Here is a 57,671-nt window from a genome sequence, read left to right as displayed (position 1 = left end):
GGTAGCGAATGGCTGGAGAGCGTGCGGGCTTATGAAAAAGAAATTTTGAGCCAGCGTGGGTAAACACTGCCGGATGCGGCGCGAACGCCTTATCCGGCCTACGGGTCGTGCATCCGACAACACCGAATTTACAGGAACACAGAACATGCAAAACATTACCCAGTCCTGGTTTGTCCAGGGAATGATCAAAGCCACCACCGACGCCTGGCTGAAAGGCTGGGACGAGCGCAACGGCGGTAACCTGACGCTGCGCCTGGATGACGCCGATATCGCGCCTTATCAAGACAACTTCCATGCACAACCACGCTATATCCCGCTCAGCCAGCCCATGCCTTTGCTTGCAAATACGCCGTTTATCGTCACCGGCTCCGGCAAATTCTTTCGTAACGTCCAGCTTGATCCTGCGGCTAACTTAGGCGTCGTAAAAGTCGACAGCGACGGCGCGGGCTACCACATTCTCTGGGGGCTAACTCACGAAGCCGTTCCAACCTCTGAACTTCCGGCTCACTTCCTTTCCCACTGCGAGCGCATTAAAGCCACCAACGGTAAAGATCGGGTGATCATGCACTGCCACGCCACCAACCTGATCGCCCTTACCTACGTACTGGAAAACGACACCGCGCTCTTCACTCGCCAGCTTTGGGAAGGCAGCACCGAGTGTCTGGTAGTGTTCCCGGATGGCGTCGGCATTTTGCCGTGGATGGTGCCCGGCACGGACGAAATCGGCCAGGCGACCGCACAGGAAATGCAAAAACATTCACTGGTGTTGTGGCCCTTCCACGGCGTCTTCGGCAGCGGTCCGACACTGGATGAAACATTCGGTTTAATCGACACCGCAGAAAAATCAGCACAAGTATTAGTGAAGGTTTATTCGATGGGCGGCATGAAACAGACCATCAGTCGTGAAGAGCTGATAGCACTCGGCCAGCGTTTCGGCGTTACACCACTTGCCAGTGCGCTGGCGCTGTAAGGAGCAAATATGATCCGCAAAGCCTTTGTCATGCAGGTTAACCCCGACGCCCACGAAGAGTATCAGCGTCGGCATAATCCAATCTGGCCGGAACTGGAAGCAGTGTTGAAATCTCACGGTGCGCATAACTACGCCATTTACCTCGACAAAGCGCGTAATCTGCTGTTTGCCACGGTAGAGATTGAATCTGAAGAACGGTGGAATGCGGTAGCCAGTACTGATGTTTGCCAACGTTGGTGGAAGTATATGACCGACGTTATGCCAGCTAACCCGGATAACAGCCCAGTCAGTAGCGAGCTGCAAGAAGTGTTTTACCTGCCTTAATGAGTTGCGGTGCCGGAAAATATCCAGCACCGCGCCTTCATCAGAAGAAGTATTTAAAGCGAACGCGTGCGCCGTAACGGTCATCATTATCATCACCGTGTTTTTTATCACCGTCGCTATCCAGAATGGAGTAATAAGTACCAAGGTAAATATTAAAGTTCTCCATATCCATCACATTAGCGAACTGATAAGACGCATGAATGGTGTGAATGGTGTACGTCCCTTCATCATCAATCCAGCAGTCGTTATCACAAACTACACCGCTGAATTCATCAATCTTATTGTGCGCGTAGATATAACCCAGCTCGAAACGTTTCCACAGCGCGTTAATCCCGGCAGTGAAATCTTTCTCATTATTAGCATCTAAATAGGCGGTATTAAGATTAACCACGACGCCATTTTCCGGATCCGTTTTCAGGCCATTCCAGGTCATGCTCATACCATAGCCGGTACGATCGGACTGATCGACAAAATTACCCTTGTTATCGGTATAACCATAAGCATTATTTACTACGTTCGCTTCCATCGCTGCGGAAACGGTGAATTCTTCCGTCGGCGACCAGGCAATTACCGGACGCAGATAAGCGACATTTTTCTGCTGCTCCATATCGCGTCCATGATAATTACCGTCATTATATAAAGATGTTCCGTCTTCAAGTAACGTGTTTAATTCAAAATACCAGTTATCGAGTTGTTTGCTGACGAGGAAATTACCGCCAGCGTTAGAGCGCCCGCGGCCCTCTTTCATTATATAGATATAACCGCTGCCATCGTCATAAAGATCGTTCGCAGTATTACCGGAATGTTCAACAAAGGTATCCTGATTCAGCGGGAACATATCGTAGGCTTCAAAACGGCCTACTTTGACCTTCCAGTCGTTTTCTTTGCCAAAGAAGAATACCGCATCATCGATATTTACTGAACCGTGCATATCCCCCAGCGGTTGTGCGGAGAACCCGGCGAAATAACCATTATCCAGTTTTCGCATACCATCAAAACCTAACAGAATACGACCATTGAGATTCCACTGTTCATTAGTGGGATCGCTATTCACATCAGCGTTGGTCATTGCCAGCAGGCCATGATTACTTTCCGCATCCATATTAAATTCTACGTCGCCGTAGATTTTTAAATCGCCATAACCTGAAAGCAAAAGATTAGGTGAGGTGGCATTTTTCTTTGCAGATTCCGCCGTTGTCTGTCCATTTACCGGCGTATTGCCCTGGGCAGCCTTAATTTCGCGGATCTCAGCGGCTTGTTGTGTCTGCAGCTGTTTTACCTGCCCCTCTGCTTTTGCTGCCCGCATTTCTGCCGCTTCCAGGCGTTCTTCCAGCAATGCCATGCGTTGTTCCAGCGTTAAATGCTGTGTTTTTGCCATTCCGGTACTACATGCCAATAATAAACCGATGGCTAAAGATAATGTCGATTTTTTCATTATTTACGTTCCCTGAAATAAAAGATACCCTACGCTTTCCAAAAGGAATACGTATATAGAGAAATATAAGGTGTGCACTTTCGAATTTTTAATCCAACTTCAGCAGGCCGATGGATAGTATCCCGCCACATAATATGAGTAAATCCGCTGATTTCCTGGAACGTGAGGAATATAACAATAGTGCCGTTTTTAACTAAATATCGTAAAAAATATTAGATATAATTCACGCTGACTCATAAGCCACAAATATAAATAACCTTGCTGCAAAATATGTGCGGCAGTTAAACATTCACAACATCATTAAATAATGATTTCTTATTCACTGCATTTATTTTGCCCATCAATATGTGCCTTACACCGCAAAATTTATCCTTCACTCTGCCTTATATTGTCACGACTTCACGACATATCCGCGCTCATCACAAAACCGCCCCGCCGTTACAATTAACTATAATATTTTTTCATGGAGTCCAATAATGGCAGCCCTTACTGCAAGCTGTATTGACCTGAATATTCAGGGCAATGGCACTTATTCCGTTCTGAAGCAGTTGGCGACAATGGCGTTACAAAACGGTTTTATCACCGACTCACATCAATTCCTGCAAACCCTGCTGGTGCGCGAAAAAATGCACTCCACCGGTTTTGGTTCTGGTGTCGCCGTGCCGCACGGTAAAAGCGCCTGTGTTAAACAACCGTTCGTATTATTCGCTCGCAAAGCGCAGGCCATTGACTGGAAAGCCAGCGATGGCGAAGACGTCAATTGCTGGATCTGCCTCGGCGTGCCGCAAAGTGGCGAAGAGGATCAGGTCAAAATCATCGGCACGCTGTGTCGCAAAATTATCCACCAGGATTTTATCAACCAACTGCGACAAGGCGACGCCGTCCAGGTGCTTGCTTTGTTAAATCAAACCCTCAGCTCATAAGGACGTGGCGATGGAGTCATCCTTACGTATTGTCGCGATCACCAACTGCCCCGCCGGGATCGCTCACACCTACATGGTGGCGGAAGCCCTGGAACAGAAAGCCCGTTCTCTCGGTCATACCATTAAAGTTGAAACTCAAGGATCAAGCGGCGTCGAAAACCGCTTATCCAGCGAAGAGATTGCCGCTGCCGATTACGTGATTCTCGCTACCGGGCGTGGCCTGAGCGGTGATGATCGCGCGCGATTTGCCGGGAAAAAGGTTTATGAGATTGCCATCTCCCAGGCGCTGAAAAATATCGACCAGATTTTCAGTGAATTACCGACAAACTCACAACTTTTTGCCGCAGATAGCGGCGTGAAGCTCGGCAAACAGGAAGTGCAAAGTGGCAGCGTAATGAGCCATCTGATGGCGGGCGTCTCTGCGGCGCTGCCGTTTGTCATCGGTGGCGGTATCCTGGTGGCGCTTGCCAACATGCTGGTGCAGTTCGGTTTGCCGTATACCGATATGTCGAAAGGTGCGCCGTCGTTTACCTGGGTGGTTGAATCCATCGGTTATCTCGGTTTCACCTTTATGATCCCCATCATGGGCGCTTATATTGCCTCGTCGATAGCCGATAAACCCGCTTTCGCTCCGGCGTTTCTGGTTTGCTATCTGGCGAACGACAAAGCCATGCTCGGCACCCAGTCTGGCGCGGGCTTCCTCGGTGCGGTGGTGCTGGGGCTGGCGATTGGCTATTTCGTCTTCTGGTTCCGTAAAGTCCGTCTCGGCAAAGCGTTACAACCGCTGCTCGGTTCCATGCTTATCCCGTTCGTTACTCTGCTGGTTTTTGGCGTACTGACTTACTACGTTATCGGACCGGTGATGTCCGACCTCATGGGCGGGTTGCTGCACTTCCTGAACACCATTCCTCCGTCAATGAAGTTTGCGGTGGCGTTTCTGGTTGGTGCGATGCTGGCATTCGATATGGGCGGCCCCATCAACAAAACCGCCTGGTTCTTCTGCTTCTCTCTGCTGGAAAAACACATTTACGACTGGTACGCCATCGTCGGCGTTGTCGCGCTAATGCCGCCTGTCGCGGCGGGTCTTGCGACGTTCATTGCGCCCAAACTGTTTACTCAACAGGAAAAAGAAGCCGCCAGTAGCGCCATAGTGGTCGGTGCCACAGTCGCAACCGAACCGGCTATTCCTTACGCTCTGGCCGCTCCGTTACCGATGATTACCGCCAACACGCTGGCGGGCGGTATTACCGGCGTGCTGGTGATCGCTTTCGGAATCAAACGGCTGGCACCGGGTTTGGGTATCTTTGACCCGCTGATCGGCCTGATGTCGCCGGTAGGTTCATTTTATCTGGTGCTGGCGATTGGCCTCGCGCTGAACATTTCATTCATTATCGTCCTGAAAGGATTATGGTTACGCCGCAAAGCCAAAGCTGCGCAACAGGAGCTTGTCCATGAACATTGAGTTACTGCAACAGTTGTGCGAAGCCAGCGCCGTCAGCGGCGATGAACAGGAAGTTCGCGACATTCTGATAAACACGCTGGAACCCTGCGTGAATGAGATCACCTTCGATGGTCTGGGCAGCTTTGTTGCCCGTAAGGGGAATAAAGGTCCAAAAGTTGTTGTTGTCGGGCATATGGATGAAGTCGGCTTTATGGTCACCCACATCGATGAGAGCGGTTTTCTGCGCTTCACCACCATTGGCGGCTGGTGGAATCAGTCGATGCTCAACCACCGGGTAACCATACGCACACACAAGGGATTTAAAATCCCTGGTGTAATTGGCTCCGTCGCGCCACATGCGTTAACCGAAAAGCAAAAGCAACAACCGCTGTCATTTGATGAGATGTTCATTGATATTGGCGCAAACAGTCGCGAAGAAGCGGAAAAACGTGGCGTGGAAATTGGCGATTTTATTAGCCCGGAAGCCAATTTTGCCTGCTGGGGCGAAGATAAAGTGGTCGGCAAGGCGTTGGATAACCGCATCGGCTGCGCAATGATGGCTGAACTATTGCAGACGGTGAATAACCCCGAAATTACGCTTTATGGCGTTGGCAGTGTGGAAGAAGAAGTTGGGCTACGCGGGGCACAAACCTCGGCTGAACACATTAAACCGGATGTGGTGATCGTGCTGGATACCGCTGTCGCGGGCGATGTTCCAGGCATTGATAACATTAAATATCCGCTGAAACTGGGCAACGGGCCGGGGCTGATGCTGTTTGACAAGCGCTACTTCCCCAACCAGAAACTGGTAGCAGCGTTAAAAAGCTGTGCCACGCAGAATGATTTACCGCTGCAATTTTCCACTATGAAAACCGGTGCGACGGATGGCGGGCGCTACAACGTGATGGGCGGCGGACGTCCGGTTGTCGCGCTGTGCCTGCCAACGCGTTATCTGCACGCCAATAGCGGTATGATTTCAAAAGCCGATTACGATGCTCTGCTCACGTTGATAAGGGATTTTCTGACCACTTTAACCGCGGAGAAAGTCAACGCGTTTAGCCAGTTCCGTCAGGTGGATTAATGCTAAACGAACGCCAGTTAAAGATTGTCGATCTGCTGGAGCAACAGCCACGCACGCCTGGCGAGCTGGCGCAACAGACTGGCGTTTCTGGCAGGACCATCCTGCGTGATATTGACTATCTCAACTTTACCCTTAACGGCAAAGCCCGCATTTCCGCCAGTGGCAACGCGGGCTATCAGCTGGAAATCTTCGAGCGCCGCAGCTTTTTTCAGTTGCTGCAAAAGCACGATAACGACGATCGGCTGCTGGCGCTGTTATTACTGAATACCTTCACTCCCCGTGCGCAACTCGCCTCGGCGCTTAATTTGCCAGAAACGTGGGTAGCAGAGCGCCTGCCCCGCCTGAAACAGCGCTATGAACGCGGTTTTTGTCTCGCTAGTCGCCCTGGTTTGGGCCATTTCATTGATGAGACAGAAGAGAAACGCATTATTTTGCTGGCGAATCTTTTACGCAAAGATCCGTTTTTAATTCCGCTGTCGGGAGTAACACGAGACAATTTTCAACAATTAACCACCGCCTGCGAAAAGCAACGTCGCTGGCCGCTGATGCAAGGCGACTATCTCTCAAGCCTGATTCTGGCTATTTACGCGTTGCGTAATCAGCTTACTGACATATGGCCTGAATATCCCGGTAGCGAGATAAAACAGATCGTTGAATATAGCGGCCTGTTTCTTGGTGATAACGCTGTAAGAACGTTGACGGGGTTGATAGAAAAACAGCATCAACAGGCGCAGGTTATTTGTGTCGATAATGTGCTGGCATTGCTGCAAAGGGTGCCGGGCATTGCGTCATTGAATATTATTGATACGCAACTGGTTGAGAATATTACCGGGCATTTATTACGTTGCCTTGCCGCGCCGGTGTGGATTGGAGAGCACCGCCAAAGCAGCATGAATAACCTGAAAGCCGCCTGGCCTGCGGCCTTTGATATGAGTCTGCACTTTATTACGCTACTGCGTGAACAACTCGATATTCCCCTTTTCGACAGCGATCTGATTGGTTTGTATTTTGCCTGTGCGCTGGAACGGCATCAAAACGAACGCCAGCCGATCATTTTGCTCTCTGATCAAAACGCGATTGCCACTATTAATCAGCTCGCCATTGAGCGCGACGTCCTGAATTGTCGGGTGATTATTGCCCGCTGCTTAAGCGAACTGGTTGCCATTCGCGAAGAGATTGAGCCGTTATTGATCATTAATAACAGCCATTATTTACTGGATGACGCGGTCAATAATTGCATCATCGTAAAAAATATCATTACGGCTGCCGGTATCGAACAAATAAAACATTTTCTGGCGACGGCATTTATTCGCCAGCAACCGGAGCGTTTTTTTTCTGCCCCCGGAAGTTTTCATTATTCGAATGTACGTGGTGAAAGCTGGCAACATATTACCCGGCAAATATGTGCGCAATTAGTGACGCAACACCACATTACCGCCGATGAAGCACAACGGATCATCGCCCGCGAAAGCGAAGGCGAAAACCTGATTGTTAATCGTCTCGCCATCCCACATTGCTGGAGCGAACAGGAACGCCGTTTTCGTGGATTTTTTATTACCCTCGCCCAACCGGTTGAGGTGAATAACGAAGTAGTTAACCATGTGCTGATCGCCTGTGCCGCCGCCGATGCGCGTCATGAGCTAAAAATATTTAGCTATCTTGCCAGCGTATTGTGTCAGCATCCGGCAGAGGTTATTGCCGGGTTAACAGGATATGAGGCATTTATGGAGTTACTTCACAAGGGGTGAACTGTGTCGGATGCGCCGCATCCGACACTGCATTTATCACCAAAATCAAAAACATTTAACGCAGGCGATTATAGTCATCGACCATTTCGTTGTACTCGCGTAACGCTCGCGGAAATGAGTCGTCGACCATCCAGCTGGTGTTTGCATCCTGAAGTTGCTCTTTATCCCAGTCAGAGTACGGAACTTTATCTCTGACGCGGCGAACGTATTTTTTAGCCTCGAGTTGATACTGGTCTGCCGAATTAATGAACGAGAAATTCATACCGCCTTTATCCGCTTCTTTGGCCTGCGCCACCAGCGTTTCCAGTTCAGAGACTTTCTTCATTGCCGCATCAACATCAAACTTCTCTTGCGAAATCAGGTTATTAATTTGTTTCGCTGAAATCATGACTGCCAGGGAGTAGTAGTGGAATGTTTTTCCTTCTGTTTCTTCAATATTTTTCAGTTCCGCAAGCTGACGCTTATCGTTAATTTCCTGAATCGCCGCATGATAAGATTCTGCTACAGGTTCAAAGGCTTCAAGATTTTTTAAGAATGTCTGGTGCAGCGTTTTCCCTTTCGCAAACGCATCGTCTTTATAATTTTCCTGGGTGTAATATTTATCCATTTCGTTAATGGTATTACCCAACGCCACGGCAGCATCAATATAACTCACCGCCACGCCATCAATAGGTTGCAGCGCAGGCGTTAACGCCACAGCACTTTTTACGCCTTTTTCACACTCAGCGAGGTTGGATTCACTAATACCGTAGATACCATAAACAGTACGCTCTTCACCGGTAGGGCCCTGTTTAAAATCTTTCAGCCAGTCAGCATAACGCGCCAGACTGCTCTGTACCGGGATCTGTAACTTGTTGTAGCACTTGATATAGACATCCATTTTTTCGTCGAAAACCGCTTGTTCATCGACCACCGGTTGCGCAGGTGTTTCAGGTTTAGCTTCTGCTTTTGCAACGGGAGCTTCAGTAGGTCTCGCTTCAGGAGTTGGTGCGGCAGGTTGACTATTGGCGGGCGGGGGCGTTTCTGTTTCGGATTTTTTATCGTCACAACCCGTGAGACCGAGAGCCATTATGGCGACTATAATAGCGGAAGATAATAAATTCCTTTTCATTTAATTGCCTTATAAATAGATAAATAAGAGAGTGAATATAATAAATGAAAAAAGAAAATGTCACTACACGCGTTTTGTTTATAAATAAGTCGATAATATTCATAAAATGAATAAGTCCTGTAATTTAATTTCTAAATCACAGGACTTATTTTAATTAATTACTCAAACGCTGCGGATGGGTATAAACCGTTGCCCGACCCGGCTTACAAAAGCCCACCAGCGTCAAATTACAGCGCTCAGCCACTTCTACGGCAAGCGTGGTCGCGGCAGACACCGCAAACAAAATTTCTACGCCGCACATCGCTGACTTTTGCACCATTTCATAACTGGCACGACTGGAAACCAGCACCGCACCTTGCTGCCAGCTTTCCCCTTCTTGTGACCGGCGGCCTAACAGTTTATCCAGCGCCACATGGCGACCCACGTCTTCATGCCCGCCTACCAGTTCGCCAGATGGCAACATCCAGGCAGCGGCGTGAGTACAACCAGTCAGTTGCCCCACTGGCTGGAAATCATTGAGATGGCGTAATGCATCATCCAGTTTGTTGAGATCAAATGTCTGAGTGAACGGCAGCGGCTGCACCGGTTTACCGATGTCATTAAGTTGCTCCACGCCGCACACACCACATCCCGTACGTCCCGCCAGTGCCCGACGACGCTCCTTCAACCCCATAAAGCGGCGGCTGGAAAGCTCAATTTGCACTTCCAGACCATTACAGGAAGGAACGACATCCATACCGAAGATATCGCGCGGACTTTCGATAATCCCCTCGGAAAGCGAAAAACCGAGCGCAAAGTATTCAAGGTCTTTGGGCGACGCCATCATCACCACATGCGAAATGCCGTTGTAGACCAGCGCAACGGGAACCTCTTCCGCCACCTCATCTAACCGTGGGTGTTGTAAATCGTCACGCCGCCATAACTCAATTTGACGAACACCTGTGACATTTGTCACATTTTTGATTTCTTTTTGCTGTGTTTTTTTCACTTTCTATTAACCGGATAAGAACACACACACCAACATTATGGTATTCTGTTACAAACCCTTCCTGGATGGAGGGAAATTGAGCCAATTCTGGACCTTTGCGGCCCCTTCCGCAAAGAAAAATAACTCCCACTCCCTGCACACGCAGCAAGCGAATGTAAATGGGACGTGACAATGTCGAAACAAGGAGCAATCCATGCAGGTCAGCAGAAGGCAGTTCTTTAAGATCTGCGCTGGCGGTATGGCAGGCACCACGGCAGCGGCACTGGGTTTTGCACCCAGCGTAGCACTCGCGGAAACCCGGCAGTATAAACTGCTGCGCACCCGCGAAACCCGTAATACCTGCACCTATTGTTCCGTAGGCTGTGGGCTGTTGATGTACAGCCTCGGTGACGGAGCAAAAAACGCCAAAGCATCTATCTTCCATATCGAAGGTGACCCGGATCACCCGGTCAACCGCGGTGCACTTTGTCCGAAAGGCGCTGGCCTGGTGGATTTCATCCACTCCGAAAGCCGTCTGAAGTTTCCGGAATACCGTGCGCCAGGTTCTGATAAATGGCAGCAAATCAGTTGGGAAGAGGCGTTTGATCGCATTGCCAAACTGATGAAAGAAGACCGCGATGCTAACTACATTGCGCAAAACGCCGAAGGCGTGACTGTTAACCGCTGGCTCTCCACCGGGATGCTGTGTGCTTCCGCGTCGAGTAACGAAACCGGCTATTTAACGCAAAAATTCTCCCGCGCGCTGGGTATGCTCGCGGTCGACAACCAGGCGCGTGTCTGACACGGACCAACGGTAGCAAGTCTTGCTCCAACATTTGGTCGCGGTGCGATGACCAACCACTGGGTCGACATCAAGAACGCCAACCTCGTCGTGGTGATGGGCGGTAACGCCGCTGAAGCACACCCGGTCGGGTTCCGCTGGGCGATGGAAGCCAAAATTCACAACGGCGCGAAGCTGATTGTGATCGATCCTCGCTTTACGCGTACGGCGGCGGTGGCTGACTACTATGCCCCTATTCGTTCCGGTACTGACATTGCTTTCCTGTCAGGCGTATTGCTGTACCTGCTGAACAATGAAAAATTCAACCGCGAATACACCGAAGCCTATACCAACGCCAGCCTGATCGTGCGTGAGGATTACGGCTTTGAAGATGGCCTGTTCACCGGCTACGACGCAGAAAAACGCAAGTACGATAAATCCTCCTGGACTTACGAACTGGACGAAAACGGCTTCGCCAAACGCGATACCACGCTGCAACATCCGCGCTGCGTGTGGAACTTGCTGAAACAGCACGTTTCCCGTTATACGCCAGATGTGGTTGAAAACATCTGTGGTACGCCGAAAGACGCGTTCCTGAAAGTCTGCGAATACATCGCAGAGACCAGTGCTCACGATAAAACTGCCTCGTTCCTTTACGCGCTCGGCTGGACGCAACACTCCGTTGGTGCGCAGAACATTCGTACGATGGCGATGATCCAGCTACTGCTCGGCAATATGGGGATGGCAGGCGGCGGCGTTAACGCCCTGCGCGGTCACTCCAACATTCAGGGGCTGACGGACCTGGGGCTGCTGTCGCAGAGCCTGCCAGGTTACATGACGCTGCCAAGCGAGAAGCAGACCGATCTGCAAACCTACCTTGCCGCCAATACGCCGAAACCGCTGCTGGAAGGCCAGGTTAACTACTGGGGCAATTACCCGAAATTCTTCGTCTCCATGATGAAGGCCTTCTTTGGTGATAAAGCGACGGCAGAAAACAGCTGGGGCTTTGACTGGTTGCCGAAGTGGGATAAAGGCTACGACGTCCTGCAATACTTCGAGATGATGAAAGAGGGCAAGGTCAATGGCTATATCTGCCAGGGCTTTAACCCTGTTGCCTCATTCCCGAACAAAAACAAAGTGATCGGTTGTCTGTCGAAACTGAAGTTCCTCGTCACTATCGACCCGCTGAACACTGAAACCTCTAACTTCTGGCAGAACCACGGTGAGCTGAACGAAGTGGACTCGTCGAAGATCCAGACCGAAGTGTTCCGTCTGCCATCGACCTGCTTCGCGGAAGAGAACGGTTCAATCGTTAACTCCGGTCGCTGGTTGCAGTGGCACTGGAAAGGTGCGGACGCCCCGGGGATTGCGCTGACTGATGGCGAGATCCTCTCCGGTATCTTCCTGCGCTTGCGCAAGATGTACGCCGAACAGGGTGGCGCGAACCCGGACCAGGTGCTGAACATGACCTGGAACTACGCCATCCCGCATGAGCCGAAGTCGGAAGAAGTGGCGATGGAGAGCAACGGTAAGGCGCTGGCCGATATTACCGATCCGGCAACCGGGGCGGTTATCGTCAAGAAAGGCCAACAACTCAGCTCGTTCGCTCAACTGCGCGATGACGGCACCACCTCCTGTGGCTGCTGGATTTTCGCCGGTAGCTGGACGCCGGAAGGCAACCAGATGGCGCGCCGTGATAACGCCGATCCGTCTGGCCTCGGTAACACGCTGGGCTGGGCATGGGCATGGCCGCTTAACCGCCGCATTCTGTATAACCGCGCCTCCGCAGATCCGCAGGGTAACCCGTGGGATCCGAAGCGTCAGTTGCTGAAATGGGACGGCACCAAATGGACCGGCTGGGATATTCCGGACTACAGCGCAGCGCCTCCGGGCAGTGGCGTCGGGCCGTTTATCATGCAGCAGGAAGGCATGGGGCGTCTGTTTGCCCTCGATAAGATGGCGGAAGGTCCGTTCCCGGAACACTACGAGCCGTTTGAAACGCCGCTGGGAACTAACCCACTGCATCCAAACGTTATCTCGAACCCGGCTGCGCGAATCTTTAAAGACGATGCCGAAGCATTGGGTAAAGCCGATAAGTTCCCGTATGTCGGAACCACCTATCGTCTGACCGAGCACTTCCACTACTGGACCAAACACGCGCTGTTGAATGCGATTTTGCAGCCAGAGCAGTTTGTGGAAATCGGGGAGTCGCTGGCGAATAAACTTGGCATTGCCCAGGGCGATACCGTGAAAGTCTCCTCCAACCGTGGCTATATCAAAGCCAAAGCGGTGGTGACCAAACGTATTCGCACGCTGAAAGCGAACGGCAAAGATATCGATACCATCGGTATTCCGATTCACTGGGGCTATGAAGGTGTTGCGAAAAAAGGCTTTATTGCCAACACGTTAACGCCATTCGTCGGTGATGCGAACACGCAGACGCCGGAGTTTAAGTCCTTCCTTGTGAATGTGGAAAAGGTGTAACGGAGACGACATATGGCTTATCAATCTCAAGATATCATTCGTCGTTCCGCGACTAACGGTCTGACCCCCGCGCCTCAGGCGCGGGACTTCCAGGAAGAAGTGGCGAAACTCATCGACGTCACCACCTGTATCGGCTGTAAAGCCTGTCAGGTGGCGTGTTCAGAGTGGAACGACATTCGCGATACCGTCGGCAATAACATTGGGGTGTACGACAACCCCAATGATTTAAGCGCCAAATCGTGGACGGTGATGCGCTTCTCGGAAGTGGAGCAGAACGACAAACTGGAATGGCTGATCCGTAAAGACGGCTGTATGCACTGTTCCGATCCAGGCTGCCTGAAAGCGTGTCCGGCGGAAGGGGCAATTATTCAGTATGCCAACGGTATCGTCGACTTCCAGTCCGAGCAGTGCATTGGTTGCGGTTATTGCATTGCGGGCTGTCCGTTCGACATTCCGCGCCTCAACCCGGAAGACAACCGCGTTTATAAATGTACGCTGTGCGTTGACCGCGTGGTGGTTGGGCAAGAACCGGCCTGCGTGAAGACCTGCCCAACGGGCGCGATTCACTTCGGTACGAAAGAGTCGATGAAAACGCTGGCGAGCGAGCGCGTGGCGGAGCTGAAAACTCGCGGTTACGACAATGCGGGTCTGTACGATCCGGCAGGCGTGGGTGGTACACACGTTATGTACGTGCTGCACCATGCTGACAAGCCAAATCTGTATCATGGCTTGCCGGAGAACCCGGAAATCAGCGAAACCGTGAAATTCTGGAAAGGCATCTGGAAACCGCTCGCAGCTGTTGGCTTTGCGGCTACCTTCGCAGCCAGTATCTTCCACTACGTGGGTGTCGGTCCGAACCGTGCGGATGAGGAAGAGAATAATCTGCACGAAGAGAAAGACGAGGAGCGCAAATGAAACGACGTGACACCATCGTGCGCTACACCGCGCCGGAACGTATCAACCACTGGATCACCGCCTTCTGCTTCATCCTGGCGGCGGTGAGCGGGCTGGGCTTTTTGTTCCCTTCCTTCAACTGGTTGATGCAAATCATGGGCACACCGCAGCTGGCGCGCATTCTGCACCCGTTTGTCGGCGTGGTTATGTTTGCCTCGTTCATCATCATGTTTTTCCGTTACTGGCATCACAACCTAATCAATCGGGATGATATCTTTTGGGCGAAGAATATTCGTAAGATCGTCGTCAACGAGGAAGTAGGTGATACCGGGCGTTATAACTTCGGTCAGAAATGCGTTTTCTGGGCGGCGATTATTTTCCTGGTTCTGCTGCTGGTGAGCGGCGTGATTATCTGGCGTCCTTATTTTGCGCCTGCTTTCTCAATCCCGGTGATCCGATTCGCGTTAATGCTGCATTCATTTGCCGCAGTGGCGTTAATTGTGGTTATCATGGTGCATATCTACGCCGCCCTTTGGGTGAAAGGCACGATTACCGCCATGGTGGAAGGATGGGTTACTAGCGCATGGGCGAAGAAACATCACCCACGCTGGTACCGTGAGGTCCGCAAGACAACGGAAAAGAAAGCTGAATGAGTATTCGCATAATCCCGCAAGATGAGCTGGGTTCGAGCGAGAAACGTACGGCGGATATGATTCCGCCGTTATTGTTCCCTCGGCTCAAAAATTTATACAACCGCCGCGCCGAGCGTCTGCGCGAGCTGGCAGAAAATAATCCGCTGGGTGATTACCTGCGTTTTGCTGCGCTTATCGCCCACGCCCAGGAAGTGGTGCTGTACGACCATCCGCTGGAGATGGATCTGACCGCGCGCATTAAAGAAGCCAGCGCACAGGGCAAGCCACCGCTGGATATTCACGTTTTGCCGCGTGATAAGCACTGGCAAAAGCTGCTGATGGCAATGATTGCTGAGCTGAAACCTGAAATGAGCGGCCCCGCGCTGGCAGTGATTGAGAATCTGGAGAAGGCATCAAGCCAGGAGCTGGAAGATATGGCCAGCGCGCTGTTCGCCTCTGATTTCTCGTCCGTCAGCAGCGATAAAGCGCCGTTTATCTGGGCCGCACTGTCGCTCTACTGGGCGCAGATGGCCAATCTGATCCCCGGCAAAGCCCGCGCTGAATATGGCGAACAACGTCAATATTGCCCGGTTTGTGGTTCTATGCCGGTGTCCAGCATGGTGCAAATTGGCACCACTCAGGGGCTGCGTTATCTGCACTGCAACCTGTGTGAAACCGAATGGCACGTAGTGCGCGTAAAATGCAGCAATTGTGAACAGAGCGGCAAACTGCATTACTGGTCGCTGGATGACGAACAGGCCGCGATTAAAGCCGAAAGCTGCGATGACTGCGGCACTTACCTGAAGATTCTTTATCAGGAAAAAGAGCCGAAAGTTGAAGCCGTGGCAGATGACCTCGCCTCTCTGGTACTGGATGCGCGAATGGAGCAAGAAGGCTACGCCCGCAGTTCCATCAACCCGTTCCTGTTTCCGGGTGAAGGGGAGTAATCTCTGACGTTTTCCGGGTGGCGCAGGTCGCCCGGATTACAGCTCATAGGGTGTGACGATACCTGCTATTCCCGCAAAATCTCTCGTATTTTGCGAGGCGTTTTCCAGATATGATGTAACAGTTGCAATTATTATAAGTTCAAGTAAAACAACCTTGTATTAATACCAGAATAAGGGCATCTGGTTTTTTATATTCAAGAATAAAAAATTTTTTGTCATTCCTTATGCTCCTTACACTGATCATCGACACCCACTGTCTCCCCCTTTTGCCTGCCTCCCTTTGCTTTACGCACCGGGAATTGCTGACGTTCCAGATATTGCTCTACCGCTTCGCGTAAAATTGCAGATCGTGAAACCTTACGCCAGCCCCTAAGCTTGTTCAGCCGTTTAATTGCCTCTTCTGATAAATGAAGAAAAACCGTATTCATCACCATTACCAATACCTTACATATATTACTCATTAATGTATGTGCGAAAATTACGCCGAAAAATCATTTAAAAAAAGCGGATTTTTGCATGCTGTTTTGTTTTTGCGAGACGTTTTCCAGAAATAATAAGAACGTTGCAGTTGTTTCATTTGTTAATCAAAAATGGTTTGGTTATCGCCCAGGATGAGATATGGGTGCTATAAATATATTATATTCAGGGATATTTATTTTTTGATTGGGTCTTCATTTGCATAATCTGAATGGTGTACCCGAAAAACGTCAGCATCCTAACAGCACCAGGATTTAAGGTGAAATTTAACATCCATCACAGACCGGTCAATGCTGCCGCCAACCGGTCTTTACTTGCTCGTCGTTATAATTTTGTGGGTAACAGTTCGGGAAACAAGGAATTCCTTCCGGAACACCCCGGTATCATCCGATAGCATTGACGTCAATCATCAGCGCGACGGTGAGTTTTTTTAATCGAATCATAGGATGGTAACGTTAAGCACGATTACGGGTCATAGTAAAACTCCTGAGCAGGCGGCACTATGCCGCTTTCACAGGAGTTCTGAATGCTGGTGCTTTCTGTATGGCATAACCATGCCCCTCGCGGCTAAGTGCCTGCACACTTCTCTCTTTGTATGTCATTTTTGCAATGCATTGGCCGAATTCTGGTAATTCTAATGAGTTTTACTCTTCAGACTCCCATCCCTACGGTATACGAGTTAGATTCATGAATGAAATCGACATTTTTAAAAAACGAATCTTGTAAAACATCCGTGTTGATATTACCTTGCAACCCAACATTAAATTTGTTAGAGAGATGAAGAACTCGAATATCAAAAAGGTCTTTTAACATCATTAATTCTTCAGCTGTTAATGACTCGCAACTAAAATATCCCTGTTGATCAAAAAGGTTTTCAATTTCTCTACCATCGGCGAGGCGTTTTTCAATGAGTGTTTGCAACATCGAGTTGCCAAGAACAATGGATATCGTGCGATCTTTCGCAGATTTACACCCCATCACAACGGCAACATTCGTATCCCCCTCAGGGGTTTCATTTAACGCTGTTGCTAAAATGGTGGTCAAACACGCAAACGGTACTGTATTTCTTTCGTGGTTTAACTTATCTACCAATTCATTCCATTTATCAAAAACCGGCCGATATTTTGTTTGTACAGAATTACCCATGTGGTTAAATAATCCAGCCATACGATTTTTTATCATCTCGATATCCGGAGAGTCAGAAATACTTTTCGCATAATACGGGCCTGATGATGTTGCATACATTAAAGCAGCGCCCACACCTGTCACCATGATAGGTGCAACCACGGTTTTGGCAAAGGCGACGCTGCGATGGCTATGCGCTTCACAGTCTAAAGGAATATATTCCACTGGCTGCGGTAAATCCTGGCATGCCTCCCTCATCATTGCGGTATGTTTTACAAACAACGGTTTTTCATTGCCAAAAAAAACTTTCTGCTTAATTGCACTAAGAAAACGCAAATCAAAAATGATTGTTTTTGGTTTATTATTTTTGGGCACATTTCCTATTATCCCGCTAAGAACCTTCCTTGCTGCATGGAGATTTTTTTGCACAGCACATAACACAATTGACGAAGCCTTCTCTACTTCGTTATTGATTTTAATTTTAAAATCTGCATGATATACGTTGACGGGCAATGTAAGTATATCTGGACTTACATCTTTGGCTGAGTATTTATTGGTGATCGACGGTCGTGAATCCACGAGAAAACTTAGCTGCAAATTATGCTCTATATTACCAGCTGTTTTTGTAGTGTGATTAAACATAGAGATGCCACCTCTCATTCTTTCACACATATCCTCAACTTTTTCACTTCGTTCTTGTGGCAATTTGGCTTTAACGTTAATTTGATGATTTTTACCGGTGCATTCCTTTACTACAAGAGGAACGTTATCTAAAGTGCCATACAGGCTAATAACGTCACCAGGATTTTTATCATGTAAGTAAGTTTGATTAATACTCGAGGCATTTACAAAGAGGTCAATATTATAACGGTTTATAACTTCACCTACATCAAATGTGTAGTGCTTACTCTGGAGGCTGCCATCCTTATTTAATTGTATATCAATCAATATATCCCCTGACTTTGTCACCATATCTTTGCCATAAACCATTTGCATAGCCATTTCGAGGAGGTTTTTATCTAACTGATTGCGGGCGTTGAGTAAGCGACTACCAAATAATTTATATACTGTTCCCGTCATTGCCAGCGCTGCGCTTTCTGGTACTTTGCGTTTCCACAGTGAGGTTTCTCTATTTTTGAACAGGTCATATTCATTATTACTCGACAACCCGAGTTTCAGTTCGTTAACACAATCGCACAGTTGCTCCTCACCTTCCATTTTAAGGCAAAGTGAAAAATGATTTAATAGCGTTTGCTTCGGTGATTCATTACTCGTCAGTTGTTTTTCTAAATTAACAATAGAATAACTTTCTTGTTTAATGAGATTAATATTGGCAACCATTACAGCCTCCTTCCCACGGTTTAAGAGCAAAAATGCAACATAATTATTTATAACATCCAGAGCAGTAAATAAATGATACTGATAATGATGCCAGTCCATTATCTTTGCATAATGTTTGTTAGCTATAGATTTTAAAAATATTTATGAGAAAAGTATGGCACCAGAGGGGGTTTTGGCTATCAAAAATCGCTCAAACCTGAAGTAAGATGATGAATTAAGCATTATCAGCGATAATTGCCACTCAGCTCTACAAATAATATTTAAATGCTCCTGAACAGTGATGTAGCAAGACACGTATGGTGCCAACGAAGAATAAAAATTTATAGCGTTCTTATTCAATATAACCGGAATAGTCAGAGACTGATGTAAATGACCTGAAAGAATGAGAGAGGCAGCACCGCCCCTCTCCATCAGCTACTCTTCTTCGTTCCCGCCCTCTTCATACGGGCCAAATGGCTTCGCGGGCAGAACGATATACGTGCCTTCAAACAATGCACCCGGCGTCTCGTCGCCAAAGATTTCGACCTGCATCTGCACCCGTGCTTTACGTCCGCGCGCCAGACGGTCGAGATCGCCGCTTAAGGCACCGAGGTCGGCTATCGCATGCGGTTTACCACTAATCGGCTTGCTGTAGCGGATATGCGCATCGGCCAGAATAATCGTTCCGCCGAGGTGGCGTTCGCGCAGCATCAGCCAGATAAGTCCCCAACCAGTGAGTGTTGCCAGCGAGAATAAACTCCCGGCAAACAGCGTGTGGTGCGGATTCTGATTGCCGGTTTCCGGCATAGTGGTGATAAATTTTTGCCCGGTATATTGCTGAATGCGCACGCCCATTTTTTCGCTTAGCGGGATATGTTCGTACCACGCCTGTTGCAGCTGCGCGCACCAGTCGCCGCGATGCAGAATGTCATCCAGAGTGGCGACAGGTTTTATCATCAAAAAATGGCGAATCGGCGTGGTGGTTGGCGTGGTGATTTCTCCCTGATTAACAAACCCCAGCTTGGCGAAAAACTCCACCGCGTCTTCGCGGGCGCTACAGGTCACGCGCTTAACACCTTCCTGACGCGCCACCGACTCCAGGGTCATCGCCATCAGCGTTCCTAACCCTTTGTCCTGCACGTCGGGATGAACGGCCATAAAGCGAATGGACGCTTCATTGTCGGCATTAATATACAGTCGGCCTACCGCCACCAGATTACCCTGCTCGTCGACGACCATCTGGTGATGCGCCATCGCATCCCACGCGTCGCGTTCCGAACCTTTCGGTTGATGCAGGGGCTTACGCAACATTTCCCAGCGAAACTGATAGTAACGCTCTAATTCTTCTTCTGTTTGTGGAACCCGAAGGTGATACATAGCGATACTCTCTCTTGTTTCCCGTGACAACCCTGGAAGCTGGCTCATACCTGCAACCAGAATGTTACGGGGCCATCATTGACCAGCGATACCTGCATATCCGCAGCGAAGCGTCCTGTTTGCGTGTTCATCTCTTGCTGACGGCAGCGTTCGACGAAATAGTCATATAACGCCTCTGCGCGATCCGGTGATGCGCCTTTGGAGAAACTTGGGCGCATCCCCCGTTCGGTATCTGCGGCGAGGGTAAACTGGGAAACCACCAGCACACTGCCGCCCGCCTGTTGCACGTTGAGATTCATCTTGCCATCGGCATCGCTGAAGATGCGATAGCCAAGCACACGCTCGCACAGACGGTTTGCTTTCTGTTCGTCGTCATCCTTTTCGACACCCAATAACACCAAAAGTCCCGCGCCAATTTCGCCCGTCACTTCTCCCTCCACGGTGACGCTGGCACGGGTTACGCGTTGAATTAATGCAATCATGGTTCGTCGTCTTCTTCTTGTTCAGCTGCTTGTTTTAGTTTGCGGTATTCCCCGAGAGTGACAGTAATTTCCGCACCAAGCAAGACGATACACCATGTCCAGTAGACCCAAACAAAGAGAATGGGGATCACCGCCAGCACACCGTAAATGAGCTGATATGAGGGGAACATGGTGATATAAAGCGCGAAACCTTTCTTTCCTGCTTCGAACAGGAGTGCGGCGACAAACGCGCCGACAATCGCGTCGCGATTAGGTACGCGGATAGTAGGAACAATGCTGTACAGCAACCAGAAGGAGATCCACGACAACAGCAACGGAAAAATACGCAGCACGTTGTCGATGACAGTATTGAGATCGCTCGCCCAGCGCAGGGAGAGCAAATAGGAACTGATCGCCAGACTGGCCCCTGCCAACAGCGGCCCCAGCGTTAAAATCATCCAGTACACGGCAAACGAGTAAATTTTTGGTCGCGCTCGTTTACTGCGCCAGATGGTATTCAACGCGCTATCGATGGAGTACATCAGCAATAATGCTGTGACGATCAGCCCGCACGCCCCGACGGCGGTCATTTTGTTGGAATTGGCGACAAACTGTTCGATATATCGCTGGATAACATCGCCAGTAGCAGGCAGAAAGTTGGCAAAAATAAAGTGACGCAACTGAATGCTGACGTCGGAAAACATGGGAAAAGCGGCGAAAAGCGCAAAAACAACGGCAACCAGCGGCACTAATGAGAGCAACGACACATAGGCAAGATTACCTGCCAGGGTTGTCATATTGTCCTCATCAATGCGTTGCCAGAGTAGTTTTAGCCAGGCCCATAGCGGACGGGTACGGTGCCTGGCTTTGTCCTGAATGTTTTTTAGCATAACACCTTCGCGAAATAGTCCGGGATGGTGGTTTTATCTTTCACCAGAATACTGGTAATACCTAGCTGATTTGCTCCTTCTATATTATCGGCGTTGTCATCGAAAAAGACCGTATCGCTGGCTGAAAAACCTTCCGCCTGCAAAACATGCTGGTAAATTCGTGCTTCAGGTTTGCGCATCCCCAGATCTTGCGACAGATAGATATGGTCAGCAGCATCACGAATTTCCGGGTATTCCTCCGGCCAGAAGGTGGTATGTAGGCGGTTAGTATTGGAAAGCACCACCACACGATGACCCTGCTCACGCAGTTTATGCATGATGGCGATCACTTCCGGGCGCAGCGCGACAAACACCGCCTGCCAGCCGTGGGAAAACTGCTCATAGCTTAGCGGTAGAGCCATCTCATGACACAGCGCCTCTGCGAACGCTTCGTCGCTAATTTCCCCGCGCTCATGCTGATGAAACGCCTCGCCCATGTGGAAACTCTTCTTAAGCGTAGCCAGGGGAACACGCGTTAAATCGCTCCAGGCTCCCAGCACGCGGTTAAAGTCGATATCGACAATCACATTACCTAAATCAAAGATATAGAGCATTTTTGCCTCCTTTCGCGCCACAAGAAATTAACTGTAGCGGGAAAGGATGGGTTTGGCTATGTGGTCAGCTATGAAGCAAGGTCAACGGTCACAAAATTCTACGCGTCTTCCTGGGGAAGGATGATTTCAATTTGGCTGTCTTGTAAACGTGATTTTAGCGCAGCGGGCGGCAGCTCGTCGGTAAAGAGCGCAGTGACCTGTGCCACGTTACCAATTTCAACCGCCGCCGAAGCATGATACTTAGTGTGATCGGCGACCAGCAGAATATTTCTCGCGTGCGCCATCATCGTTTTCACCACGTTAGCTTCGTTTACATCAAACTCCATCAACGCGCCATCGCTCTCAATCGCCCCAACGCTTGTTACCAGATAATCAGCCCGAAAATCGGCCACAAAGGAAGCCGCTGAAGGGCCAATGATCCCGCTATTATGAGAGCGCAACGTACCGCCGGGCACCATCACTTCAAAGCGCGGGTTGTGGTACAGAATATGCGCCACACGCAGGCTGTTCGTGATTATCCGCAAATGATTATGGTTAAGTAACGCCCGGGCGACATGTTCGACAGTCGTACCGATGGTGATAAATATTGTCGATCCATCAGGAATATAGTCTGCCACCGCTTCGGCAATCGCTTTTTTCTCTTCAGTTTGCGAAACCTCACGCTGTTCGAACGCCGTATTAACGACGCTGGAGGCCCGACCCGCGCCACCGTGATGGCGCGTGATCAGCCCTTGCTCGCTTAATTTACGAATATCCCGGCGGACCGTCTGCGTGGAAACATCCAGCAGATTTGCCAGCTCATCAATATTCATATACCCACGCTCGGCGATCAGCATGAGGAGTTGGTCGTGCCGCGGGTTACCGGTTAGTTCGGTAAGGCTCATGAAAATTCCTCGAAAAACCATCACCCTGGCATTTTATACAAAAAGTGACAAAAAAGATCGGGTTTGATCACAGTCAGGGATCCCGGCACGCCCACCGGGACGCGTGCATTTTAACGCCGCCACACCGCTGGCAAAGCGGACGGAATCCGCTAAATCTCCACCTGTTGCCAGCGCCACCGCCAATGCGCCGTGAAAAACATCGCCCGCACCGGTAGTATCTACCACATCAACTTTGAAAGCTGGCTGATGCTGTCGCCCGCCATTCTCCAGCCAGTCACAGCCTGCACTGCCCTGAGTAACATAGACATGTCCATTTGTGAGCGTTTGTGCCTGTTTTAGGGCACTCGCCATCTCTTTCACGCCCGTTAGCCGCGCCAGACCCGGTTCTGAAAAAGCTGCATGATCGCTTAACGCCACCAGCTCACTGATATCCTGCGGCGTAATATCACCGTCCAGCACGGTCATCACGCCCGCCTGCCGCGCCAGAGTGAAGGCTTTTTTCGCGCCGTCATGCCAGCGTACATCTGCCAGCACCACGTCCCACTGAGAGAAATCAATTTCCTCCAACCACTCTGCGTCAGGCAGCAGGTCCGGGCTGGGATAGTTAATGATGATTCGCTCGCCTTTGGCATCCACCATGATGGCGGATTGCGAAGATTTCGCCTGGTTATACCGTTTGGTGTAACGGGTGTTAACGCCCCAGGATTCCAGCTCTGCCAGCAGGCTGTTGCCCGTGTCGTCGTCACCGACGCGACCAATAAAATCGACCTGCGCACCCAGTCTGGCCGCCGCAACTGCTGCTGTAGCCGCTGGCCCGCCGCCAACTTCCGTATAATTTTTTGCCACGTACTTACCGCTCTCCGTCGGCAACCCTTCCACGTAATAGATGCGATCCATCACGGTAATTCCTACACAAGCAACACGAATCATGGTCATTCCTTAAGCATTTTGGGATGCGTTCATTTTAATTTCACCAATTGTTTAAAAAGTGACGGCTGTCAATTTTTTGACGATAAATTACAAATACGATCAAAAACAGACAAGCAAGGCATGTCATAAATGACAAAAAGTGACATCACTGTATTCAGGAGAGGGTTATGGCAGCAATCGCGTTTATCGGTTTAGGACAAATGGGTTCGCCAATGGCGAGCAATTTATTGCAGCAAGGGCATCAACTTTGCGTCTTCGATGTGAATGCCGAAGCCGTACAGCATCTGGTAGACAAAGGGGCGACTCCCGCTGCTAACCCAGCGCAGGCCGCTAAAGGTGCCGAATTTATCATTACCATGTTGCCGAATGGCGATCTGGTGCGTCACGTGTTGTTCGGTGAAAACGGTGTCTGTGAGAGCTTATCTTCCGATGCGCTGGTCATTGATATGTCGACCATCCACCCGCTGCAAACCGATAAATTGATTGCTGATATGCAGGCCAGAGGCTTCAGCATGATGGATGTTCCGGTTGGCCGTACTTCCGCAAATGCCATTACCGGTACTCTGCTACTGCTGGCTGGCGGCACTGCTGAACAAGTTGAACGCGCCACGCCGATCCTGATGGCGATGGGCAGCGAGTTGATCAACGCGGGCGGTCCGGGCATGGGGATCCGCGTTAAGCTCATCAACAACTATATGAGTATCGCGCTCAATGCGCTTTCGGCAGAAGCTGCCGTTTTGTGCGAAGCCCTCAATCTTCCCTTCGATGTTGCCGTCAAGGTAATGAGCGGTACTGCCGCCGGTAAAGGCCACTTCACCACTTCCTGGCCGAACAAAGTCCTCAGCGGAGATCTTTCTCCCGCCTTCATGATCGATCTTGCCCATAAGGATCTTGGCATCGCCCTTGATGTCGCCAACCAGTTGCATGTGCCGATGCCACTGGGGGCCGCCTCACGGGAGGTTTATAGCCAGGCGCGCGCAGCGGGTCGCGGTCGCCAGGACTGGTCCGCCATTCTGGAGCAGGTCCGTGTCAGTGCCGGGATGACTGCCAAAGTAAAAATGTAACGACTGGATAAAGGAATAAATGAATGAATAAGTACACCATCAACGACATTACGCGCGCATCGGGCGGTTTTGCCATGCTGGCAGTCGATCAGCGCGAAGCCATGCGCATGATGTTTGCCGCGGCTGGCGCACCCGCTCCAGTAGCCGATAGCGTTTTAACTGATTTCAAAGTTAACGCCGCGAAGACGCTTTCACCTTATGCATCGGCGATTCTGGTAGATCAACAATTCTGCTACCGCCAGGTGGTTGAGCAAAACGCGATTGCCAAAAGTTGCGCCATGATTGTCGCCGCCGATGAGTTCATCCCTGGCAACGGTATTCCGGTAGATAGCGTAGTCATTGACCGCAAAATCAACCCGCTACAAATCAAACAAGACGGTGGCAAAGCCCTGAAACTACTGGTGCTGTGGCGTAGTGATGAAGATGCGCAGCAACGCCTGGATATGGTGAAAGAGTTCAACGAACTGTGCCACTCACACGGTCTGGTAAGCATTATTGAGCCAGTCGTCCGCCCACCGCGTCGTGGCGATAAATTCGATCGCGAACAAGCGATCATCGATGCCGCCAAAGAGCTGGGCGACAGTGGCGCTGACCTCTACAAAGTTGAAATGCCGCTTTACGGAAAAGGTCCGCAACAAGAGCTTCTCAGTGCTTCACAACGTCTGAATGACCATATCAATATGCCGTGGGTGATCCTCTCTTCCGGCGTTGACGAAAAACTGTTCCCGCGTGCCGTGCGCGTGGCGATGACGGCGGGCGCATCGGGCTTCCTGGCCGGTCGGGCCGTCTGGGCATCGGTGGTCGGTTTACCAGACAACGAACTGATGCTGCGTGACGTTTGCGCACCGAAATTACAACAACTTGGCGATATCGTCGACGAAATGATGGCTAAACGCCGTTAAGATGAGGATACAAAAATGAAATGGTTTAACACCTTAAGTCACAACCGTTGGCTGGAACAGGAAACCGATCGCATCTTTGATTTTGGTAAAAATTCCGTAGTACCGACTGGCTTTGGCTGGTTAGGCAATAAAGGGCAAATCAAAGAAGAGATGGGCACCCATCTGTGGATCACCGCCCGTATGTTGCACGTTTATTCCGTTGCTGCGGCGATGGGTCGACCTGGCGCTTACTCGTTGGTTGATCATGGTATCAAAGCCATGAACGGCGCACTGCGCGATAAAAAATATGGCGGCTGGTATGCCTGTGTCAATGACGAGGGCGTGGTGGATGCCTCCAAACAGGGCTATCAACATTTCTTTGCCCTGCTGGGTGCCGCCAGTGCTGTCACAACGGGTCACCCGGAAGCGCGTAAGCTGCTCGATTACACCATTGAAATTATCGAGAAATACTTCTGGAGCGAAGAAGAGCAGATGTGCCTGGAATCCTGGGACGAAGCCTTCAGCAAAACCGAAGAGTACCGCGGCGGCAATGCCAATATGCACGCGGTGGAAGCTTTCTTGATTGTTTATGACGTAACGCATGACAAAAAATGGCTGGATCGCGCGATTCGCGTGGCTTCCGTCATTATCCACGACGTCGCCAGAAATAATCATTATCGCGTTAACGAGCACTTCGATACCCAGTGGAATCCGCTGCCGGATTACAACAAAGATAACCCGGCGCACCGCTTCCGCGCATTCGGAGGCACGCCGGGCCACTGGATCGAATGGGGCCGTTTAATGCTGCATATCCACGCTGCCCTGGAAGCCCGTTGCGAACAACCTCCAGCATGGCTGCTAGAAGATGCCAAAGGTCTGTTCAACGCTACCGTGCGCGATGCCTGGGCGCCCGATGGTGCCGACGGGATTGTTTATACCGTTGACTGGGAAGGCAAACCGGTGGTCCGCGAACGTGTGCGTTGGCCTATCGTCGAAGCGATGGGTACGGCTTACGCGCTCTACACCGTTACCGGCGATCGCCAGTACGAAACCTGGTATCAGACATGGTGGGACTACTGCATTAAGTACCTGATGGACTATGAAAATGGTTCCTGGTGGCAGGAGCTGGATGCGGACAATAAGGTCACCACCAAAGTCTGGGACGGTAAACAGGATATTTATCACCTGCTGCATTGCCTGGTGATCCCGCGTATCCCGTTAGCGCCAGGCCTGGCTCCGGCAGTTGCGGCGGGTCTGCTGGACGTGAATGCCAAATAACTGACTGAAAACCCTAACCCTCTCCCCAAAGGGGAGAGGGGACCGCCCGGCGCAGTTTTTTGGTTTGACATCAGCCTCATGGGAGGCTGTATGCCGTTTTTTAATTAAGGTGCCTCGTATGCAAATCACCAACATGCATTGCAGTGGACAAACCGTTTCACTTGCCGCGGGGGATTATCACGCGACTATCGTGACGGTTGGTGCTGGTCTGGCTGAATTAACTTTTCAGGGTTGTCATTTAGTCATCCCGCACAAACCCGAAGAGATGCCGCTGGCGCATCTGGGTAAAGTGCTTATTCCGTGGCCGAACCGGATCGCCAACGGCTGTTACCGCTATCAGGGACAGGAATATCAGTTACCCATTAATGAACATAGTTCAAAAGCCGCTATTCACGGGCTGCTTGCCTGGCGAGACTGGCAAATTAGCGAATTAACCGCCACCAGCGTTACCCTGACAGCTTTTCTACCGCCCAGTTACGGCTATCCGTTTATGCTGGCTTCGCAGGTTGTTTATTCGCTCAATGCTCGCACGGGCCTTTCCGTTGAGATCGCAAGCCAGAATATTGGTACTGTGACCGCACCTTATGGTGTGGGTATTCATCCTTATTTAACCTGCAACTTAACATCTGTTGATGACTATCTTTTCCAGCTTCCGGCAGAACAGGTTTATGCCGTCGATGAGCACGCAAATCCGACAACGCTTCACCACGTTGATGAGCTGAATTTAAATTTCACGCGGGCGACAAAAATAGCCGCGACAAAAATAGACCATACCTTTAAAACCGCTAATGATCTGTGGGAAATGACCATTACCCATCCACAGCAGGCGCTGTCGGTGAGTCTTTGTTCCGATCAACCCTGGGTGCAGGTTTATAGCGGCGAAAAATTACAGCGTCAGGGACTGGCAGTTGAACCTATGAGTTGCCCGCCTAACGCCTTTAATTCAGGTATCGACTTATTATTACTGGAACCAGGAAAAACGCACCGCCTGTTTTTTAATATTCACGGGCAGCACAATTAATTTTATTAAGAAAAGAACGAGATTATTGTTTAGGGTTGTATTTACACAACAGGAAATATTATGGACTTTTTTACGTTATTTTCGCCAGATGGGGCCATGCTGGAAACAAACGTGGTATGTATCGTTATCGCGTTGATGTTTCTTTATACCTTTGTGGGGATATGCGCGGGATTTGGTGGCGGTTTAACCACCATGCCACTCGTCACGTTAATGCTCCCCGTAAAAATGGCAACACCACTTTCGGTAATTGTCGGCACCGCAACCGCCTTGTACGCCACCTGGCTATCACGCAAAGAAACGGATTGGCGCTCGGCAATGGTGCTGATTATTTTCTCATTTTTGGGAATACCCGTCGGTTTATATGCGCTGTCATATTTACCCGACCATTTTATGAAAGTGGGCTTAGGTGGATTTCTTATCCTCTACTCCTTTTACAGCATGTTTATTCCTCGCTTGCCGATTTATGACCGTAACTGGATCGCCGCACCTATCGGCGCAGTAGCTGGCGCATTAGGCGCGGCGTTCTCAACCAACGGGCCGCCGATGGTTATCTACGGGATGCTGCGTAACTTAGGTCCGGCGGCATTTCGCGGCACTCTGAACGCTTTCTTCACCGCAAACAACATCGCGGTGATCGGCGGGCTGGCGACCAGCGGAATTTTGACTGTTTCTATCTTTAAACTGGTGCTGTTTTGTATTCCCACCATGATCCTCGGTTCACTGATTGGACAATATGTGCATAAACGCATTTCGGTCAAAGTGTTTCGTGTGATGGTCTTTTTATTGTTGATTGCCTCCGGTTCTATGTTGATAAAAGGTGCGTTGGGAATTCCCGCCGCTGCCGCACTTCTGCCTCCGTTTACCTTGTTAGTTATACTGCAACTGGCATTTGGTAAAAAAGTGGCTGCAATCCGCCGAGCTGAAGAAAGTAAATAATCACTTGCGCGGGTTTTAATTTATACCCGCACACATTCTTTGATTAATGAAACCTGTAATAACAGGATGGCATGAAATATTAGTTTTATACTCTATGGAGATTATTTATGGATACGCCACGCCCACAGTTATTAGATTTTCAATTTCATCAGAATAACGACAGTTTTACTCTACGTTTTCAAGACCGTCTTATTTTAATCCATAGCAAAGATAATCCTTGCTTATCGATTGGCTCAGGTATAGCGGATATCGATATGTTCCGCGGTAATTTCAGCATTAAAGATAAATTGCAGGAGAAGATTGCGCTCACCGACGCCATCGTCAGCCAGTCACCGGATGGCTGGTTAATCCATTTCAGCCGTGGTTCTGACATTAGCGCCACGCTGCGTATCTCTGCCGACGATCAGGGCCGTTTATTGCTGGAACTACAAAACGACAACCATCACCACAACCGCATCTGGCTGCGTCTTGCCGCACAACCGGAGGACCATATCTACGGCTGCGGTGAACAGTTTTCCTATTTTGATCTACGCGGCAAACCGTTCCCACTGTGGACCAGTGAACAAGGCGTTGGTCGCAACAAACAAACCTATGTCACCTGGCAGGCCGACTGCAAAGAGAACGCGGGCGGCGACTATTACTGGACTTTCTTCCCGCAGCCTACTTTTGTCAGCACGCAGAAGTATTACTGCCATGTCGATAACAGCTGCTATATGAACTTCGACTTCAGTGTTCCGGAATACCATGAACTGGCATTGTGGGAAGACAATGCCACCCTGCATTTTGAATGTGCGGACACATACATCTCCCTGTTGGAAAAATTAACCGCCCTGCTGGGACGCCAGCCAGAACTGCCCGACTGGATTTATGACGGGGTAACGCTCGGTATTCAGGGCGGGACAGATGTATGCCAGAAGAAACTGGACACCATGCGTAACGCGGGCGTGAAGGTCAACGGCATCTGGGCGCAGGACTGGTCCGGGATCCGTATGACCTCTTTTGGCAAACGTGTGATGTGGAACTGGAAGTGGAACAGTGAAAACTACCCACAGTTAGATTCCCGCATCAAGCAATGGAAAGAAGAAGGCGTGCAGTTCCTCGCCTACATCAACCCGTATGTTGCCAGCGATAAAGATCTCTGCGAAGAAGCGGCGCAACATGGCTATCTGGCAAAAGATGCCTCTGGCGGTGACTATCTGGTGGAATTTGGGGAGTTTTACGGCGGCGTTGTCGATTTGACCAATCCTGAAGCCTATTCCTGGTTTAAAGAGGTCATCAAGAAAAACATGATCGAATTGGGCTGCGGCGGCTGGATGGCAGATTTTGGCGAATATTTGCCGACCGATACGTATCTGCATAACGGCGTTAGCGCCGAAATTATGCATAACGCCTGGCCCGCACTGTGGGCGAAATGTAACTACGAAGCCCTTGAAGAAACGGGCAAGCTTGGCGAGATCCTTTTCTTTATGCGCGCCGGTTCTACCGGTAGCCAGAAATACTCCACCATGATGTGGGCGGGCGACCAGAACGTCGACTGGAGTCTCGACGATGGCCTGGCGTCGGTCGTCCCGGCAGCGCTGTCGCTGGCAATGACCGGACATGGTTTGCATCACAGTGACATTGGCGGTTATACCACCCTGTTTGAGATGAAGCGCAGCAAAGAGCTGCTGCTGCGCTGGTGTGATTTCAGCGCCTTCACGTCGATGATGCGCACCCACGAAGGCAACCGTCCGGGCGACAACTGGCAGTTTGACGGCGACGCGGAAACTATTGCCCATTTTGCCCGTATGACCACCGTCTTCACCACCCTGAAACCTTACCTGAAAGAGGCCGTCGCGCTGAATGCGAAGTCCGGCCTGCCGGTTATGCGCCCGCTGTTCCTGCATTACGAAGACGATGCGCAGACCTACACCCTGAAATATCAGTACCTGTTAGGCCGCGACATTCTGGTCGCTCCGGTGCATGAACAAGGCCGTAGCGACTGGACGCTCTATCTGCCGGAGGATAACTGGGTCCACGCCTGGACAGGTGAAGCGTTCCAGGGCGAGGAAGTTACCGTTAATGCGCCCATCGGTAAACCGCCGGTCTTTTATCGCGCCGATAGCGAATGGGCGGTACTGTTCGCGTCGTTAAAAAGCATCTAATCACGTCCGCCCGTGGGGAAACTCACGGGCAAAGGGAGAACAACGATGAGTCACATCACAACGGAAGATCCTGCTACTTTACGTCTGCCCTTTAAAGAGAAACTCTCTTACGGTATCGGAGATCTGGCCTCTAACATCCTGCTGGATATCGGCACGCTTTATCTTTTGAAGTTTTATACCGACGTTCTGGGGCTGCCCGGCACCTATGGCGGTATTATCTTTTTGATCTCGAAATTCTTTACCGCCTTTACCGACATGGGTACCGGCATCATGCTCGATTCCCGGCGTAAGATCGGTCCAAAAGGTAAGTTCCGTCCTTTTATTCTGTATGCGTCATTCCCGGTCACCTTACTGGCGATCGCCAACTTTGTCGGCACACCGTTTGATGTCACCGGTAAAACGGTGATGGCCACTATCCTGTTTATGCTCTACGGGCTGTTTTTCAGCATGATGAACTGCTCTTATGGCGCAATGGTCCCCGCTATTACCAAAAACCCCAACGAACGCGCATCACTGGCGGCATGGCGTCAGGGTGGCGCTACATTGGGCCTGCTGCTTTGTACGGTGGGATTCGTGCCGGTTATGAATCTTATCGAGGGTAATCAGCAACTTGGCTATATCTTCGCCGCCACGCTATTTTCACTGTTCGGCCTGCTGTTTATGTGGATCTGCTACTCGGGCGTGAAAGAGCGTTATGTCGAAACCCAACCTGCAAATCCGGCGCAAAAGCCAGGCTTGTTGCAATCTTTCCGTGCGATTGCCGGTAACCGCCCGCTGTTCATTTTGTGCATTGCTAACCTCTGTACCTTAGGGGCATTTAACGTCAAGCTCGCCATTCAGGTCTATTACACCCAGTACGTGCTTAACGATCCCATCCTGTTGTCATATATGGGATTTTTCAGCATGGGCTGTATTTTCATCGGCGTGTTCCTGATGCCTGGTGCAGTCAGACGTTTTGGTAAGAAGAAAGTCTATATCGGCGGTCTGCTGATCTGGGTGCTGGGCGATCTGCTCAACTATTTCTTCGGCGGCGGCTCGGTCAGCTTTGTGGCGTTCTCCTGCCTGGCGTTCTTCGGCTCAGCGTTTGTTAACAGCCTGAACTGGGCGCTGGTTTCTGACACCGTCGAGTACGGCGAGTGGCGCACCGGCGTTCGTTCGGAAGGTACGGTCTACACCGGCTTCACCTTCTTTCGCAAAGTATCTCAGGCGCTGGCAGGTTTCTTCCCAGGCTGGATGCTGACGCAAATCGGCTATGTGCCAAACGTGGCGCAGGCTGACCATACCATCGAAGGTTTACGCCAGCTGATCTTCATCTACCCAAGCGCACTGGCGGTAGTCACCATTGTGGCGATGGGTTGCTTCTACAGTCTGAACGAGAAAATGTACGTCCGCATTGTTGAAGAAATAGAAGCCCGTAAACGCACGGCATAAATAATAAACAACGCCCTGCGGGGCGTTATAAGGAGTGATTATGTCTGACCATAATCCACTGACATTAAAACTGAATCTGCGGGAAAAAATCGCTTATGGCATGGGCGACGTCGGTTCGAATTTAATGCTTAGCATCGGCACTCTGTATCTCCTCAAATTTTATACCGATGAATTAGGGATGCCTGCTTACTATGGCGGGATTATCTTTCTGGTGGCGAAATTCTTTACCGCGTTTACCGATATGCTCACCGGATTTTTACTCGACTCGCGGAAAAATATTGGGCCTAAAGGCAAATTTCGTCCCTTTATTTTATATGCAGCGGTTCCGGCGGCGTTAATTGCAACGCTCCAGTTTATCGCCACCACCTTTAGTTTGCCGGTTAAAACGACGATTGCCACCGCGCTGTTTATGATGTTTGGACTTTCATACAGTCTGATGAACTGCTCGTATGGCGCGATGATCCCGGCCATTACCAAAAACCCCAATGAGCGCGCGCAGCTCGCAGCTTATCGACAAGGAGGAGCCACCATAGGGCTATTGATTTGTACCGTGGCGTTTATTCCGTTGCAGTCGCTATTTTCTGACCCCACCGTCGGTTACGCCTGCGCGGCACTGATGTTCTCCATTGGCGGCTTTATTTTTATGATGCTGTGCTACAGAGGCGTCAAAGAGCATTATGTGGACGCAACGCCAACCGGACATAAAGCCAGTATTCTCAAATCATTTTGCGCGATATTTCGTAATCCGCCATTGCTGGTTTTATGTATTGCTAACCTGTGTACCCTGGCGGCATTTAATATCAAACTGGCAATTCAGGTCTATTACACTCAGTATGTGCTGAATGATATTAATTTATTGTCGTGGATGGGATTCTTCAGTATGGGATGCATCCTCATCGGCGTATTGCTGGTGCCATTAACTGTAAAATGTTTTGGTAAAAAACAGGTTTATTTAGCTGGCATGGTGCTGTGGGCGGTGGGGGATATCCTGAATTATTTCTGGGGCAGTAACTCTTTCACTTTCGTCATGTTCTCTTGTGTCGCCTTTTTTGGTACGGCCTTTGTAAACAGCCTGAACTGGGCGCTGGTACCGGATACCGTAGATTATGGTGAATGGAAAACAGGTATACGTGCCGAAGGTTCTGTTTATACCGGTTATACCTTCTTTCGTAAAATTTCAGCCGCACTTGCTGGCTTCTTGCCAGGCATTATGCTGACGCAAATCGGTTATGTTCCCAACATCGCGCAAAGCGATGCAACATTACAGGGTTTGCGTCAGCTCATTTTTATTTGGCCTTGTGCGCTGGCGATAATTGCTGCATTGACGATGGGATTCTTTTACACGCTCAATGAAAAACGTTTTGCGTTAATTATTGAGGACATCAACCAACGTAAAAATAAAGAGATTGAGACAAAAGAAAAAACCGCTTCCGTAACGTTATAAATGTCAATAGCCGCTATTTCCATCCTGATGGGTGGCGGCCCCCCTACGTTAAAAAAATGGACTTATTATGAAAAAGATTAATGCAATAATTTTATTATCTTCTCTGACCTCTGCATCGGTATTCGCTGGCGCATATGTTGAAAACAGGGAGGCATATAATCTCGCCTCCGATCAGGCAGAAATTATGCTACGTGTAGGTTATAACTTCGATATGGGTGCGGGTATCATGTTAACCAATACCTATAATTTTCAGAGAGAAGATGAGCTTAAACATGGCTACAATGAAATTGAAGGTTGGTATCCTTTATTCAAACCAACCGATAAATTAACCATCCAGCCCGGTGGCTTAATTAATGATAAAAGCACCGGTTCCGGTGGTGCAGTATATCTGGACGTCAACTATAAATTTGTACCATGGTTTAATCTGACAGTGCGAAATCGCTATAACCATAATAACTACAGTTCAACAGATTTGAACGGGGAGCTGGATAATAATGACACCTATGAAATTGGTACCTACTGGAATTTTAAAATCACCGAGAAATTCTCCTATACATTTGAGCCACATTATTTTATACGCGTAAATGACTTTAATAGCAGCAATGGAAAAGATCATCACTGGGAAATCACTAATACCTTCCGTTACCGTATTAATGAACACTGGCTCCCTTATTTCGAATTACGCTGGTTAGATCGTAATATAGAACCATACCACCGCGAGCAAAACCAGATTCGTATCGGGACGAAGTATTTCTTCTGATGTGAAACTGCCGGATGCGGCGTAAACGCCTTATCCGGCCTACGGTTGATACGGTTTTCATTGGCCGGATTAAACACATCCGGCCATTAATCAAGCTTCAGCCGCCAGCATCTCTTTCTTACGTTGGCTAATACGCTTAACCAGCATTACGGAAACCACCGCACCACAGAATGCGAAGCAGGCCATAATGCCAAACACGATTTTGTAGCCAATAATCCCCGGATTTAAATCCAGAATGTAACCATACAGACTGAAGCAGAACATCGCCGGGGCGTAACCGATAAAGCTACCCAACGCCATCGCCGCGCCTGTTTTATTTTCAGCAATTTTTGCTTCGCCGATAGGTGCAAAAAATACGGCTCGCTGTGTAAAGACTATCGCGCCAAAGCCTAATGTACAGGCCATCCCTAAATAGACCGGCATACTTTCGTGCGGCAGCATAATCAACAGTACGAGCGCAGCGGTACTGATGATAAAGGTGTAGCATAGATATTTACTCGGCGATTTCAGGATCTTATCTGAAATCATGCCACCAATCGGTCCACCGATCATTTTCAGACAGTATTGGTTAATGATGCCGTAAGCACCCACCAGCGCAACGGGCAGCAGATAGATGTTTTTCAGGAATGGAATGAAGAATGTCAGGCCACAGTAAACCGCGTAAACGAAGAAGACGTTGAAAGCGATAAGCCAGATGGTTTTATCTCTCAGCACCGAAGTCATACTGGTGTTTTGCGATGCTTCGTCTTCTTTTTTCACCTCCACGGACGGTGCCTCTTCTTTGTCATTGAGTACAAAGAAAATGATAACGCCCACGGCAATCACAATAAGGGAATAGAACCAGATACCCGCTTTAAAGCCCAACAAGCCACTGCCAAACCAGGTAAATACTGCCAACGCAGAAAATGCCACCACAGTATCGACAATTCCACGCCCTGTTTCGAAGAAGCCAAACAAACGACCTTGTTGTTCGCTATTGCCCAGTCGACTTACCGACTTGAGCAAGACAGGCCAGTTCATCATGTCGCAGGTAACGCCAAATAGCGCCCAGACAAAGAGGATGCCCCAATACCCCGGCATTGTCGTCAAATAAACACCCAGTAATCCCGTCGCAATGAGGGAGAATGACATGGTGTATCTGCGCGGTAGTTTATCGGCAAAATAAATAGACAGAAAAAAGCCCACTGTGGTGACAAATGAGTTTACCGACATAGCATTACCAATTTGACCATTGGTCAAATGGAAATATTCCTGCATCGGGATATAAAACGCATCTTTCAACGACGGTAATTTATAAATTGTACCGCCACACAGTGTTAATAGACTAAATAACGCCCATTTCTTTTTCGTGAGCATAACATCCCCTAAGCGATTTTGAAAATCACTGTTCTAAAGGCAATAAGATACCGGCCATTCTTATGGAATGGTTTTTATTAACAGCGGATGAGTTAAAGCTTATGAGTGGTTCAGAAGATGGCTTGCCTCTTGTTTGATTTGTTGTAGTACGTTACGCACATGATTTATCTGATTAATTGCATCTTCTTTTTCTTTACGTAACCGCGCATCCAGTAAATGATTTTCTGGCAGTGGTGTTTCACTCATCTGGCGATAAGGGATCCACGGATTATCATCTTCGTCTTCAAAGCGGAACGCCGGAGCATAATAATCAACCTCTTCTTCCAGGCCATACGCTGTCACCTGCGGTTCTTCATCGCCAAGGCAGATAAGGTGTGTTAATAACTCTTTGAATGGCATATCACCCTGACCTGAAATACAGGCTTTATGGCCCAGGCCACCTTGTTCTTTAACAATCAAGGCATCTTTGATATGGACCTGGGTAATATGTGGTGCCATCGTTTTTAAAGCGTCTATGGGATGCTCATTCGCATTGATCATATTCGCAAAATCAAACAGTAAGGAAAGTGATTTCATCTCACTGTCTTTGACCAGCGACACCAGTTCATGGCTTTTTAAATCTTCATGCTGTTCGATCGTAAAGGTCAGGCCGCTGTCCTGATACGTTTCCCGAACATAGGCAATATCGTTAGCAATGATCGATAATACGTCGCGTAAATTACCTTCATAACGCGGATAAAAACGCACGGACGATGCCCCGGTTTTCAACGCAATGGCGACGGCTTCGTCAATAGATGCCTTATCTGAAGCGCTGGTTTCAATATGAATATCAAGGTTCAGATGGCGGGCTTTATCGCCAAAGGCAGAGAGTTCTTTATCTGCCATATTGCCCAAAGAAAAACGTTCGCCATCCAGAACATGAATTTTTACGCCTCGCAGATTATTTTCACTCGCAATATCAAGTAAATCAGCTGGCAATACTCTTTCCAGCCGCATATTTAAATGAAAAGCGTAGGCATGCAAATAAAGAGGAAGAGTATCGACACGTTGTAGAATCTTTCTTGCGTTATTTATTGTCACCATAAAACACCTACAGATTAATGATGAGATCCACGGCCTCAAATCGCCAATATTCAATATCTATCTGGACAATATTGCCTTGCTGGTCAGCGCGATGTTTTTCAATTAAGATCGCAGGCATGCCCGCTGAACCGCCAAGAAATTTACTGATATCACCCGGCATTCTTACGGGTTTGAAAACCAGTTTTTTTACTACCGTCTCTTTTTGGTAGCATTTTTCCCAGACTGAAGAAAATGAGTGGTTTTCAAGTTGCTCTATAAAACCTGGGGCAACTTCAGGATTAATATATGTTTCGTGATAGAAAACTTTATGTCCTTCCAGCGCCCCCCAGCCGGTAATGCGATAGAGTTCAGTTGATGGCGTCACTGCAACCAGTGGCGCGAGCGTCTCGGGAATGTCGCTGGTACGGCTTTTCTCAGTAAAGCCCCAGGAAGGTTCCCGCCCTTGCTCAATTGCGGCCCGCTGAAAGCTCGCCGACAGCTCCGGACTGTAATTAAATCGCGGCTGAGTCACGAACCACCCTTTACGATCCTTACGGAAAATTTTGGATTCTGCCTCAAGGTTCAGCAACGCCTGGCGTAACGTCATACGTTTAATGCCCAGCAACTCTCCCAGCTCTCTTTCTGAAGGGAGTTTTCCACCCGGCGTGGTGATGCCATCTTTCAACCACCGATCCAGTTTCTCTTTTGCATTTTCTACGGTGGATTGATTCTCCGCCATTGTTTAATCCTTTTGGTTTAAACCAGATGAGGCATCTTACGCTTACGCCAAAAAAGAAAGCAATTAACAGCGTATGACTTTGCAGATAATTGTGACAAAGCTCTCTATTGACGTAACCACAAACTTATAAGGGAGATACTCGCACTGGTGAGAACTTACGACAGGCAAAAAAAAACCTGCCATCGCTGGCAGGTTTTTTATGACTAAAAAACGAAATTAATCGTCTTTCGGTGCGCGGTTGGCGCGACGACGATCGTTTTCCGTCAGGTGACGTTTACGAATACGGATAGAGGTCGGAGTCACTTCTACCAGTTCGTCATCATCGATGAACTCCAGAGCTTGTTCCAGAGTCATGCGGATAGGCGGAACCAGAACAACGGCTTCGTCAGTACCGGAAGCACGCATGTTGGTCAGTTTCTTACCGGTCAGACAGTTTACAGTCAGGTCGTTAGAGCGGCTATGAATACCGATAATCTGACCTTCGTAAACTTCTGCACCGTGACCGAGGAACAGCTTACCGCGATCCTGCAGACCGAACAGCGCGAACGCGACCGCTTTACCCTGACCGTTAGAGATCAGTACGCCGTTCTGACGCTGACCCACTTCACCCGGACGTACGTCGTCGTAGTGGCTGAAGGTGGAGTACAGCAGACCCGTACCAGAAGTCATGGTCATGAACTCAGAACGGAAGCCAATCAGACCACGGCTTGGGATCACGTAGTCGAGACGTACGCGGCCTTTACCGTCTGGATTCATGTTTTTCAGGTCGCCTTTACGTTCGCCCAGCGCCTGCATCACAGAACCCTGATGCTGTTCTTCAACGTCCAGCGTCACGTTTTCATACGGCTCTTGTTTACGACCGTCGATTTCACGGAAGATAACTTTCGGACGGGATACCGCCAGTTCGAAACCTTCACGACGCATGTTTTCGATCAGAACAGACAGGTGCAGTTCGCCACGACCAGAAACGCGGAACGCATCGGCGTCTTCAGTTTCTTCTACGCGCAGCGCAACGTTGTGTACCAGTTCTTTGTTCAGACGATCCAGAATCTGACGAGACGTTACGAACTTACCTTCTTTACCGCAGAACGGTGAGGTGTTAACGCAGAAGAACATAGAAACGGTCGGCTCATCAACGGAGAGTGCCGGCAGCGCTTCAACGTTTTGCGTGTCGCAAACGGTGTCAGAAATGTTCAGTTCGCCCAGGCCCGTGATCGCCACGATATCGCCAGCTTCCGCCAGATCGGTTTCGATACGTTCCAGACCGAGGTGGCCCAGCACTTTACCGACTTTCGCGTTGCGGGTTTTGCCTTCGCTATCGATGATAGTGACCTGCTGGTTCGGCTTCACTTTACCGCGCTTGATGCGGCCAATGCCGATAACGCCAACATAGCTGTTGTAATCGAGCTGAGAAATCTGCATCTGGAACGGACCGTCAAGGTCAACGTCCGGCGCAGGAACGTGGTCAACAATTGCCTGATACAGCGGGGTCATGTCTTCCGCCATATCTTCGTGGTCCAGACCGGCGATACCGTTCAGCGCAGAAGCGTAAACGATCGGGAAGTCCAGCTGCTCGTCGGTCGCGTCGAGGTTAACGAACAGGTCGAATACCTGATCCACAACCCAGTCAGGACGCGCGCCAGGGCGGTCAACTTTGTTGATAACAACAATTGGCTTCAGGCCGTAAGCAAACGCTTTTTTGGTTACGAAGCGCGTTTGCGGCATCGGGCCGTCAAATGCGTCAACCACCAGCAGCACTGAGTCTACCATGGACATTACACGTTCAACTTCACCACCGAAGTCGGCGTGCCCCGGGGTATCAACGATGTTGATACGGTAATCATTCCATTTGATAGCGGTGTTTTTCGCGAGGATGGTAATCCCACGCTCTTTCTCCAAATCGTTGGAGTCCATCACGCGCTCTTGGGTTTCGGCACGAGAGTCGAACGTACCGGATTGTTGGAGCAGCTTGTCTACCAGGGTGGTTTTACCATGGTCTACGTGCGCGATGATGGCGATATTACGCAATTTTTCGATCACAACTTTGCCTCAGGCATTAGAAATAGCGCGTTATTGTACACGGATTAATCGCACTACAAAACAGGATCACAAACATCCTCCGCAAACAAGTATTGCAGAGTCCCTTTGTGATCGCTTTCACGGAGCATAAAAAGGGTTATCCAAAGGTCATTGCACCAATATGGTGCTTAATGTTTCCATTGAAGCACTATATTGGTGCAACATTCACATCATGGTGCAGCCCTTTTGCACGATGTTAAGCATGATAACGCCTTTTAGGGGCAATTTAAAAGTTGGCACAGTTTTCGCTTTATCTTTTTTACGGCGACACGGCCAAAATAATTGCAGATTTCGTTACCACGACGACCATGACCAATCCAGGAGAGTTAAAGTATGTCCGCTGAACACGTACTGACGATGCTGAACGAGCACGAAGTGAAGTTTGTTGATTTGCGCTTCACCGATACCAAAGGTAAAGAACAGCACGTCACTATCCCTGCTCATCAGGTGAATGCTGAATTCTTCGAAGAAGGCAAAATGTTTGACGGCTCCTCGATTGGCGGCTGGAAAGGCATTAACGAATCCGACATGGTGCTGATGCCAGACGCATCCACCGCAGTGATTGACCCGTTCTTCGCCGATTCTACCCTGATTATCCGTTGCGACATCCTTGAACCTGGCACCCTGCAAGGCTATGACCGTGACCCGCGCTCCATCGCGAAGCGCGCTGAAGATTACCTGCGTTCTACTGGCATTGCCGACACCGTACTGTTCGGGCCAGAACCTGAATTCTTCCTGTTCGATGACATCCGTTTCGGATCTTCTATCTCCGGTTCCCACGTTGCTATCGACGATATCGAAGGCGCATGGAACTCCTCCACCCAATACGAAGGTGGTAACAAAGGTCACCGTCCGGCAGTGAAAGGCGGTTACTTCCCGGTTCCGCCGGTAGACTCTGCTCAGGATATCCGTTCTGAAATGTGTCTGGTGATGGAACAGATGGGCCTGGTAGTTGAAGCCCATCACCACGAAGTAGCGACTGCTGGTCAGAACGAAGTGGCTACCCGCTTCAATACCATGACCAAAAAAGCTGACGAAATTCAGATCTACAAATATGTTGTGCACAACGTAGCACACCGCTTCGGTAAAACCGCGACCTTTATGCCAAAACCGATGTTCGGTGATAACGGCTCCGGTATGCACTGCCACATGTCACTGTCTAAAAACGGCGTCAACCTGTTCGCTGGCGACAAATATGCAGGTCTGTCTGAGCAGGCGTTGTACTACATTGGCGGCGTAATCAAACACGCTAAAGCAATTAACGCCCTGGCAAACCCGACCACCAACTCTTACAAGCGTCTGGTCCCGGGCTACGAAGCACCGGTAATGCTGGCTTACTCTGCACGCAACCGTTCTGCGTCTATCCGTATTCCAGTGGTTTCTTCTCCGAAAGCACGTCGTATCGAAGTCCGTTTCCCGGACCCAGCGGCTAACCCGTACCTGTGCTTTGCTGCCCTGCTGATGGCCGGTCTTGATGGTATCAAGAACAAGATCCACCCAGGCGAAGCCATGGACAAAAACCTGTATGACCTGCCGCCAGAAGAAGCGAAAGAGATCCCACAGGTTGCAGGCTCTCTGGAAGAAGCACTGAACGAACTGGATCTGGACCGCGAGTTCCTGAAAGCCGGTGGCGTGTTCACTGACGAAGCCATTGATGCGTACATCGCTCTGCGTCGCGAAGAAAATGACCGCGTGCGTATGACTCCGCATCCGGTAGAGTTTGAGCTGTACTACAGCGTCTAATAGTTGAAGTTGTACTACCCGGTGCAAAGAAGGCCGGGATTTAGTTGCCGTGGAAACTTTCAGCCCATCTCTGCATGGGCTTTTTTCTCCGTAACTTCTTTGATGCTTCGCGCTTTTTATCCGTAAAAAGCTATAATGCACTAAAATGGTGCAACCTGTTCAGGAGACTGCTTTATGGCAACAGGCACGCAGCCCGATGCTGGGCAGATCCTCAACTCACTGATTAACAGTATTTTGTTAATTGATGACAACCTGGCAATCCATTACGCCAACCCCGCCGCGCAACAACTACTCGCCCAAAGCTCCCGCAAATTGTTTGGTACGCCGTTACCGGAACTGTTGAGCTACTTCTCATTAAATATCGAGCTGATGCAAGAAAGTCTGGAGGCGGGGCAAGGTTTTACCGATAACGAAGTGACGCTGGTGATCGACGGTCGCTCGCATATCCTTTCTGTGACGGCCCAGCGTATGCCGGACGGCATGATCCTGCTGGAGATGGCACCGATGGATAACCAGCGCCGCTTGAGTCAGGAACAGCTACAGCACGCCCAGCAGGTTGCTGCCCGTGATTTAGTGCGCGGCCTGGCGCATGAGATTAAAAATCCGCTTGGCGGTTTACGTGGTGCAGCGCAGTTGCTCAGCAAAGCATTACCTGACCCGTCACTGCTGGAATATACCAAAGTGATTATCGAACAGGCGGACCGGCTGCGAAATCTGGTCGACCGTCTGTTGGGGCCGCAGCTGCCTGGTACGCGCGTTACCGAAAGTATTCACAAAGTGGCTGAACGCGTGGTGACGTTGGTGTCGATGGAACTGCCGGACAACGTGCGGTTGATTCGTGATTACGACCCCAGCCTGCCGGAACTGGCGCACGACCCGGATCAAATTGAACAGGTATTGCTGAATATTGTGCGCAATGCGCTACAGGCACTGGGGCCGGAAGGTGGTGAAATCATTCTGCGTACCCGCACCGCGTTTCAACTGACCTTACACGGCGAGCGCTATCGGCTGGCGGCGCGGATTGATGTGGAAGATAACGGGCCAGGCATTCCGCCTCATTTGCAGGATACGCTGTTTTACCCGATGGTCAGCGGCCGCGAAGGTGGCACCGGGCTTGGCTTATCCATCGCCCGTAATTTGATTGATCAGCATTCAGGCAAAATTGAATTTACCAGTTGGCCAGGTCATACCGAGTTCTCGGTTTACCTGCCTATCAGGAAATAAAGGTGACGTTTATGCAACGAGGGATAGTCTGGGTAGTCGATGACGATAGTTCCATCCGTTGGGTGCTTGAACGTGCGCTCGCTGGAGCGGGTTTAACCTGTACGACATTTGAGAACGGCGCGGAAGTACTGGAGGCGCTGGCGAGCAAAACGCCGGATGTGCTGCTTTCAGATATCCGTATGCCGGGAATGGACGGGCTTGCGCTGCTCAAGCAGATTAAACAGCGCCATCCGATGCTTCCGGTCATCATTATGACCGCACATTCCGATCTGGATGCTGCCGTCAGCGCCTATCAACAAGGGGCGTTTGATTATCTGCCCAAACCGTTTGATATCGACGAAGCCGTGGCGCTGGTTGAGCGCGCCATCAGCCATTATCAGGAACAGCAGCAACCGCGTAATGTTCAGCTTAACGGCCCGACGACCGATATCATCGGCGAAGCGCCAGCCATGCAGGACGTGTTCCGGATTATCGGTCGGCTTTCACGTTCTTCTATTAGCGTGCTGATTAACGGCGAATCCGGCACCGGTAAAGAACTGGTCGCTCATGCCCTGCATCGCCACAGTCCTCGAGCCAAAGCGCCGTTTATCGCGCTGAATATGGCGGCTATCCCGAAGGATTTGATCGAATCAGAACTGTTCGGTCACGAGAAAGGCGCGTTTACCGGCGCGAATACTATTCGTCAGGGGCGTTTTGAACAGGCCGATGGCGGCACGTTATTCCTCGATGAAATTGGCGATATGCCGCTCGATGTACAGACGCGTTTGCTGCGCGTGCTGGCAGACGGTCAGTTTTATCGCGTTGGCGGCTATGCGCCGGTGAAAGTGGATGTGCGGATTATCGCTGCAACCCACCAGAATCTCGAACAGCGGGTACAGGAAGGCAAGTTCCGTGAGGATTTGTTCCACCGCCTGAACGTTATCCGCGTTCATCTGCCGCCGCTGCGTGAGCGTCGGGAAGATATTCCCCGTCTGGCACGCCATTTTTTACAGGTTGCCGCGCGCGAACTGGGCGTAGAAGCGAAGTTGCTGCATCCGGAAACCGAAGCCGCGCTGACGCGTCTGGCATGGCCGGGTAACGTGCGCCAGCTGGAAAACACCTGCCGTTGGTTAACGGTGATGGCCGCCGGGCAGGAAGTGTTGATTCAGGATTTGCCTGGCGAACTGTTTGAATCAACGGTTGCGGAGAGTACTCCGCAAATGCAACCGGACAGTTGGGCAACGCTGTTAGCGCAGTGGGCAGACAGAGCGCTGCGTTCCGGTCATCAAAATTTGCTTTCCGAAGCGCAGCCTGAGCTTGAGCGGACGTTACTGACGACCGCGTTGCGACATACGCAGGGGCATAAACAGGAAGCTGCGCGGCTACTTGGCTGGGGGCGTAACACCCTGACGCGGAAGTTAAAAGAGCTGGGGATGGAGTGATTCACAGCTTGTGTGTAAAGATTGATTATTGAGCGCAAATTGCTGGTATTTTGCGCTTTACTGTTCCGATAAGTTCAGTATGATCTTGCCCGGAAAACGGGGAGAGTCATTATGCTGGAATCAATAATTAATCTGGTATCGAGTGGCGCAGTTGACAGCCACACACCGCAAACTGCCGTTGCTGCCGTGCTGTGTGCTGCGATGATTGGGCTGTTTAGCTGAAGCTCGTTGTTTATGCCGGATGCGGAGAAAGTCGTAGGCCTGATAAGACGCGACCAGCGTCGCATCAGGCATCATGCTCAGATGCCTGATGCAGCGTAAACGCCTTATCCGGCCTACAAAAGCAATAATTTCAACAGGTTTTCTTAACCAGCGCATCAGGCAATCTTGTTCTCAGCACATTGATGGCGCTTTCGTTTTCTACTTTGTAAACGAAGCGCCATTCACTATTCAAATCACCCGAGAGAACTGCTGCATCCGCGCTTTCTGGCGCAGATAGGTATCAAAGCACATGCAAATGTTGCGGATCAGCAGGCGACCTTTCGCCGTTACCTGAATCCCCTTCTCATCCACATCCACCAGCCCATCTTTTGCTAACGGGGCAAGCAGCTTGAGATCTTCTGCAAAGTAGTCAGCGAAGTGCAAATCCCACTGTTGCTCAATGGGGGCATAATCCAGACGGAAGTTGCAGATGAGCGACTTAATCACATCGCGACGAATACAGTCATCACGCGTTAGCGCAATACCACGCCACAGCGCATTGCCTTGTTCATCCACTTGCTGATAGTACTGCTTCAACTCTTTCTGGTTCTGCGCGTAGCAGTCGCCAATCATGCTGATGGCGGAAACGCCCATCCCCAGCAGATCGGTATCGCCCTGAGTGGTGTAGCCCTGGAAGTTACGATGCAGCACGCCTTCACGCTGGGCCACCGCCAGCTCGTCATCCGGGCGAGCAAAGTGATCCATCCCGATAAACTGATAGCCCGATTGCGTCAGGAAGGCGATGGTTTCCTGCAGGATATCGAGTTTTTGCTGCGGACTCGGCAGGTCAGCATCTTTGATTTTACGCTGAGCAGCAAAAATGGTCGGCAAATGCGCGTAGTTAAAGACACTCAGGCGATCGGGGTTAAGTTCCGCCACGCGTTTCAGGGTAAAGGCGAAACTCTCCGGCGTTTGTTTCGGCAGGCCGTAAATCAGGTCAATGTTGGTGGAAGTAAAGCCAATCTCACGCGCATGGTTAAGCAGCGCAAAGATGAACTCTTCATCCTGCTCGCGGTTAACCAGACGTTGCACTTCTTTGTTGAAGTCCTGCACGCCCATGCTCAGGCGATTAAAGCCTTCGGCGCGTAAATGATCGAGTACATCCAGTTCGATTTCCCGCGGATCGACTTCGATCGAAATCTCCGCATCGGCATTGAACTGGAAGTTTTCGCGCAGCAACTTCATCAGTCGGCTGATTTGCGCTTTGTTCAGATACGTCGGCGTACCACCGCCCCAGTGCAATTGGCTGACGTGACGCCCGGCGAACAGCGGTGCACGATGGACGATTTCTTGCTCCAGCGCGTCCAGATACTGATCGGCCTTGTGCTGCTGGCGAGTAACAATCTTATTGCAACCGCAGAAGTAACAAAGCTTATGGCAGAACGGGATATGTACGTAGAGAGATAATGGACGCTCAGGATAGCGCGCCACGGCTTGTAAAAACGCCTGTTCGCCGAAGTCTTCTGAAAACTCCAGCGCGGTCGGGTACGAGGTGTATCGTGGCCCGGAATAGTTATATTTCTGGATCAGGGCCAGATCCCAGTCGATTTGCTGTACAGACATGCTCACTCCTTCCGATGGCGTCTCTGGCGGCTACGGCGTACCGGCGAATGCCCGTTTCGGGTCATCAGCCGGTTGCGCAGCCACTTTTGTCGCCGCGACAACCGCTGTAGTTTAACGAATAACCACACCAGATAACATATAACCGGAAGGGTTATCAGCAGAACGGGAAGGCCCACGGCGGCAATCCGTTAGTTGCCCCGCAGCAGACGCATCATGTCTTCTTGCTTCTCGTCTTCTTCCTCTTCTTCGTCATCGTCATAAGAGAGGCCGAGTTTCTGCATCAACTCATCAATACGATCCAGTTTGGCATCCACCCAGGATTGCTCTTCGGCGCTCAGGGTTTCGCCTGCCTCCAGACGTTCCAGCAGCGCATCCAGACGCTCATCCGTTTCCAGTAACTCCAACTCCGCCTGCGGTGAAAGCATAGGTTTCTCACTCTTCGGTTTGTGCTGTTTGGTGACTTTTTCAGTCACGCCCAATGGAATAGGGGTTTTACTGCCAATACGTGGATCTTTCGGTGCGTTCTGGCCTTTGCTGCCTGACGTGGTGTTACCGCCCGCTGCGCGGCTGCCCGGCGCATGACCACGACGTTTTTTCTGACGCTTACGGTCACGAGCTTCCTGATCCAGCTCCTCGCGTGTTTTTCGACGCGCTTTTGCATGACCTTTGCTGCGTGAGTTTGAAGATGATGGTTTCATAATGGTTCGTCTTTTAGCCGTTTTATTCAGTATAGATTTGCGGCGGAATCTAACAGAAAGCAAGCAAAGAAAAAAGGCGACAGATTACTCTGTCGCCTTTTTTCCTGACTCATAACCCTTAACGGGTCTTACAATCCCTGCAGGCCGCCAACACACCCTGTTTTTCCATTAGCCGGAACAATCCGTGTTGATTCCATTTCCGTTTAATTACGTCTCCGGACGTTTGTCTTCCTGACAATCCTCTGTCTTCGCCTCCTGGCGCTCCTGACCCTCATCCTGAGTCATTGTTCCTGTTAGCGTCCTCGCTCTATGGGTGCTACTTTACGCCTTTGCTTTAAACAAACAATCAACCGCCATCAGTATTTGCACATTTTCAGAGTTTTATATAAAAGCAATTAACTGATTTATATAGCTTATTTGACATGCATCGCAGAATTTTCTCTGCTATTTCGCATAAAGACTATCGGCAATGTCTCACAAAGCGTATGGCTTTTACTTACAACGCTCACGCCGAAAAATCCGCCTTTTATTATGGTTCAGGTATAATCGCCGCAAAGCTTTGACTGACGGAGACGACCGCTTTGACTAATTTGAATTATCAACAGACGCATTTTGTGATGAGTGCGCCTGATATTCGCCACCTACCTTCCGATACCGGAATTGAAGTGGCTTTTGCAGGCCGTTCCAACGCAGGTAAATCCAGCGCGCTGAACACGCTGACTAACCAGAAAAGCCTGGCGCGGACCTCAAAAACCCCAGGGCGCACCCAGCTTATCAACCTGTTTGAAGTGGCTGACGGCAAGCGTCTGGTTGACCTGCCCGGCTATGGCTACGCGGAAGTCCCGGAAGAGATGAAGCGCAAATGGCAGCGCGCGCTCGGCGAGTACCTCGAAAAACGTCAGAGCCTGCAAGGCCTGGTGGTACTCATGGATATTCGCCATCCGCTGAAAGATTTGGATCAGCAGATGATTGAGTGGGCGGTAGACAGCAATATCGCCGTGCTGGTGCTGCTGACCAAAGCGGACAAACTGGCAAGCGGCGCACGTAAAGCGCAATTGAATATGGTGCGTGAAGCGGTGCTGGCGTTTAACGGTGATGTGCAGGTTGAAACGTTCTCTTCGCTGAAGAAGCAAGGCGTGGACAAGCTGCGGCAGAAACTGGATACCTGGTTTAGCGAGATGCAGCCTGTAGAAGAAACGCAGGACGGCGAATAATTTTCTTGCCTTAATGCTTGTGCCGGATGTGGCGTATCCGGCTCTGGCATAGGCCTGAGAAGCATCAGGCATTACGATCTTTTCTTTCGCCCAATAAAAAACGCCCCAGTCATTACTGACTGGGGCGGCTAAAATATTCAGCCAAATCCGATTACGTGAAGTAAAAGGTCTGAAAGATAGAACATCTTACCTCTGTACCCTACGCGACTAACTTTACTCTTTTTTGTTCAGTTCAGAAAGCATTTTTTGTAATTTTTTTTCAGTTGTTGCATAGGAATTTCTAATAGCCATCACAAAACGTGACAGCTTATGTTGCTTACTTACGAAAAAAGGGCATGTTCAGGCGAATCTTAGTGCGCCTGATCCCAGTTTTCGCCACTCCCCACTTCCACCAGCAACGGCACATCCAGACGGGTACAGTTTTCCATCAGTTGATGAATCTGTTTCGCGACGGCATCGACATCATCTTTATGAACTTCAAATACCAGTTCATCGTGTACCTGCATAATCATACGCACACGCGGTTGCTCAGCTTGTAACCACGCATCAACGGCAATCATCGCTCGTTTGATAATGTCGGCGGCGGTTCCCTGCATTGGCGCGTTAATGGCTGCACGTTCAGCCGCTGCACGACGAGCACCATTGCTGGATTTGATATCCGGCAGATACAGACGGCGTCCGTCCAGCGTTTCAACGTAGCCCTGTTCTTTCGCCTGCGCACGGGTGCGCTCCATATACTCCAGCACGCCTGGGTAGCGTTCGAAGTAAAGGTCCATGTACTTCTGCGCTTCTTTACGTGGAATGTTCAATTGTCGCGCCAGACCGAAAGCACTCATGCCATAAATCAGACCAAAGTTGATCGCTTTCGCGCTACGACGTTGCTCGCTGGTGACGGTTTCCAGTGGCAAACCAAACACTTCTGCCGCCGTAGCCCGGTGGATATCTTTTCCTTCCGCGAATGCGGTCAGCAAGCCTTTGTCACGCGAGAGATGCGCCATAATGCGCAGTTCAATCTGCGAGTAGTCCGCCGAGACAATCACATAATCCTCTGGCGCAATAAACGCCTGGCGGATACGACGACCTTCTTCGTTACGCACCGGAATGTTTTGCAGGTTAGGATCGGTTGACGATAAACGTCCCGTTGCGGTTACTGCCTGGTGATAAGAGGTATGTACACGCCCGGTTTTCGGGTTGATCATCAGCGGCAGCTTGTCGGTGTAGGTCGATTTCAGCTTCGCCAGACCACGATACTCCAGAATCACTTTTGGCAACGGATAGTCCAGCGCCAGTTCTTCCAGTACCTCTTCCGACGTTGACGGCGCACCACCCGGCGTTTTCTTCAGCGGTTTAATGCCCTGTTTTTCAAACAGAATGGTTTGTAACTGCTTGGTGGAAGAAAGGTTAAATTCTTCACCTGCAATTTCATGCGCTTTCTTTTCCAGCTCAGCCAGACGAAGAGTGAGCTCTTCAGAATGATTGTGCAGCACTTTCGGATCGATCTTCACACCGTTACGTTCAATGCGTGAAAGCACCGGCACCAGCGGCATTTCGATATTCTCGAAGACGTTCAACGGCCCTTTGTGTTTTTGCAGATCCGGCCACATTTTCAGATGCAACTGCAAGGTGACATCTGCATCTTCGGCGGCGTAACGTCCGGCCTCTTCGAGGGCAATCTGGTTAAAGGTCAGTTGATTTTTGCCTTTACCCGCAATCTCTTCAAAAGTGATGGTTTTGTGCTTCAACCAACGTTCCGCGAGGCTGTCCATATCGTGACGCCCGGCAACGCTATTGAGAATGTAGGACTCCAGCATGGTATCAAACGCAATCCCACGCAGCTCAATGCCGTAGTTCGCCAGAATACCGCGATCGTATTTCAGGTTTTGCCCGACCTTCAGCGCCTTTTCATCTTCCAGCAGCGGTTTTAGCAACTCGAGTGCACGCCCGCGAGAGATTTGATCGGGCGCATCAAGATAATCATGAGCAACCGGAATATATGCCGCTACGCCTGGCTCGATAGCAAAAGAAAGCCCGACCAGGTTAGCAGAGATGTTATCAAGGCTGTCGGTTTCGGTATCAAATGCAAATACCGGCGCTTTTTCCAGCTTCGCAATCCACGCTTTCAGTGTTTCTTCATCAAGGATGGTGATGTAGTTGTCATAAGAAATCACCGTTGCCGTCACTTCTGGCGCTTCGTCTGCAACACTGGTTTCCTGCGGCCTGGCTGCGGGTTTCGCCCCTTTAGCCTGTAACCATTTGCCCGCTTCGACATCAGCAGTCCAGCGTTTGAATTCATACTTTTTGAACAGCCCCAACAACTCTTCCGCCGCCGGTTGCTGCACTTCTAGTTGTTCACAGGTAAGCTCCAGTTCAACGTCGGTTTTAATCGTCGCCAGCTGGTAAGAGAGATAAGCCACTTCTTTGTTTTGCTCGAGCTTCGCCGCCATTGTTTTCGCGCCACGGAAGCTCAACCCAGCAATTTTTTCTGGCTCGGCATACAGCGTATCCAGTCCGCCAAGACCTTGTAGCAATGCTTGCGCGGTTTTTTCACCGACGCCCGGTACGCCAGGGATGTTATCAGAGGAGTCACCCATCAGCGCCAGGAAGTCGATGATCAGTTCTGGCGGCACGCCGTACTTATTCACCACCTCTTCCGGTCCGAGGATGGTATTCGTCATGGTATTGATAAGCGTAATATTTGGCGTCACCAGCTGCGCCATATCTTTATCGCCTGTGCTTATCAGCACCGGACGCCCGGCTTTTTCGGCTTCGCGCGCCAGAGTACCGATAACGTCGTCCGCTTCTACGCCAGAAACCGCCAGCAGCGGCAGTCCCATCGCTTTAACCATCGCGTGCAGAGGTTCGATTTGTGCTCGCAGATCGTCCGGCATTGGCGGACGATGTGATTTGTAATGTTCAAACAGTTCATCACGAAAGGTTTTTCCCTTGGCGTCAAAGACCACCGCTGCATGCGTCGGTTTATATTGCATGATTAGACTGCGCAGCATGTTGAGGACACCATACATCGCACCGGTCGGCTCGCCTGCGCTGTTAGTCAGCGGGGGAAACGCGTGATAGGCGCGATAAAGATAAGATGAACCATCTACAAGGATAAGTGGATTTTGGGGGATCTGAACCATAATGTCCGTGCCTGTTTATCAGATTATGGGTAAAGGATGCCACAGACAGGATGAAAACATGAGTTTTTCACCGCTTTTCGTGAAAATCTTTTGTAGATCTTCTGGATCGCTCGCAAATCGTCATGTGGATAACTTTGTGCATAAATTATTTACATCGCTTTTAATTTATTATCATGCTTTTTACAGCATGATGTTTGTCTTTGCTTTTCATACAGTTAAATATAAAGCCATCCCTAATAATTGTGATAATGGGATTTTTTCTAATGTGGATAGATATGAATTATTTTTCTCCTTAAGGATCATCCGTTATTTGGGGCGTTTTCTGCTAAAATCGGCGCCTTGCGCTTCTTTAGCGCACTGTCTATGGCTAACCTTTTGAATAAATTCATTATGACGAGAATACTCGCTGCGATAACCCTTTTGCTGAGTATCGTATTGACCATTTTGGTCACTATTTTTTGCTCCGTCCCGATCATCATTGCCGGGATTGTAAAACTATTGCTACCTGTGCCAGTCATTTGGCGAAAGGTTTCGCGTTTTTGTGATTTTATGATGTATTGCTGGTGTGAAAGTCTGGCGGTATTACTGCATCTGAACCCACACCTGCAATGGGAAGTTCACGGGCTGGAAGGGTTAAGTAAGAAGAACTGGTATCTGCTTATTTGTAACCACCGTAGTTGGGCAGATATTGTCGTACTGTGCGTGCTGTTTCGTAAGCACATTCCGATGAATAAATATTTCCTCAAGCAGCAGCTTGCCTGGGTGCCATTTCTTGGCCTGGCATGCTGGGCGCTGGATATGCCGTTTATGAAGCGTTATTCCCGCGCTTATTTATTACGTCATCCGGAGAGACGTGGTAAAGATGTTGAAACCACACGGCGTTCTTGTGAAAAGTTTCGCCTGCACCCCACCACCATTGTCAATTTCGTTGAAGGCTCCCGTTTCACGCAAGAAAAACATCAGCAAACCCACTCCACTTTTCAAAACTTGTTGCCACCAAAGGCGGCAGGCATTGCGATGGCGCTAAATGTACTGGGTAAACAATTCGATAAACTGCTTAATGTTACGCTGTGTTATCCCGACAATAACCGTCAGCCGTTCTTCGATATGTTAAGCGGTAAACTGACGCGAATTGTCGTACATGTGGATTTACAGCCTATTGCCGATGAGTTACATGGCGACTACATCAATGACAAAAGCTTTAAGCGCCATTTTCAGCAATGGCTGAACTCACTGTGGCAGGAAAAAGACCGACTTCTGACGTCGTTGATGTCATCACAGCGTCAGAATAAGTAAGTTTTACTCGCCTCTGAATGAGCAGAGGCGAGTGAGTATTTTAATGAACAAAACGTCCGGCACGAGACATAAATTCTTCTTCGCTCATTTCCTGTCCGTTAAAAACAACTTTACCCGGTGTATAACGCAGTTGCAGCGAGGCGGTATTGTTGTCAATCGTGATTAACTGAAACATCTGACCTAATGTCATCATCCCGCTGATTTGTTTATCAGCCTGCTTTTGCGCTTTTTCCGCATCCATGCCTTCAGATAAATTAAGCTGTTTTGCGGTTTCTGTGACAACATTAAGCGGTAACTTCACGTCAAAATTGAGCGATTTAATATCTTTGTTTGTGGATGATGAAGATTTGGCTGGGTCGGCAATACTGATATCCAGATTGGCATTTAGTTCGCCGAGTGCGTTCTTCCATCTTACCGGTTGTTTAATGGTCGGCTCACTTTTTTGTAATAACGGTAAATACTCTTTGAACAATGCAGCATTCACTTCTTGCAGAGCAACTTCATCGTTTGCTAACTCAGGGTGTGCAGCAAGCTGCTTCTGCATCGCAATGTTATACTGAATGATAAATTGGCGCACCGCTGAGGGATCAATAGATTCCGCAATCAAGGACCACTCACCACTACCGAGTTGCTGATTCCCTTTTGTTAACTTATCAAGTTCGTAGGTCAGATTGACATTGATATAATCTTTGTCTTTAACGCGATCCAGCCTGGTTTTTGCAACGAAAGCATCGATTTGGGCAACGTCTTCTCCCTGATTGATAATGTTAATCTGATTGAATTTCGACTCGCTTTCGCCAACCGGAAATTTCTTTTCTTCTAATCGCGTCAGAGAATCAATGGTAAAACTTTTCGCCGTTACTTTGTTCAATGGCGATAATTCCAGAACAATATCTTCGACTTTGCCTTCAATATCCAGGTTAGACAATGAGCTACCATCACCATTAAAAGTAAACTGGCCTTCACCAAAAGAAAACTTTCCATATTTTGCAGGGGCAACATCTAATGTCGTGGAGAATGAGCCACCAAACGCGAATCGCAATGTCGCTTCCACGGGCGATTTATTTTTTGCGGCGATAAATAGCGGTTGTGTCAGTTCATTATTCACTAAGTTCACTTTTGCCGCTGCCAGTGCGGGGATGACATTACCACGCATTAACATTGTGATTGGCAACGGACCGTGCTCAACATCCACATCAAATGCAACTTTCTGGCCTGGCTTGATATTGAGATCGGGTGCACCGTTATCAAATGTCATTTGCATTTGAAAATGAGAATTAAAAAAACCTTTGTCAAAGTTTTTATAACTTAACGTCATATCGTAGGCATGTTCACCTTTCTTTTTAGCATCGTTAAAATCTTTAATGAACTTTTCGACACCAGGCTGAATTTGCGTACCTGTGTACCATGTGCCACCACCCCAGATTACGGCTAACGCAACAATAACACCTGTAGCTGACTTACGTATCATATAAATATTCCCTGATAAAACAGCAAAACTTTGAATATCCACTTATGCTGAAATAATGTCCAGCGGCAGGACGCATTATCAGAATGTATTTATATTTATTAAATAATAAAAAAAGCCCGTGAATATTCACGGGCTTTATGTAATTTACATTGAATTATTTTTTCTCGGACAGATATTTCACAGTATCAGCATACTGCTGAACAAAAACATCCATATTGCTGGTATCCATACCCTGCGGATTCAGCTGATATTTACCGTTAACAAACATCGCCGGAACGCCACGCAATTGCACGTCAGCTGCAGCTTTTTCCTGCTGAGCGACCAGGGATTTCACCACGAAGCTGTTCCACGCCGCGTCGTACTCTTCACCTTTAATACCTGCGTTGATAAATACATCGCGGATATCAGATGCTGAACGAATGGTCTGGGTTTTCTGTACGCCTTCAAACAGCGGAACAGTGACTTTGTCTTCCACGCCCAGTGCCATCGCCACTGCCCATGCCTGAGTCAGATCTTTGCCCAGGTCACCCCCCATGAAGTTGACGTGGTATTTAGTCATCTTCACGCCTTCCGGCAGTTTTTTCTTCACGTTATCAGAAATATGCAGAACTTCTTCAAACTGATAGCAGTGCGGGCAGAAGAAAGAGAAAAACTCCAGCACTTGCGGCGCGCCAGCTACCGGTTTTTCCAGGGTAGTGTACTGTTTACCATCTTCATACTGCGCCGCCGATGCGCTAAACGCTAAAACTAAACCAGCCAGCGCCAGCCAAATCTTTTTCATGATCTACTCTCTCCGATTAATACATAGGTGTTAATTGCAAAGGGGGTTCTTGTAGAACTTTTGCCTGTTCTATAAAAGTCGCCGTCTGTCGCAGCCAGTAATCTTCCCCGGTTAACCACGGGAAATTTTTCGGGAACGCGGGATCAGCCCAACGCCGCATTAGCCAGGCAAGATAATAAACCAAACGCATGGCGCGTAAAGGTTCAATCAGTCCGATTTCAGCGGTGTCGAACTCGCTAAATTCTTCATAAGCTTCAATAATAGTTTCCAGTTGCATCCGCTGCTCGGCTTTATCGCCATTGAGCAACATCCACAAATCCTGAATAGCCGGACCATTACGTGCATCATCCAGATCAACAAACATTGGACCATCGCGCCAGAGGATATTCCCGGCGTGGCAGTCTCCATGTAGCCGCAGAACGGTGAAATCTTCCCGCCAGTGTGCTGTAACGGCGGCGATCAGCTCATCTGTCGCTTTCAGGAATGCCGCTTTCAACCCGGAAGGTATCAGTGTGGCGTCCTCAAACAGCTTGCGTGGCTCAATGAGATATTCATTCAGACCGATGGTCGGGCGATGGATAAAAAGCTGTTTGCGCCCCGTCTGGTGCATACGCCCTAAATAACGCCCAACAGCTTCCATCTGATCGATATTATCAGCTTCGAACTGGCGACCACCGACGCTTGGAAAAACAGCGAAATAAAATCCCTGATGATTCAATAAAGTCTGACCGTTAAAGGCCACAGGCGCTGCGACCGGAACTTCATCGTTAACCAGCTGCAACGCAAATTGATGTTCTTCGAGGATTTGATCGGCTGTCCAACGTTCAGGGCGATAAAATTTGACGACAAAACGTCGACGATCTTCGTCCTGAAATTGATAGACACGGTTTTCATAGCTGTTAAGCGGGGTAAGACCGGAATCCACCCGGATCCCATGCTCAAACAGAGCGTCCATGATGGTATCCGGGTGTAGTGTCTGGAAAGTAAAAGCGCTGTTGTTCATCCCATCATCCGGAAAACATTACGAATGATGAAGGATATCATTTCACGATGATTTTGGTTGCGCCGCTTACAAGCTTTTACTCTTTAATTACGCCACGTGCGCGTAATAGCGCCGTTTTGAAATCTTCTTCATAATCTTTCTGCAAACCCGGGATCACCGCATCTTTCGCGGAATCACGCATTTTCAGGTGATAGATCAGAATGTCATCCGTCAAATCCGCCAGTTCGCCGTCAAAACCTGACTCTTTCGCCAGTTTCTGCAAAAATTGCAGCAGGTTAAGGTCTGGTTCTTTTTGCCAGGCTGGCTGGAGGAGTTCAATAACTTCATTCAGACGTTTACATTTCATAGTGATGCTCCTTACTCTTGAGACAGACACGTTAGCAGGGTCAATCCCACAATAAAAGAGGCGATATCGGTGAATCTGATGACGACGATAACAGGCGTTGTGCTGGCGGGCGGTAAAGCCAGACGAATGGGCGGCGTAGATAAAGGATTGCTTGAATTAAACGGCAAACCATTATGGCAACATGTCGCTGACGCGCTTATGACGCAGCTCTCTCACGTCGTGGTTAATGCTAATCGTCATCAGGAAATCTATCAGGCAAGCGGTCTGAAAGTGATTGAAGATACACTGGCGGATTACCCAGGCCCTCTGGCAGGAATGCTTTCAGTAATGCAGCAGGAAGCGGGGGAGTGGTTTTTGTTTTGCCCATGCGATACGCCTTACATTCCCCCTGATTTAGCTGCCCGGCTTAATCATCAGCGCAAAGATGCGCCTGTCGTGTGGGTCCACGACGGTGAACGCGATCACCCGACTATTGCTCTGGTAAACCGCGCAATTGAGCCTTTATTACTGGAATATCTGCAAGCAGGAGAACGCCGGGTAATGGCATTTATGCGTCTGGCTGGCGGTCACGCGGTCGATTTCAGCGATCATAAAGATGCATTTGTAAACGTGAATACGCCAGAGGAGCTTGCCCGATGGCAGGAAAAACGATGATACCGTTACTCGCCTTTGCCGCGTGGAGCGGCACTGGAAAAACTACGCTTCTGAAAAAACTGATCCCGGCATTATGCGCCAGAGGGATCCGTCCGGGACTGATTAAGCATACGCATCATGATATGGATGTTGATAAGCCAGGCAAAGATAGCTATGAACTGCGCAAGGCTGGCGCGGCACAAACCATCGTTGCCAGCCAGCAGCGATGGGCCTTGATGACGGAAACACCAGACGAAGAAGAGCTGGATCTACATTTTCTCGCAAGTCGAATGGATACCTCAAAGCTGGATTTGATTCTGGTCGAAGGGTTTAAGCATGAAGAGATCGCAAAGATTGTGCTGTTTCGCGATGGAGCCGGACATCGACCGGAAGAATTAGTGATAGACAGACATGTTATTGCTGTAGCCAGTGATGTGCCGCTTAATCTTGATGTCGCGTTACTGGATATTAATGATGTTGAGGGGCTGGCTGATTTTGTGGTGGAGTGGATGCAAAAGTAGGCTGGATAAGATGCGCCAGCGTCGCATCCGGCATGATTTTCTGCACCAATGCAAAAAGGCCATCCGTCAGGATGGCCTTTCGCTTAATTTGATGCCTGGCAGTTCCCTACTCTCGCATGGGGAGACCCCACACTACCATCGGCGCTACGGCGTTTCACTTCTGAGTTCGGCATGGGGTCAGGTGGGACCACCGCGCTAAGGCCGCCAGGCAAATTCTGTTTCATCAGACCGCTTCTGCGTTCTGATTTAATCTGTATCAGGCTGAAAATCTTCTCTCAATCCGCCAAAACATCTTCGGCGTTGTAAGGTTAAGCCTCACGGTTCATTAGTACCGGTTAGCTCAACGCATCGCTGCGCTTACACACCCGG

The 57,671-nt window shown here is 49.6% G+C and carries 51 protein-coding genes, 1 rRNA gene and 2 pseudogenes (1 of these 54 running past the window's edge); 28 read left to right on the top strand and 26 right to left on the bottom strand.

Features of this window, described 5'->3' with window-relative positions:
• The 3 genes from rhaA to rhaM form a co-directional block, all read left to right on the top strand.
• Positions 1–63, top strand: the 3' end of a protein-coding gene (gene rhaA, locus BEB54_RS15915; RefSeq protein ID WP_032185622.1) for an L-rhamnose isomerase. It extends 1,197 nt beyond the left edge of the window; the window shows 63 of its 1,260 coding nt (coding positions 1,198–1,260); the start codon falls outside the window, past its left edge; the stop codon is at positions 61–63.
• Between the two features lie 82 nt (positions 64–145).
• A complete protein-coding gene (gene rhaD, locus BEB54_RS15910; protein WP_032185621.1) occupies positions 146–970 on the top strand; it encodes a rhamnulose-1-phosphate aldolase in 825 nt (274 codons plus the stop codon).
• 9 nt (positions 971–979) lie between these two features.
• Positions 980–1,294, top strand: coding sequence for an L-rhamnose mutarotase (gene rhaM / locus BEB54_RS15905; RefSeq protein ID WP_000619503.1), 315 nt, complete (start codon positions 980–982; stop codon positions 1,292–1,294).
• A gap of 40 nt (positions 1,295–1,334) precedes the next feature.
• On the opposite strand, the gene BEB54_RS15900 is transcribed toward rhaM, so the two are convergent.
• Entirely contained in the window at positions 1,335–2,729 is a 1,395-nt protein-coding gene (locus BEB54_RS15900) for a carbohydrate porin (RefSeq protein ID WP_105277522.1), read from the bottom strand.
• A 476-nt stretch (positions 2,730–3,205) separates the two neighbouring features.
• On the opposite strand from BEB54_RS15900, the gene BEB54_RS15895 reads away from it, so the two are divergent.
• The 4 genes from BEB54_RS15895 to BEB54_RS15880 are packed head-to-tail and all read left to right on the top strand — an operon-like array spanning position 3,206 to position 7,922.
• On the top strand, positions 3,206–3,652 hold the full coding sequence (locus BEB54_RS15895; RefSeq protein WP_032304217.1) for a PTS fructose transporter subunit IIA: 447 nt from the start codon (positions 3,206–3,208) through the stop codon (positions 3,650–3,652).
• A gap of 10 nt (positions 3,653–3,662) precedes the next feature.
• Positions 3,663–5,114: a PTS fructose-like transporter subunit IIBC gene (locus BEB54_RS15890; RefSeq protein ID WP_105277523.1), complete on the top strand. Its 1,452-nt coding sequence runs from the start codon at positions 3,663–3,665 to the stop codon at positions 5,112–5,114.
• Positions 5,104–6,174 carry an aminopeptidase gene (locus tag BEB54_RS15885; protein ID WP_105277524.1) on the top strand — a complete coding sequence of 357 codons (1,071 nt, stop codon included), beginning with the start codon at positions 5,104–5,106 and terminating at the stop codon, positions 6,172–6,174. The genes BEB54_RS15890 and BEB54_RS15885 overlap by 11 nt, the downstream gene beginning before the upstream one ends.
• On the top strand, positions 6,174–7,922 hold the full coding sequence (locus tag BEB54_RS15880; RefSeq protein WP_105277525.1) for a putative frv operon regulatory protein: 1,749 nt from the start codon (positions 6,174–6,176) through the stop codon (positions 7,920–7,922). The genes BEB54_RS15885 and BEB54_RS15880 overlap by 1 nt, the downstream gene beginning before the upstream one ends.
• A gap of 55 nt (positions 7,923–7,977) precedes the next feature.
• Here the strand turns inward: BEB54_RS15880 and BEB54_RS15875 are convergent, their stop codons facing one another.
• Entirely contained in the window at positions 7,978–9,033 is a 1,056-nt protein-coding gene (locus tag BEB54_RS15875; protein WP_105282231.1) for a YiiG family protein, read from the bottom strand.
• 154 nt (positions 9,034–9,187) lie between these two features.
• Positions 9,188–10,021 (bottom strand): formate dehydrogenase accessory sulfurtransferase FdhD, encoded by an 834-nt coding sequence (fdhD, locus tag BEB54_RS15870; protein ID WP_000753612.1) that lies wholly within the window; start codon positions 10,019–10,021, stop codon positions 9,188–9,190.
• 193 nt (positions 10,022–10,214) lie between these two features.
• Between fdhD and fdnG the strand changes: the two genes are divergently transcribed.
• From fdnG to fdhE, 4 genes are read left to right on the top strand one after another with little or no spacing between them, the layout of a single operon-like run.
• Complete coding sequence (fdnG, locus tag BEB54_RS15860) at positions 10,215–13,265, top strand: formate dehydrogenase-N subunit alpha (RefSeq protein ID WP_015953878.1); 3,051 nt, start codon at positions 10,215–10,217, stop codon at positions 13,263–13,265.
• A 12-nt stretch (positions 13,266–13,277) separates the two neighbouring features.
• Positions 13,278–14,180 (top strand): formate dehydrogenase O subunit beta, encoded by a 903-nt coding sequence (fdoH, locus tag BEB54_RS15855; RefSeq protein ID WP_000331377.1) that lies wholly within the window; start codon positions 13,278–13,280, stop codon positions 14,178–14,180.
• Entirely contained in the window at positions 14,177–14,812 is a 636-nt protein-coding gene (gene fdoI, locus BEB54_RS15850) for a formate dehydrogenase cytochrome b556 subunit (RefSeq protein WP_000829013.1), read from the top strand. The genes fdoH and fdoI overlap by 4 nt, the downstream gene beginning before the upstream one ends.
• Positions 14,809–15,738: a formate dehydrogenase accessory protein FdhE gene (fdhE, locus tag BEB54_RS15845; RefSeq protein WP_000027715.1), complete on the top strand. Its 930-nt coding sequence runs from the start codon at positions 14,809–14,811 to the stop codon at positions 15,736–15,738. The genes fdoI and fdhE overlap by 4 nt, the downstream gene beginning before the upstream one ends.
• A gap of 215 nt (positions 15,739–15,953) precedes the next feature.
• On the opposite strand, the gene BEB54_RS15840 is transcribed toward fdhE, so the two are convergent.
• The 9 genes and pseudogenes from BEB54_RS15840 to yihV all read right to left on the bottom strand — a co-directional run bounded on the left by BEB54_RS15840 (position 15,954) and on the right by yihV (position 23,795).
• Complete coding sequence (locus tag BEB54_RS15840; RefSeq protein ID WP_032185613.1) at positions 15,954–16,172, bottom strand: CopG family transcriptional regulator; 219 nt, start codon at positions 16,170–16,172, stop codon at positions 15,954–15,956.
• A gap of 694 nt (positions 16,173–16,866) precedes the next feature.
• The gene (locus BEB54_RS29345) at positions 16,867–17,781 is read right to left on the bottom strand and encodes a transposase (RefSeq protein ID WP_174633696.1); all 915 of its coding nucleotides are present in this window, start codon (positions 17,779–17,781) and stop codon (positions 16,867–16,869) included.
• Positions 17,782–17,793: 12 nt separating this feature from the next.
• Positions 17,794–18,681 (bottom strand): annotated as a pseudogene (locus BEB54_RS29340) (hypothetical protein); the annotation flags it as partial.
• A gap of 414 nt (positions 18,682–19,095) precedes the next feature.
• Positions 19,096–20,037, bottom strand: coding sequence for a fatty acid biosynthesis protein FabY (gene fabY, locus BEB54_RS15825; protein ID WP_157943793.1), 942 nt, complete (start codon positions 20,035–20,037; stop codon positions 19,096–19,098).
• Positions 20,038–20,081: 44 nt separating this feature from the next.
• Positions 20,082–20,519, bottom strand: coding sequence for a D-aminoacyl-tRNA deacylase (gene dtd, locus BEB54_RS15820; RefSeq protein ID WP_000560978.1), 438 nt, complete (start codon positions 20,517–20,519; stop codon positions 20,082–20,084).
• Positions 20,516–21,388 (bottom strand): virulence factor BrkB family protein, encoded by an 873-nt coding sequence (locus BEB54_RS15815; RefSeq protein ID WP_032185608.1) that lies wholly within the window; start codon positions 21,386–21,388, stop codon positions 20,516–20,518. Before BEB54_RS15815 ends, dtd begins: the two co-directional genes overlap by 4 nt.
• Positions 21,382–21,981 (bottom strand): glucose-1-phosphatase, encoded by a 600-nt coding sequence (gene yihX, locus BEB54_RS15810; protein WP_032304198.1) that lies wholly within the window; start codon positions 21,979–21,981, stop codon positions 21,382–21,384. Before yihX ends, BEB54_RS15815 begins: the two co-directional genes overlap by 7 nt.
• Positions 21,982–22,079: 98 nt before the next feature.
• Positions 22,080–22,865, bottom strand: coding sequence for a DeoR/GlpR family DNA-binding transcription regulator (locus tag BEB54_RS15805; RefSeq protein WP_000059678.1), 786 nt, complete (start codon positions 22,863–22,865; stop codon positions 22,080–22,082).
• A 33-nt stretch (positions 22,866–22,898) separates the two neighbouring features.
• Positions 22,899–23,795, bottom strand: a complete 897-nt coding sequence (gene yihV, locus BEB54_RS15800; RefSeq protein ID WP_039021509.1) for a sulfofructose kinase — start codon at positions 23,793–23,795, stop codon at positions 22,899–22,901.
• A gap of 167 nt (positions 23,796–23,962) precedes the next feature.
• Here yihV and yihU point away from each other — a divergent pair, with 167 nt between their 5' ends.
• From yihU to ompL, 9 genes are all read left to right on the top strand, one after another.
• Positions 23,963–24,859, top strand: a complete 897-nt coding sequence (gene yihU / locus BEB54_RS15795; protein WP_105277529.1) for a sulfolactaldehyde 3-reductase — start codon at positions 23,963–23,965, stop codon at positions 24,857–24,859.
• 23 nt (positions 24,860–24,882) lie between these two features.
• A complete protein-coding gene (gene yihT, locus BEB54_RS15790; RefSeq protein ID WP_001046461.1) occupies positions 24,883–25,761 on the top strand; it encodes a sulfofructosephosphate aldolase in 879 nt (292 codons plus the stop codon).
• Positions 25,762–25,776: 15 nt separating this feature from the next.
• Positions 25,777–27,018: a sulfoquinovose isomerase gene (gene yihS, locus BEB54_RS15785; RefSeq protein ID WP_000870914.1), complete on the top strand. Its 1,242-nt coding sequence runs from the start codon at positions 25,777–25,779 to the stop codon at positions 27,016–27,018.
• Between the two features lie 118 nt (positions 27,019–27,136).
• On the top strand, positions 27,137–28,039 hold the full coding sequence (locus tag BEB54_RS15780; protein WP_123059743.1) for an aldose-1-epimerase: 903 nt from the start codon (positions 27,137–27,139) through the stop codon (positions 28,037–28,039).
• A gap of 60 nt (positions 28,040–28,099) precedes the next feature.
• Positions 28,100–28,975: a sulfite exporter TauE/SafE family protein gene (locus BEB54_RS15775; protein WP_000345431.1), complete on the top strand. Its 876-nt coding sequence runs from the start codon at positions 28,100–28,102 to the stop codon at positions 28,973–28,975.
• Positions 28,976–29,082: 107 nt separating this feature from the next.
• Positions 29,083–31,119, top strand: coding sequence for a sulfoquinovosidase (gene yihQ, locus BEB54_RS15770; RefSeq protein WP_105282230.1), 2,037 nt, complete (start codon positions 29,083–29,085; stop codon positions 31,117–31,119).
• A gap of 45 nt (positions 31,120–31,164) precedes the next feature.
• Complete coding sequence (locus BEB54_RS15765; RefSeq protein WP_039021514.1) at positions 31,165–32,550, top strand: MFS transporter; 1,386 nt, start codon at positions 31,165–31,167, stop codon at positions 32,548–32,550.
• A 40-nt stretch (positions 32,551–32,590) separates the two neighbouring features.
• The gene (locus BEB54_RS15760) at positions 32,591–33,994 is read left to right on the top strand and encodes an MFS transporter (RefSeq protein ID WP_105277532.1); all 1,404 of its coding nucleotides are present in this window, start codon (positions 32,591–32,593) and stop codon (positions 33,992–33,994) included.
• A gap of 67 nt (positions 33,995–34,061) precedes the next feature.
• A complete protein-coding gene (gene ompL, locus BEB54_RS15755; protein WP_105277533.1) occupies positions 34,062–34,754 on the top strand; it encodes a porin OmpL in 693 nt (230 codons plus the stop codon).
• A gap of 90 nt (positions 34,755–34,844) precedes the next feature.
• Here ompL and BEB54_RS15750 read toward each other — a convergent pair whose 3' ends face one another.
• The 4 genes from BEB54_RS15750 to typA all read right to left on the bottom strand — a co-directional run bounded on the left by BEB54_RS15750 (position 34,845) and on the right by typA (position 39,951).
• The gene (locus BEB54_RS15750) at positions 34,845–36,110 is read right to left on the bottom strand and encodes an MFS transporter (protein WP_000956330.1); all 1,266 of its coding nucleotides are present in this window, start codon (positions 36,108–36,110) and stop codon (positions 34,845–34,847) included.
• Between the two features lie 99 nt (positions 36,111–36,209).
• Positions 36,210–37,193, bottom strand: coding sequence for a sugar phosphate isomerase/epimerase family protein (locus BEB54_RS15745; protein ID WP_105277534.1), 984 nt, complete (start codon positions 37,191–37,193; stop codon positions 36,210–36,212).
• A gap of 7 nt (positions 37,194–37,200) precedes the next feature.
• Complete coding sequence (locus BEB54_RS15740) at positions 37,201–37,911, bottom strand: GntR family transcriptional regulator (RefSeq protein WP_000829805.1); 711 nt, start codon at positions 37,909–37,911, stop codon at positions 37,201–37,203.
• A 216-nt stretch (positions 37,912–38,127) separates the two neighbouring features.
• Positions 38,128–39,951, bottom strand: coding sequence for a ribosome-dependent GTPase TypA (gene typA, locus BEB54_RS15735; protein ID WP_000570668.1), 1,824 nt, complete (start codon positions 39,949–39,951; stop codon positions 38,128–38,130).
• Positions 39,952–40,323: 372 nt separating this feature from the next.
• Between typA and glnA the strand changes: the two genes are divergently transcribed.
• From glnA to BEB54_RS15710, 4 genes are all read left to right on the top strand, one after another.
• The gene (gene glnA / locus BEB54_RS15725; RefSeq protein ID WP_001271718.1) at positions 40,324–41,733 is read left to right on the top strand and encodes a glutamate--ammonia ligase; all 1,410 of its coding nucleotides are present in this window, start codon (positions 40,324–40,326) and stop codon (positions 41,731–41,733) included.
• A gap of 174 nt (positions 41,734–41,907) precedes the next feature.
• Positions 41,908–42,957, top strand: a complete 1,050-nt coding sequence (gene glnL / locus BEB54_RS15720; RefSeq protein WP_000190577.1) for a nitrogen regulation protein NR(II) — start codon at positions 41,908–41,910, stop codon at positions 42,955–42,957.
• Positions 42,958–42,968: 11 nt separating this feature from the next.
• Positions 42,969–44,378, top strand: a complete 1,410-nt coding sequence (gene glnG, locus BEB54_RS15715; RefSeq protein ID WP_105277538.1) for a nitrogen regulation protein NR(I) — start codon at positions 42,969–42,971, stop codon at positions 44,376–44,378.
• 111 nt (positions 44,379–44,489) lie between these two features.
• On the top strand, positions 44,490–44,600 hold the full coding sequence (locus tag BEB54_RS15710) for a YshB family small membrane protein (protein ID WP_000893994.1): 111 nt from the start codon (positions 44,490–44,492) through the stop codon (positions 44,598–44,600).
• 228 nt (positions 44,601–44,828) lie between these two features.
• Here BEB54_RS15710 and hemN read toward each other — a convergent pair whose 3' ends face one another.
• The 3 genes and pseudogenes from hemN to BEB54_RS15695 all read right to left on the bottom strand — a co-directional run bounded on the left by hemN (position 44,829) and on the right by BEB54_RS15695 (position 47,185).
• Positions 44,829–46,202 carry an oxygen-independent coproporphyrinogen III oxidase gene (hemN, locus tag BEB54_RS15705; RefSeq protein WP_000116093.1) on the bottom strand — a complete coding sequence of 458 codons (1,374 nt, stop codon included), beginning with the start codon at positions 46,200–46,202 and terminating at the stop codon, positions 44,829–44,831.
• Between the two features lie 188 nt (positions 46,203–46,390).
• Entirely contained in the window at positions 46,391–46,900 is a 510-nt protein-coding gene (gene yihI / locus BEB54_RS15700; RefSeq protein ID WP_001295266.1) for a Der GTPase-activating protein YihI, read from the bottom strand.
• 118 nt (positions 46,901–47,018) lie between these two features.
• Positions 47,019–47,185: pseudogene (locus BEB54_RS15695) on the bottom strand (hypothetical protein).
• A 296-nt stretch (positions 47,186–47,481) separates the two neighbouring features.
• On the opposite strand from BEB54_RS15695, the gene yihA reads away from it, so the two are divergent.
• Complete coding sequence (gene yihA / locus BEB54_RS15690; RefSeq protein WP_000183349.1) at positions 47,482–48,114, top strand: ribosome biogenesis GTP-binding protein YihA/YsxC; 633 nt, start codon at positions 47,482–47,484, stop codon at positions 48,112–48,114.
• Between the two features lie 137 nt (positions 48,115–48,251).
• Here the strand turns inward: yihA and BEB54_RS29960 are convergent, their stop codons facing one another.
• Positions 48,252–48,299, bottom strand: coding sequence for a spot 42 RNA, inhibition of DNA synthesis (locus BEB54_RS29960; protein WP_071892919.1), 48 nt, complete (start codon positions 48,297–48,299; stop codon positions 48,252–48,254).
• Positions 48,300–48,464: 165 nt separating this feature from the next.
• The gene (gene polA, locus BEB54_RS15680) at positions 48,465–51,251 is read right to left on the bottom strand and encodes a DNA polymerase I (protein ID WP_105277535.1); all 2,787 of its coding nucleotides are present in this window, start codon (positions 51,249–51,251) and stop codon (positions 48,465–48,467) included.
• 363 nt (positions 51,252–51,614) lie between these two features.
• Between polA and BEB54_RS15670 the strand changes: the two genes are divergently transcribed.
• On the top strand, positions 51,615–52,547 hold the full coding sequence (locus BEB54_RS15670) for an acyltransferase (protein ID WP_024212204.1): 933 nt from the start codon (positions 51,615–51,617) through the stop codon (positions 52,545–52,547).
• 40 nt (positions 52,548–52,587) lie between these two features.
• Here BEB54_RS15670 and BEB54_RS15665 read toward each other — a convergent pair whose 3' ends face one another.
• The 4 genes from BEB54_RS15665 to BEB54_RS15650 form a co-directional block, all read right to left on the bottom strand.
• Positions 52,588–54,018, bottom strand: a complete 1,431-nt coding sequence (locus BEB54_RS15665; protein ID WP_105277536.1) for a YdgA family protein — start codon at positions 54,016–54,018, stop codon at positions 52,588–52,590.
• A gap of 154 nt (positions 54,019–54,172) precedes the next feature.
• Complete coding sequence (gene dsbA, locus BEB54_RS15660; RefSeq protein WP_000725337.1) at positions 54,173–54,799, bottom strand: thiol:disulfide interchange protein DsbA; 627 nt, start codon at positions 54,797–54,799, stop codon at positions 54,173–54,175.
• Between the two features lie 16 nt (positions 54,800–54,815).
• A complete protein-coding gene (gene srkA / locus BEB54_RS15655; RefSeq protein WP_001065496.1) occupies positions 54,816–55,802 on the bottom strand; it encodes a stress response kinase SrkA in 987 nt (328 codons plus the stop codon).
• Between the two features lie 76 nt (positions 55,803–55,878).
• Complete coding sequence (locus BEB54_RS15650; protein ID WP_001295263.1) at positions 55,879–56,148, bottom strand: YihD family protein; 270 nt, start codon at positions 56,146–56,148, stop codon at positions 55,879–55,881.
• 69 nt (positions 56,149–56,217) lie between these two features.
• On the opposite strand from BEB54_RS15650, the gene mobA reads away from it, so the two are divergent.
• Positions 56,218–56,802, top strand: coding sequence for a molybdenum cofactor guanylyltransferase MobA (mobA, locus tag BEB54_RS15645; RefSeq protein ID WP_032185590.1), 585 nt, complete (start codon positions 56,218–56,220; stop codon positions 56,800–56,802).
• Entirely contained in the window at positions 56,784–57,302 is a 519-nt protein-coding gene (gene mobB, locus BEB54_RS15640; protein WP_001620772.1) for a molybdopterin-guanine dinucleotide biosynthesis protein MobB, read from the top strand. The genes mobA and mobB overlap by 19 nt, the downstream gene beginning before the upstream one ends.
• A 93-nt stretch (positions 57,303–57,395) precedes the next feature.
• Here the strand turns inward: mobB and rrf are convergent.
• Positions 57,396–57,511, bottom strand: a 5S ribosomal RNA gene (gene rrf, locus BEB54_RS15635).
• Between the last annotated feature and the right edge of the window lie 160 nt (positions 57,512–57,671).

The sequence above is a fragment of the Escherichia sp. MOD1-EC6021 genome (genome assembly GCF_002965245.1).
Classification (GTDB): domain Bacteria; phylum Pseudomonadota; class Gammaproteobacteria; order Enterobacterales; family Enterobacteriaceae; genus Escherichia; species Escherichia coli_F.
The sequence above is the reverse complement of the archived record's forward strand: the minus strand, read 5'-3'. Positions and strand labels throughout refer to the sequence as shown.

Bases quoted from the DNA above. Each gene is read 5' to 3' on its own strand.
- BEB54_RS15750 (WP_000956330.1), bottom strand. From the start codon at position 36,110: ATGCTCACGAAAAAGAAATGGGCGTTATTTAGTCTATTAACACTGTGT.
- BEB54_RS15740 (WP_000829805.1), bottom strand. From the start codon at position 37,911: ATGGCGGAGAATCAATCCACCGTAGAAAATGCAAAAGAGAAACTGGAT.
- yihI (WP_001295266.1), bottom strand. From the start codon at position 46,900: ATGAAACCATCATCTTCAAACTCACGCAGCAAAGGTCATGCAAAAGCG.
- BEB54_RS15840 (WP_032185613.1), bottom strand. From the start codon at position 16,172: ATGGTGATGAATACGGTTTTTCTTCATTTATCAGAAGAGGCAATTAAA.
- srkA (WP_001065496.1), bottom strand. From the start codon at position 55,802: ATGAACAACAGCGCTTTTACTTTCCAGACACTACACCCGGATACCATC.
- BEB54_RS15885 (WP_105277524.1), top strand. From the start codon at position 5,104: ATGAACATTGAGTTACTGCAACAGTTGTGCGAAGCCAGCGCCGTCAGC.
- yihV (WP_039021509.1), bottom strand. From the start codon at position 23,795: ATGATTCGTGTTGCTTGTGTAGGAATTACCGTGATGGATCGCATCTAT.
- BEB54_RS15875 (WP_105282231.1), bottom strand. From the start codon at position 9,033: ATGAAAAGGAATTTATTATCTTCCGCTATTATAGTCGCCATAATGGCT.
- rhaD (WP_032185621.1), top strand. From the start codon at position 146: ATGCAAAACATTACCCAGTCCTGGTTTGTCCAGGGAATGATCAAAGCC.
- glnL (WP_000190577.1), top strand. From the start codon at position 41,908: ATGGCAACAGGCACGCAGCCCGATGCTGGGCAGATCCTCAACTCACTG.
- BEB54_RS15775 (WP_000345431.1), top strand. From the start codon at position 28,100: ATGGACTTTTTTACGTTATTTTCGCCAGATGGGGCCATGCTGGAAACA.
- BEB54_RS15665 (WP_105277536.1), bottom strand. From the start codon at position 54,018: ATGATACGTAAGTCAGCTACAGGTGTTATTGTTGCGTTAGCCGTAATC.
- BEB54_RS15815 (WP_032185608.1), bottom strand. From the start codon at position 21,388: ATGCTAAAAAACATTCAGGACAAAGCCAGGCACCGTACCCGTCCGCTA.
- fdoH (WP_000331377.1), top strand. From the start codon at position 13,278: ATGGCTTATCAATCTCAAGATATCATTCGTCGTTCCGCGACTAACGGT.
- BEB54_RS15745 (WP_105277534.1), bottom strand. From the start codon at position 37,193: ATGGTGACAATAAATAACGCAAGAAAGATTCTACAACGTGTCGATACT.
- dtd (WP_000560978.1), bottom strand. From the start codon at position 20,519: ATGATTGCATTAATTCAACGCGTAACCCGTGCCAGCGTCACCGTGGAG.
- BEB54_RS15650 (WP_001295263.1), bottom strand. From the start codon at position 56,148: ATGAAATGTAAACGTCTGAATGAAGTTATTGAACTCCTCCAGCCAGCC.
- yihX (WP_032304198.1), bottom strand. From the start codon at position 21,981: ATGCTCTATATCTTTGATTTAGGTAATGTGATTGTCGATATCGACTTT.
- yihS (WP_000870914.1), top strand. From the start codon at position 25,777: ATGAAATGGTTTAACACCTTAAGTCACAACCGTTGGCTGGAACAGGAA.
- ompL (WP_105277533.1), top strand. From the start codon at position 34,062: ATGAAAAAGATTAATGCAATAATTTTATTATCTTCTCTGACCTCTGCA.
- BEB54_RS15780 (WP_123059743.1), top strand. From the start codon at position 27,137: ATGCAAATCACCAACATGCATTGCAGTGGACAAACCGTTTCACTTGCC.
- BEB54_RS15900 (WP_105277522.1), bottom strand. From the start codon at position 2,729: ATGAAAAAATCGACATTATCTTTAGCCATCGGTTTATTATTGGCATGT.
- yihQ (WP_105282230.1), top strand. From the start codon at position 29,083: ATGGATACGCCACGCCCACAGTTATTAGATTTTCAATTTCATCAGAAT.
- mobB (WP_001620772.1), top strand. From the start codon at position 56,784: ATGGCAGGAAAAACGATGATACCGTTACTCGCCTTTGCCGCGTGGAGC.
- yihT (WP_001046461.1), top strand. From the start codon at position 24,883: ATGAATAAGTACACCATCAACGACATTACGCGCGCATCGGGCGGTTTT.
- BEB54_RS15765 (WP_039021514.1), top strand. From the start codon at position 31,165: ATGAGTCACATCACAACGGAAGATCCTGCTACTTTACGTCTGCCCTTT.
- fdhE (WP_000027715.1), top strand. From the start codon at position 14,809: ATGAGTATTCGCATAATCCCGCAAGATGAGCTGGGTTCGAGCGAGAAA.
- BEB54_RS15710 (WP_000893994.1), top strand. From the start codon at position 44,490: ATGCTGGAATCAATAATTAATCTGGTATCGAGTGGCGCAGTTGACAGC.
- glnG (WP_105277538.1), top strand. From the start codon at position 42,969: ATGCAACGAGGGATAGTCTGGGTAGTCGATGACGATAGTTCCATCCGT.
- BEB54_RS15890 (WP_105277523.1), top strand. From the start codon at position 3,663: ATGGAGTCATCCTTACGTATTGTCGCGATCACCAACTGCCCCGCCGGG.
- BEB54_RS15670 (WP_024212204.1), top strand. From the start codon at position 51,615: ATGGCTAACCTTTTGAATAAATTCATTATGACGAGAATACTCGCTGCG.
- BEB54_RS15895 (WP_032304217.1), top strand. From the start codon at position 3,206: ATGGCAGCCCTTACTGCAAGCTGTATTGACCTGAATATTCAGGGCAAT.
- rhaM (WP_000619503.1), top strand. From the start codon at position 980: ATGATCCGCAAAGCCTTTGTCATGCAGGTTAACCCCGACGCCCACGAA.
- BEB54_RS15880 (WP_105277525.1), top strand. From the start codon at position 6,174: ATGCTAAACGAACGCCAGTTAAAGATTGTCGATCTGCTGGAGCAACAG.
- yihU (WP_105277529.1), top strand. From the start codon at position 23,963: ATGGCAGCAATCGCGTTTATCGGTTTAGGACAAATGGGTTCGCCAATG.
- dsbA (WP_000725337.1), bottom strand. From the start codon at position 54,799: ATGAAAAAGATTTGGCTGGCGCTGGCTGGTTTAGTTTTAGCGTTTAGC.
- glnA (WP_001271718.1), top strand. From the start codon at position 40,324: ATGTCCGCTGAACACGTACTGACGATGCTGAACGAGCACGAAGTGAAG.
- BEB54_RS15805 (WP_000059678.1), bottom strand. From the start codon at position 22,865: ATGAGCCTTACCGAACTAACCGGTAACCCGCGGCACGACCAACTCCTC.
- BEB54_RS15760 (WP_105277532.1), top strand. From the start codon at position 32,591: ATGTCTGACCATAATCCACTGACATTAAAACTGAATCTGCGGGAAAAA.
- polA (WP_105277535.1), bottom strand. From the start codon at position 51,251: ATGGTTCAGATCCCCCAAAATCCACTTATCCTTGTAGATGGTTCATCT.
- hemN (WP_000116093.1), bottom strand. From the start codon at position 46,202: ATGTCTGTACAGCAAATCGACTGGGATCTGGCCCTGATCCAGAAATAT.
- fabY (WP_157943793.1), bottom strand. From the start codon at position 20,037: ATGTATCACCTTCGGGTTCCACAAACAGAAGAAGAATTAGAGCGTTAC.
- fdoI (WP_000829013.1), top strand. From the start codon at position 14,177: ATGAAACGACGTGACACCATCGTGCGCTACACCGCGCCGGAACGTATC.